Genomic DNA, 46,733 nt, shown 5'->3' on the forward strand with positions numbered 1-46,733 from the left:
CCCCCGGCGGGGTTCTCTGGTGAAGTCATGCCAACTAGCCTACTTCTCCGGTCCTGCCGCTTTCCTCCGCCGTGTGAAAGCATGGGCCCATGTTTTCTTTCATCGTGCGGGTTCTCATCAATGGCCTTGCCCTCTGGATTGCCAGCTGGATCCTGCCCGGTCTGGACATCTCCACCACCGCAACGACCGAAGCCGTTGCCCAAGGCGGCGTCACGCAGGGAACCGACCCTCTGGGCATCATTCTCGCCTACCTGTTCATCGGCCTGATCTTCGGCCTGGTCAATGCGTTGGTGCGGCCGATCGTCAGCCTGCTGTCGCTGCCGATCACCATCCTCACGCTGGGGCTGTTCACTATCGTCATCAACGCCGCCATGCTGTACCTGACCTCCTGGCTCAGCAGTTACACCCCCGTCCACTTCACCATCGACTCCTTCTTCTGGACGGCGGTTCTGGCGGCCATCATCATCACGCTGGTCTCCCTCGTGGCTGGCAGGATCACGGGCGTCCGCCGCTAAACGGGCTGGTGCAGCTAGCGTGCAACCCACCTGGCAGCACCCAATGGCGGCCGATCCGGCTGGCGGGCAGACGTAACCCGGGGCTCCCGGTTTACGGCGAAACGCGTGGCTGTCCCTGCGCCGCCGACGCCGAGGACTCCGGCCAGGACCGCAGTGTTTGCGACCAAAGAGGGGTCTTCACTGGCGGACACCGCCCTGGCCCCTGCCTCGTAGTTTTCAAGGCTATGGCCGGGCCCGAGCCCGGGGTCTTTGCCTTCCGGGGTGATCACCCGGTCCGTCAACGTGACGGTGACCCTGTCCCGGGTGTCCGGATTCGGAATTCCGTCGCTGCCGGGGACCCAGTCCTGGCGGTGTTCCACATGCAGGGACGTGATTCCGGTTTCGGGGGTAATTCCGCCCACCGGTGATCCGGCCGTGAGGACATACTTCAGGTTGAATTCGGCGAGGAACGCCTTGTCGCTGCTGAGGTTCATGGCATGCACCCCGCCTTGGCTGTAGCCGACAGCGACCACTTGGTCGCCCTTGGAGGCCCCGGCCTGGTGCAACGCCGAGGTGACGGCGGCATTGAGCTGCTCCGAGCCGTATCCCAGCGCCTCCACAATTCCTGCCTCATCCAGCGGGTTCACTCCCCCGGGCGGATCAGTGCGTTGTGTGCCGGGGACGATGACAATGAATGCCTTGTGCCCGCCGTTCCCGACCTGGACCACTTCGATTGTCCCGTGCCCGTCAGCGTCCAGCTCACGGAGCCGGGCAAGCAGCCCGGCTGGGGAGGTATCGACGTCGACGTCGCGCGTCAGTTCCTCTACCGCAGTGACCGGCCGGGGCTTCAGCCACGGAAAGTAGTTCTCCGTCAACCTGCGAACGAAGGCACCCGAGGCTGAAATGTGCCTGCCGGCGGCCAGCTCTGCGGCCAGGGCCCTGGCGAGGTCCTCTTTCGGTGCAATGGTTGCCAGCAGCATGATGGATGCCGGCAGCGCGAGGGCCTCGGCCGCGTCCCGGCTTGGGTAGTTGGTCTTTGTCAGATCCACGAACAACAAGGGCAGGAAGCTCCAGCCGTCCTCCGGCGGGCGGATCCCGGCGGCGGCCAGCGACTCCGCCCTTTCGTAGTCGCGGTGGCTTGCGCGGACCTGATCGCTGAGGTGCTGGAGTCCTTCCCTGACGGCGCGCACCGATTGACCGCCTTCACCCACCGCGATGAGTGCCGCCGTGCCGCTGGGCCGTGGATCGTACTGGTAGGGACACAGCTCTTCCCAGATCCGGCGGACGCCGATTTCGACGGCGGCGAGTTCTTCAGCCATGCCTTCCAGTTCGGACGCACCGGCCATGAGCTCCTCCAGCTGGAAGCGGATTCCGCCCACACCGCCGCGGATCCGCATGCTCCCGTCGGTGGCCGGTTCCAGCGGCCCCAGCGGTCCGCCGCTTCCGGAGGGTGTGGCCGCCGCCATCAGTACCCGCCCCCGGGAGTCCGCTGGGACGAGACAGGGACCTGCTGTGAGTGGCGAAGCACGGCTTCGTAAGCCGCCATCAGCCGCTCCCGTGCCCGGTCCAGCGCGGCTGCCTGCAGCGAGATGGCCGTGCGGTACGCCTGTCCGGCCGGGGACTGCCACTCAGCCAGCTGCACGTGGCGGAACCTGAGCATCGACGTATCGAGGCTGTGGGCGAAGTTGGCGACCCGCCATGCCAGCTGCTGCACTTCGAAGCTCCGCGATCCGCACATGTTGGCATCCGCTGCGGTGATGCTGCCGCTCATTCCAGCTCCCCTGACTTTGTTGTTCCGCATGGTCGGTGATGACGACGCTACGGAGCGGCCCAAGGGCCTGGTACCGCCGACGTCGACTATGTGGAAAACGGGGGACACCCCGGAACCCCGGGCCTGGGGAGGACAAGTCATACGGACTCCGCGCTTAAGGGGCGGCGCGACTTCGTGAAACAATCAGCACATGCCTGAAACTGCCGCCACAGCTGACACCCGTACGCCTTCCGGACGCCTGGCCCTCGCCGCGTCGCCGGACAAGATTGCCCTCGGCCCGCTGGACGGCCGGTACCAGTCCGCCGTAGCGCCCCTGGTGGATTACCTGTCCGAGGCGGCCCTGAACCGCGACCGCGTGGCCGTGGAAGTTGAATGGCTCATCCACCTGACCGGCAACAACGTGCTGCCGGGCGCCGGGCCGCTGACGGCTGAACAGCAGGACCAGCTCCGCGCGATCGTCACCGAATTCGATTCGGCTTCGGTCACCGAGCTGGCCGAAATCGAGGCCGTGACGGTGCACGACGTCAAGGCTGTGGAGTACTACATCGGCCGCAGGCTCCCGGCCATCGGCATTGAGCGTCTGACCGCCATGGTGCACTTCGGGTGCACGTCCGAAGACATCAACAACCTCTCCTACGCCTTGGGTGTCAAGGGGGCTGTGGAGGACGTGTGGCTGCCCGCCGCCAGGACCCTTGTGGCCCAGATCAGCAAGATGGCTGACGACAACCGCAGCGTGCCCATGCTCTCCCGCACGCATGGCCAGCCGGCCACGCCCACCACACTGGGCAAGGAACTCGCCGTCATTGCGCACCGCCTGACCCGCCAGCTGGACCGCATCGCCAAGACCGAATACCTGGGCAAGATCAACGGCGCCACCGGCACCTACGCCGCGCACGTGGCCTCCGTGCCGGGCGCCGACTGGCAGCAGGTCGCGAAGTCGTTCGTCGAGGGCCTGGGCCTGACCTGGAACCCGCTGACCACCCAGATCGAAAGCCACGACTGGCAGGCGGAGCTGTACGCCGACGTCGCGCGTTTCAACCGGATCCTGCACAACGTGTGCACAGACATCTGGAGCTACATCTCCATCGGCTACTTCGCTCAGATTCCGGTGGCGGGCGCCACGGGTTCCTCCACCATGCCGCACAAGGTCAACCCGATCCGTTTCGAGAACGCCGAGGCCAACCTGGAGATCTCCTCAGGCCTGCTTGATGTTCTCGGCTCCACCCTGGTGACCTCGCGCTGGCAGCGCGACCTCACCGATTCCTCAAGCCAGCGCAACATCGGCGTGGCATTCGGGCACTCCCTGCTGGCCATCTCCAACGTGGTCAAGGGCCTGGAGCGCCTGGATGTGGCCGAGGACGTCCTGGCCGCCGACCTCGACACCAACTGGGAAGTGCTGGGTGAGGCGATCCAGATGGTGATGCGCGCCGAAGCGATTGCCGGCGTCGAAGGGATGGAAAACCCCTACGAACGGCTCAAGGACCTCACCCGCGGACAGCGCGTGGACGCCGCCCGGATGCAGGAATTCGTACAGGGGCTGGGCCTGTCCCCCGACGCCGAAGCGCGGCTGCTTGCCCTGACGCCCGGAAAGTACACCGGCATCGCCACCGAACTGGTGGACCACCTCAAATGAGGCTTCTGCTGATCCGGCACGGCCAGACCCCCGGGAACGTGCTGGGCCAGTTGGATACCGCACACCCGGGGCCGGGCCTCACGGAACTGGGCGAGCGCCAGGCCGAGGCCCTGTCGCGTGCCCTGGTGAATGAGCCGATCCAGGCCCTCTATGCCTCCACGCTGATCCGTACACAGATCACGGCTGCTCCCCTGGCGCGGCTGCAGGGCCTCGAGGCCGAGGTGATCGAGGGCATCCACGAGATCGAGGCCGGAGCGCTGGAAAAGCAGACGGACCACGAATCGCACAAGCGGTACCTGGGAACCATATTTTCCTGGGCCGACGGCGACCTGGACCGCCGGATGCCCGCCGGTCCCAGCGGCCGGGACTTCTTCGACCGCTATGACGCCGCAATCGCACAAGTCGCCGACCGGGCAAATGGCCTCGGGGATTCCGCGTCTGTGGCCGTGGTCAGTCACGGTGCAGCCATCCGGGTGTGGGCCGGCCTGCGGGCCGGCAACATCGAACCGGACTTTGCTGTCAGGCACGTCCTGGATAACACCGGCATTGTGGCGCTGGAGGGGGACCCCGACAGCGGCTGGGAGCTCATCCACTGGGACGACAGTCCGGTGGGCGGCCTGGCTCTGGCCGACCCCACAGCAGAGGACCCCGCCGGCGGACCTGCCTGACCACCACACTGCCCGCAGGCACTGGACTGCTCCCCCGAACGCGTTCATGATGAAAGCAGGCGTGGGGACAGGATGGTCGGCCGCGGTGTGCGGTTGCTCCCGCGCAGTGGAGGCGCAGTGGCATGTCACGCAAGGCGGTACACCCCGAGCACGCCCCCGCCGGCGGTCTGTTCGGCGTCGACGAACAGTTCCTCGCGGCCTATTATGAGCACGTAGCGCCGGAGGATCTCCAAGGTTACAGTTCCGAAAACCTGGAACAGCGGGCCCGGCGCCATGCGAAGCTGGCGGACACCCGTCCTGCCGGGACGGCGGCCGTCGACATCCTGAACGAAAGCGACGCGAGTGTCCTGCTCGTGGTTGCCGACGCAATACCCCACCTGCTCCATTCGCTCACCGCGGAGCTGACCCGCCAGGATGAATCCATCCGCTTGCTGGTGCACCCCAATTTCCTGGTGCGGCGGGATCCGCAGACGGCCCGGTTGGTCGAAGTACGTCACGGGCCGCCGCCGACCGGAGCGACGGGCAGCGTCGCCGGCGCCGCGTCCACCGGCACCGCGGCAGCGCACACCGCACGGGACCGGCAGGGGTGGTCGGCCGAGACTTGGGTGGCGGCAGAGATAGGCCGCCTGGCCGGGCCGCGGGCAATCGCGGAGCTCATCGGCAACGTGCGGCGTGTTCTGGCTGACGTTCAATTGGTCGCCGATGACACGCCAGCGATCCACACCAGGCTGGCGCGGGCCGTCAGTTCCCTGGACCGATTGCCTGCCGGCATGGTGCCGACACCTGAGCAGCTCGGGGAACTCCTGACCTGGCTGGACCGTGGCAACTTCATGTTTTTGGGATACAGCGAGTATGAATACCCGACGGCGGGCGGCCCGGATAGCGTCAGGCTGCGGCCCGCCACGGGGCTGGGCCTGCTCAGGGACGGGCGGCCGGAAGCCCTCCAGCCGGTCACCGGCCTCCCACATTCGCAGGTTCTGACAATCGCCACCTCCGACCTGAGATCATCCGTCCCCCGCCCGGCCTACCTGGACGAAATCCTCCTTCGGACCTTCGACACTGCAGGGACTGCAACAGGCGAGGTGCGGTTTGTGGGCCTGTTCGCCCCGGGCGCCACGGGCCGCTCCGTGCGGCGCATCCCGATGATCCGGGACAAGGTCCTTGCTGTCCAGGAACGGTTCGGCTTCACCGAAGCTTCCCATCCGGGCAGGCAGCTGCTGGCGGTCCTTGAGTCGTTCCCGCTGGATGAGCTGTTCCACCTGGACGTGGACGAACTGGCCAGGCTCTCCCGCGAGATCCTGCTCCTGCAGGCGCATCACCAGACACGCGTGTTCCTGCGCCCCGACACCTACGGCCGCTTTGTGTCGGCCCTGGTGTTCCTCCCCCGGCACAGGTACAGCACCGCCGTCCGGCTCCGCATCGAACAGGAACTCAAGCACACTTTCGGGTCCTCATCGCTCGAATTCGAAGTCCGGTTGAGCGAATCCCCCATGGCGCGCGTGTTCTTCCGGATACTCCTGCCTGCCAGCGGCATGTCCGACGTCGATCCGGGCTTAGTGGAGCGGAGCGTTGTCAACGCAACGCGGACCTGGGCCGAAGGCCTGGATGAAACGCTCCGTGACAGGTTGCCGTCCGCCGAAGCCAGCCGGCTGTCGGCGCTGTGGTCTGCCGCGTTCCCGGCCAGCTACCGGGCGGATTTCGAGGTCGAGGATGCCGTGGAGGACATCCGGCGGTTTGAGCAGTTCGATCTCGACGGCGCAGGCGGACGACCGCTGGACGACCCCCAGCTGGCCGTTTACGTCCGGACCGGCGCTTCCCCGACGCTGGCCGAAGACGCACGGATCCGGCTTTACCTGACCACTGCCCACAGCCTGACGCGCATCCTGCCGTTCTTCCACAACCTCGGTTTGGAGGTGCTGAACCAGCGGCCCTTCGACGTGATGCGCGGGAACGGCCGGCCGTTGTTCCTCTATGACCTTGGCGTCCGGTACCCCGCCGGCGTGGATCCGGCCGGGACCAGCGGGCTGCTGGCTGACGCTTTTGGAGCGGCGATGCGCGGGGACTCGGAATCGGACCGGTTTGACGGCCTCGTACTCCGCGAAGGCATCGAATGGCGTCAGGCGGCCATCCTGCGCAGCTATGCCAAGTACCTCCAGCAATTGGGCACCACCAACTCATACGGCTTCATGGCCGATACCCTCCTGGCCAACGTCCGGGCAACCCACGGGCTGCTGGCTCTGTTCCAGGCAAAGTTCGATCCGGACCTGGACGTGCCTGGCCGGTTCCGTGATACCGACGCAGTCCGGAAAGACCTGCTGGCGGCGATCGAGGACATTCCCGTCCTGGACGCCGACCGGTTGCTGCGCACGTTCATGAACCTGGTGGAATCCACGCTGCGGACCAACTACTTCCAGGGGAGACCCCATCTGAGCTTCAAGCTGAACCCTGCCGCCATCGCGAACGCACCGTTTCCCCGCCCCAAGTATGAAATCTGGGTATATTCGCCCCGGGTGGAAGGCGTCCACCTGCGCTTCGGGCCACTGGCCCGCGGCGGGCTGCGGTGGTCGGACCGAAGCGAGGACTTCCGCACCGAGGTCCTGGGCCTGGTCAAGGCGCAGAACGTGAAGAACTCGGTGATCGTGCCCACCGGCGCCAAGGGCGGTTTCTACCCCAAGCAGCTGCCGGACCCGTCCGCGGACCGCGAAGCCTGGCTGACCGAGGGCCTGGAATGCTACCGGATCTTCGTCCGCGGGCTGCTGGATCTCACCGACAATCTAGTCGCGACGGCGCACGGCGAAACAGTGGTGCCGCCGGCGCGGGTGGTGCGTCACGACGTCGACGATTACTACCTTGTGGTGGCGGCTGACAAGGGAACAGCGTCATTTTCCGACGCTGCGAACGCAGTGGCCGGGGAATACGGTTTCTGGCTGGGCGATGCCTTCGCCTCCGGCGGGTCCGTGGGATACGACCACAAGCAGATGGGCATCACGGCCCGCGGGGCCTGGGAATCGGTGAAACACCACTTCCGCAAGCTGGGCGTGGACTGCCAGGAGGAGGACTTCACAGTCGTCGGCATCGGCGATATGAGCGGCGACGTCTTTGGCAACGGGATGCTCCTCTCCCGCCACATCCGCCTGGTGGCCGCCTTCGACCACCGGCACATCTTCCTCGACCCGGACCCCGATGCGGAGGCCTCGCTCGAGGAACGTCGGCGACTCTTTGCCCTTCCACGTTCTTCCTGGGCGGACTACGATCCGGCGCTCATCAGCGAAGGCGGCGGGGTACATTCCCGCCGGGTCAAGGCCATCAGCATCACGGAACAGGTCCGGAGCTCACTCGGCCTGGCCCAGGGGACCCACTCGCTGCCACCCCATGCACTCCTGCAGGCCATCCTCCGGGCACCGGTGGACCTGCTCTACAACGGCGGCATCGGAACCTATGTCAAGGCCTCCTCCGAGGGCAACACGGAGGTAGGCGACAAGGCCAACGACCCCATCAGGATCAACGGCAATGAGGTGAGGGCGAAAGTCATCGCCGAGGGCGGGAACCTGGGAATCACGCAGCTCGGGCGGATTGAGGCCGCACTTTCCGGCGTCCTGCTGAACACCGACGCGATCGACAACTCGGCCGGAGTGGACTGCTCGGACCACGAAGTGAACATCAAGATCTTCGTGGACCGGATGATCGCCGCGGGAAAGATGGCAGTACCGGAACGCGCAGCCTTCCTGCATTCCCTCACCGACGAAGTGGCCCGCCTTGTGCTCGCCAACAACACCGACCAGAACGTCCTGCTCTTCAACGACAGGCACCTGGTGCGCGAGTGGAGCCCGGGCTTCGAACGGACAATGGACTGGCTCGAGAACGCCACGGACCTGGACCGCCGCCTGGAGGGCTTGCCAAGCAACGAGCAACTCGAGGAGCGGCTGCGGTCAGGAAAGACCCTGACCTCGCCGGAACTGGCGGTGCTGGCCGCCTACGCCAAGATCGAGCTGGCGGCGGAGCTCAATGCCAGCGACCTCGCCGAGGACCCGTGGTTCCGGCGCGTCCTGAGAAGCTATTTTCCGCGCCAGCTGTCCGAGCGGTTCGAGGCGGAGCTGGAAACGCACCCGCTGCACCGCCAGATCGTGTGCACCGTTGTGGCCAACGACATGGTCAACCTCGGCGGAATCACGTTCGCGTTCCGCGCCATCGAAGAAACCACAGCCCAGGCCGCAGCCGTGGCCAGGGCCTTCGTCGTGGCACGGGAGGCCTACGACCTGCCGTGGATCGTCAACCGGCTGGCCGCGCTCCCTGCCGGGTATCCCAGTGAACACGCCGCCGAAGCGACCCTGCACATGCGCAGGATCCTGGATCGTGCGACCCGGTGGTACGTCACGCACGACCACCGGGATCAGCCCGTTGCCGAAGCGCTGGGACGGATCCTGCCTACCCTGGAAGTGCTGCGCACCCGAACCGTGGACTACCTCCGCGGCTCCGATCTGGACAGGGTGCAGGAACGGCTCGCCCACTGGGACGCTGTGGGGATGCCCCGGGAGCTTGGCCTGCGCGCCTCGGACCTGCTGGAGAGCTTCGGGCTGCTGGACATTTCCCTGGTTTCCGAACAGGTGCACGAACCGGTCGACACCATCGCCGACGTCTACTACGCGGTGTTCCAGCGGATCGGCGCCGCTAACCTGCTGCTCAGGATCACCGACCTGCCGCGGCAGAGCAAATGGGAGGCACTGGCACGCGCAGCCCTGCGCGATGACGTGTATTCGGCCGTGGCGGACATGACTGTTTCGGTGATGGAGACAACGCAGGTTCCCGACGCCGGCGGTTCTGACGCCGTCGAGCGCATCGTGGCGTGGGAACGCGGGCACCAGGAGCAGCTGGGACGGATCAAGGACACGTTCGCCGAGGTAACCAGGCCGGGCAACGTGGATATCGCTTCCATTTCCGTGGCGCTCAAGCTGCTGAGGACGCTGGTGCGCCGCTAGGACACGGCAGCCGTCCGTGAATCCACAGTTCTCCGGACGCTTACCCGCAGGAAACACCGCGGAAACCGCCCCCTCTTAGGCTTATTTTGCATAACCCTTCGGCGAATCGAGGCAGCGATGCAGACCAACCCCCGTCTCAACATCCGGCAGGTCACTTGGGCCAACCCCGTGGGCGCCGACCTGCGTGCGGCACAGCAGGCAGAACTGGACGCCCGCTTCGGCACGAAGGACCACGAACCCGGCCCTCCGCCGTCGGAAGTGGACACCGCCGTATTCCTGGTGGCCTACGAAAAAAGCTCAGGGCAGCCGGTGGGCTGCGGCGGCCTGAGGATGCTGGACTCCACTACGGCGGAGATCAAACGGCTGTACGTCCTGCCCTACACGCGCGGTTCGGGTGTCGCGAGCTCCATCCTCGCCGCACTGGAAGCGCACGCCTACGGCATGGGCGTCACATCGATCACCGCCGAGGCGGGCTCGGCCCAGCCGGACGGCAGGAACTTCTACCAGAGCTGCGGCTTCGACGAAGTGCCCAACTTCGGGCCCTACATCGGGGTTGAGCACTCCTACTGCTACGCCAAGACCATCGATTCGCACAGCGCCGCCCACACTGCCATGGCCTGACGGCGGAAGGAGCCGGCCACCGCCGTCCCCTGGCGGACCGTCACACTGCGGCTGGCGGCCCGCCGTCGGCTAATCTCGCATTATGGAATCGGCAGACATTACTTTCCGCACGCGCAAATGGGTGCGTCCTGAAGACCTCAATGCCAACGGCACGCTGTTCGGCGGGAGCCTGCTGAAGTGGATCGATGAGGAAGCGGCCATCTACGCCATCCTGCAGCTCGGCAACGGCCGGGCCGTCACCAAATACATTTCTGAAATCAACTTCGTCAGCTCAGCGGTCCAGGGGGACCTCATTGAGATGGGGCTGACTGCCACCCGGTTCGGCCGGACGTCCCTGACCATGCGCGCCGAGGTGCGGAACATGATCACCCGGCAGAGCATCCTCACCATCGAGGAAATCGTGTTCGTAAACCTCAACCAGCAAGGCAAGCCTGAACCGCACGGCTATACCGAGATCACCTACGACCGCGACCGCATCCCCACGCACCACCTGACGGAGACCCTGGAGCAGGACTGACCCCGCCCCCATCCTGAGACGCCGGAAGTTCACCGCACGTTAAAGCCACGGGCGCACGCCGTTGGGGCGCTTGGACCAGACTCGAACGCCGGGGCCGGGTAGTTTATCGAATCGATAGCTATAAACGGCCTTAATCGGCATGAGCCGCTATAGGCTTGCCGGACAATGCTCCGGTTCCAGTTCAGAAATGGGTCTCAATCGTGCACAAACTTAAAACAATGGCTGCCGCCGCCGTCGCCGTCACCCTCCTGGCCGGCTGCGGTGCCGGCGCCGCAGCGCCCGAAGCAACGGGAAGTTCATCCGCCGCCGGGGCATCAGGCGAGACCCTGGTGGTGTACACCAACTCCAACGGAGAGGGCCGCGGAGACTGGCTGACAAAAAAGGCGGCGGACGCCGGCTTCAAGATTGAGATTGTGGGCGCAGGCGGCGCCGATGCCACCAATAAGTTGATCGCCGAGAAGAACAACCCCATTGCCGACGTGGCCTTCGGCCTCAACAACATGTATTTCGCCCAGGTGAAATCAGCCGGCGCCATCGAGGCCTATGAGCCTGCCTGGGCGGGCGAAGTCGACGCCTCGCTCGCCGACAGCGACGACGACAAGGCCTACTGGCCGCTGGTGAAGCAGGCCATCCTGCTCGGTTACAACTCGGACAAGATCACCCCGGAGCAGGCACCGAAGGACTGGACTGACCTGTGGTCCAAGGACGAATTCAAGACTCGCTATGAGCGGGTCACGGGTCTGGGTACGGCCACGGCGCAACTGGTGTTCGCCGGCATTCTTTCGCGCTACAAGGACGATTCCGGCGATTTGGGCATCTCGGATGAGGGCTGGAAGCAGGTGGAGCAGTATTTCAAGAACGGCAGCCCCGCCGTCGCGAAAACCGACCTCTTCGCCCGCATCGCGTCAGGGGATGTGGACATGGGGCAGATGCCCTCCTCGATCGTGGCGGAACGGGAGAAGTCCTTCAAGGTCAACGTCGAAACCGTGGTGCCGTCCGTCGGCGTCCCCCTCGCGGTGGAGCAGGTCGCCCTGGTGAAGGGCACTGACAAGAAGGAGCAGGCACAGAAGTTCATCGACTGGTTCGGCAGCGCCGACGTACAGGGTGAGTGGGCGCAGCAGTTCAATTCAATGCCGGTGAACAAGAGTGCCGCCGCCAAGGCCAAGCCGGAGGTGGTCGAGTTCTTCGACGGGCTGAAGCAGCAGGACATCGACTGGAACTTCGTCCAGGAAAACATGGGGGCCTGGGTGGAGAAGATTGAGCTCGAATACATGACGTAGCCCCTGCCCAGCCCCGCTTCTGCAGTCCCACCAGACAGGTTCCCCATGATCCGCTTGGACAACATCGAAGTTTCCTTCGGCGATTTCATTGCCATCCCGCACCTGGACCTCCACGTCCAACCCGGTGAATTCTTCACGCTGTTGGGCCCGTCGGGCTGCGGCAAAACGACGGCGCTTCGGACGTTGGCCGGATTCATAGAACCCTCCTCGGGAACCGTCCACGTGGACGGGAAAAACGTCACGCGCCTCCCCAGCGACAAGCGCCAGGTGGGGATGGTGTTCCAGAACTACGCCTTGTTCCCCAGCATGAGCGTCCGGGACAACATCGCCTTCGGCCTGCGCGTCCGGAAAGAGAAGTCCGCCGAGAGCGACCGCCTGGTGCGCGATATTGCGCGCCGGGTGGAGCTCAGCGACGAACAGCTGGACAAGAACGTGGCAGAGCTTTCCGGCGGCCAGCAGCAGCGGGTGGCAGTTGCCCGAGCGCTGGTGCTGCGCCCCAAGATCCTGCTGCTCGACGAGCCGCTGTCCAATCTGGATGCCAAGCTCCGGCACCAGCTCCGGCAGCAGCTCAAGGACCTGCAGTCCGAGTTCGGAATCACCACTGTCTACGTGACCCACGACCAGGACGAGGCCCTGGCCATGAGCGACCGCGTCGCCGTCTTCAACAAGGGCGTCGTGGAGCAGGTGGGCACTCCCCAGGACATCTACGACAGGGCAGCCACGGAATTCGTGTGCAACTTCATTGGCGACAGTTCCCCCCTGACCGCGGAGTTCGTAGCTGAAATGAACCGGCTCGCGGGTGCAGGTCTCAGTGTGACAGCCAACTCCTACCTGCGGGTGGAAAAGGCGTCACTGACCCGCCCCGCAGACGGCGGCACAGCCGTCGGGCTCACCGGAACCGTGGTGTCCCGGACCTATCACGGCCTCCACAGCCGCTATGTAGTCCGGAGCCATGGCGCCGACATCCGGCTGCTGGTCAAGGAGGACGGCGGCGTGCATCCCGAGGCGGGTTCGGAGACGACCGTCTATGTCCAGCCGGGTCATGTGCTGCAGTACCACCCAGACACCGGTGCCGCACTGCAGGATGCCGCACCGGCCGGGCAGGATCAGCCCGGCCGGGATCAGGCGGCGGCCCTCCGATGAGCAGCACCCCCGCCAGGACCATGCTCCGTTCACCGTTCATCATCATCGTGGGAACGGTCCTGACGTGGTTCATCGCAGCCTTCCTCGTCTGGCCCAACGCGAACGTGCTGATCGAAACCTTCTTCCCCGGCGGGACCTTTTCGGGCCGGGCGGCGGAGAAACTCCTATCGTCCCAGCGGGCCATGAAATCCTTGGGCAACAGCTTCCTGCTGGCCGTGGCACTTTCCATCACCGTGAACGTTGTGGGCATCTTCATCGTCCTCGTGACCCATTACTTCAGGATCCGCGGTTCCCGGATCCTGTTCCTGGGCTACGCCACGACCTTCATCTACGGCGGCATCGTGCTGGCGGCGGGCTACAAGTTCATTTATGGCGACAAGGGAATCGTCACCGCCTTCCTGCTGAACATCTTTCCCGGCATGGAGCCCGACTGGTTTTCGGGATTCTTCGCCGTGCTGGCGGTCATGACCTTCGCCACGACCACCAACCACATGCTCTTCGTCGCCAACGCCCTCAAAGGCGTCGATTACCAGACCATCGAAGCGGCCAGGAACCTTGGCGCTTCCACCTGGACCATCCTTCGGCGCATTGTGCTGCCCATGCTGAAGCCCACGCTCTTTGCCGTCACCATCTTGTCTTTCCTCACCGGCCTGGGAGCACTCAGCGCGCCGCAGGTCCTCGGCGGACGCGACTTCCAGACGATCACGCCTATGATCCTTACTTTCACGAATAGCCCCACATCACGGGATCTGGCGGCCCTGCTAGCCGTCATCCTGGGCGTAGCGACCATGCTGATGCTCGCTGTGATGTCCCGCCTGGAGAAGGGCGGGACCTACTTTTCGGTGTCCAAGGTTTCCTCCGCTCTGCAGAAGCAGAGGATCACCAATCCTGCAGCCAACATTGCCGTGCACGCAGCCGCTTACCTGCTGTTCGCGGTCTACACCCTCCCGGTAGTGCTGATTGTGCTGTTTTCCTTCGCGGACGGCGCCGCCATCCAAACCGGCCAGCTCTCGCCGGGCAGCCTTACGATCGACAACTACGTGCGCGTACTGACACAGCCCGCGGGCTTGCGGCCTTTCATTGTCAGCGTTATCTACAGCGCCCTGGCGGCGGCCATCGCTGTGGGCGGCCTGCTCTTTGTGGCGCGGATCCTTCAGAAACACAAAAACTGGGTGACTGGCCTCTTCGAGTACCTGCTGCACATCCCCTGGATCCTGCCGTCGGCTTTGCTCGCACTGGGATTGATCATCAGCTACGACCACCCGAACCCTCTGGTCGGCGGCGCCGTACTTACCGGAACCACAGTCATCCTCCTGATCGCGTTTGTCACGGTCAAGATTCCCTTCACGCTCAGGATGCTCAAGGCCTCGTTTGCGTCAATTAATTCTTCTCTGGAAGAGGCGGCAACGATCATGGGGGCGAAGACGATCTATGTGTTCCGCCGCATCCTGCTGCCTCTGGTCCTGCCCGCTGCGGCGGCCATTGCTGCCCTCAACTTCAACAGCATGCTGGACGACTACGACACCGCCATCTTCCTGGCCCACCCGCTGGTCCAGCCCCTGGGCCTCGTGATCAAAGCCAACACGGACGGCGCAGAAGGCGTCGACGGCGTTTCCAACACCTTTGTTTACACAGTGCTGCTGATGGTCATCACCGGGCTGACCATGTACCTGGTGTACGGGCGGTCCGGCAGCCGGCCTGGCGGACGCCACGGCTCCAAGCGCGGCAAGCGCGGCACACCAGATGCTGATGCTGGCACTGCGGTGCCCGTCGGTTCACCGGCGACGGAGGCAGCGGGCGCCAAGGTGTCGACGGCGAGCGGCGGGCTTACCGGCTGAGCCGCCCGGCCACGCTGAGAATCCTGTCCCTGAGCGGCTGGGCGGATTCGGCGAGGACGAGCCGGGTCATTGCCGACGACGCCACCCGCAAGGCCTGGCTGCGCAACACGCGCCGTTTGTTGTACGTCTTGAGCGCCTCCGGAAGCGGCCGGGAGTTGAGCAGTTCCGCGAGTGTGACGGAGTCAATCAGGGCCTCGCAGGCCCCACGCCCGAGATTGGGCGTCATGCCGTGGGCGGCATCTCCCACCAACACGGAGCCGCCCCGCACGTAGCTGCGCAGGGCCGGCACGGTCCAGATCCGCTGGGCGAGGGTCCCCTCCGGTGTTGCCCCCGCCAGGACACTGACGATTCCGGCCGCTTTTCCGGAAAACCGACGGCGGGTGTGGTCCAGCGCCGCTTCGACGTCGATGCCGCCCGGCCCCAGGTCTGACCGGTAGGAGGCGTACCAATACGTCCGCTGCCGGGAGGCCGGCGCGATGCCGAACAATTCGCCGCGGCCCCAGTATTCGCCGCCACTGTCGGCGGGCACAGGTTCGTGGATGACGCCGCGCAGCGCGAGGTAGGGGCTGAGCCGCTCCCGGGACCGCGGACCCCAGCGTGCCCTGCGGACCACGCTATGCACGCCGTCGGCCCCGACCAGCACGCCGCCGTCGGGGAGCGAGGCCACCGCCCCAAACACGCGGGTTACCGAATCCGGCACGGCGGCGTCCAGGTGCCGAAGCAGGTCCGCCCGTGAAACGCCGATGACACCGGCTACCTCGGCTCGAAGCCAGGCTGTCCCGGCAGCATCCCGCAGGGCCATGCCTTCGAAGGCGGAGCCTGCCGCCCGGATTTCCGGCAGGATCCCGACGGAGTCGAGGGCGTGCTGGGCCTGGGGCCACATAGCCAGGGACGTTTCCACTGCCGGCACGGCGTTCCGCTGCTCGTGAACGGTTACGTCGAAGCGATCCGGGTCAAGCGTCGCCGCTAGTGCCAGCCCGGCAATGCCCCCGCCGACGATGGTGATGGCGTACATGCACCGAGTCTACGGCGGACCCGTCAGGCGGACCCGTCAGGCGGACCCGTCAGGCGGACCCGTCAGGCGGACCCGTCAGGCGGCCCCGTCAGGCGGACCCGTCAGGCGGCCCCGTCAGGCAGACGGCCAGCCGGTGTAGGCCTCGGCCAGGTACGCCCTGCCATGGCGGGATGAGACCACCGAGTTGAGTTCGCCGAGCTGGCGTGCGCGGGAAAAGTCATCGGCATCCACCGGCGTGTGGAGCATGGAGGTCATCCAGTAGGAGAACTGCTGGGCCTTCCAGACGCGCTCCAGGGCGCGGTCGCTGTAGGCGTCCAGCAGTGCCGTGGAACCGCCCTTGTAGTAGCTTTCCAGGCCTTCGAAGAGGACCTTGACGTCGTGGATGGCAAGGTTGAGCCCCTTGGCCCCGGTGGGGGGCACGGTGTGGGCGGCGTCGCCGGCCAGGAAGAGCTTGCCGTGGCGCATGGGGGCGTGGACGAAGCTGCGGAACTTGAGCACCATCTTGTCGATGACCGGGCCTTCCTTGAGCTCGAATCCGTTGCCGTTGACCCGGCTGCGGAAGGCGTCCCAGATGCGGTCCTCGCTCCAATTGTTGACGTCCTCGTTGGGATCGCACTGGAAGTACATCCGCTGGACGGTCTCGGTCCGCTGGCTGATCAGGGCGAAGCCGTTGTCCGAGTTGGCGTAGATGAGCTCATCGGAGCTGCGGGGAGCCTCGGCCAGGATGCCGAACCAGGCGAAGGGGTATTCGTGGAAGTACCACTTGCGGTCCGCCTCGGGGATCTGGAAGCGGCAGTGGCTGCGCGAACCGTCCGCGCCGGTAATGAAATCAGCCTGCAGCTCGTATTCCACGCCGTCAGCGTCCGTGAACCAGACCTTCGGCGATCCCTCGATGTCGTGGATGGTGGTGTCGGTGACGCTGTAGCGGACGTCCCCGCCGTCGGCCTCGCGGCGTGCGGCCAGGTCCATGAACACGTCGGTCTGCGGGTACAGCCACACCGACTCCCCCACCAGGTCCTTGAAGTCGATCCGGTGGCTTTCGCCGTTGAAGCGCAGCTCAATCCCGTCGTGCCGGTCGCCGTCCCGCAGCACCCGGTCCGAGACGCCGCTGTCCACCAGCATGTTCACGGTGCCATGCTCCAGGATGCCTGCGCGGACCGTCTCCTGGATTTCCTGCCGGCTGCGGATTTCGATGACGGTGGATTCGATGCCGGACTTGGCGAGCAGATGGGAGAGCATCAGTCCTGCCGGGCCGGCGCCCAGGATGGCCACTTGGGTGGTGATGACTTTTCGGGCTGCCATGGTGTTTCCTCGCTTCGTTGCGGGGCCCGGCGGGGGTTCCGGGACCTGTTGGATCGTCTGGCTACAGTGTGCTCCCGGCCCAGTGATCCGCGTTACAAGGATTCCGTTGAATGGAATCCTGCGGGGCCCATCTAGTCCCGCCCCTCCGGAAGGCTTTGCGATTCAGCGAGGCGCCGCCCTATTCCGCGGGCGGCGGTCTGCAGCGCCGGCACCAGCGCCTGTAGGCGCACCTCGCGCAACGGAACCACGACGCCGATCGCGGCCACCGTCCGCTTCTTGCGGTTCATGACCGGGACGGCAATTCCCCAGGTGTCCGGATCCACCACGCCGGCCAGCTGGGCGTACCCCTGGTGTGCGGCCTCCCCCAGCTGGATGCGGAGCTCTTCCACCGTCAGCCTGCCGGCCGGATCCGTGAAGCCCGCCAGGTATTCCGCCTGGACCGCGCGGGGCTGGTTGGCCATCAGCACCAGTCCGGCGGAGGACACATGCACCGGCATCCGGCCGGCCACCTGTGCCCGGTTGGCCACCGAGCCTCGCCGCGACAGACGCTCCACAAAGAGGGCCTCCCAGCCGTCCAGCACGGCGAGGTTCACGTTCTGGTTGAGCACCTGCTGGATGTCCTCCATGAACGGCATGGCAGCCCGGCGCAGTTCCAGTGTGGGCGAATTGCGGTTCACCAGTTCCCACAGCCGCAGCCCGAGCTGTACCGAGCCGCCGGACCCTACATCCAGGAGCCCGTGTCCCGCCAGCTGCCGCACCAGCCTGTGAGCCGTGGTGAGCGGAAGCCCGGCCCGGGCCGCGAGTTCGGAAAGCGGCAGGACGTTGACACCGTCCGGAAAGGCGGCGATGACGCGGACCACGCGGTCCACCACTGAGTCCCCGGAGCCCGAGTTGGCCACATTTCCCCTTCCATTGAATGGTTTGAAGTGTCCCACACAACAGGGGCCAGTGGTACAAATCTCAGGAGAGGGAACCTTCGGTCCCGGCCGGTGCCACGGAGAAACCAACCGGCAAGAAATCAACTCTGAGGTAGCAATGTCAACGACGTCGTTGGAAAACAAATCACGCTGGCCCGTCTGGCTGTGCTGGCTGGCCATGGTCCTGGACGGCTTTGACCTGGTGGTGCTCGGCACCGTCATCCCCACCCTCATCAAGACCCACGACCTCGGCTTCGACGCCGTCGGCGCCACGTTCGCCGCAACGATCTCACTGGTGGGCGTAGGGCTGGGAGCGCTGTTCATTGCGCCGCTCTCGGACCGCTTCGGCCGGCGGAACCTGCTGGTTGCCTGCGTGACGTGGTTCTCCATCTTCACGATTGCCGTGGTCTTTGCCCCCAACGTTGCCGTCTTCAGCATCTTCAGGCTGCTGGCGGGGCTGGGGCTGGGTGCCTGCCTCCCGGCCGCCCTGGCATACATGAACGACTACGCCCCCGCAGGCTCGGCCGGTAAGTCCACCACGCGGACCATGACCGGCTACCACGCCGGAGCCGTGGCCACGGCCTTCCTGGCGCTGATGGTCATCCCGGACTGGCGCATCATGTTCGTGGTTGGCGGTGTCGCCGGCTTCGCGCTGGTGCCGTTCCTGTGGTTCAAGCTGCCGGAAACGCTGCCCGCGGTTGTTTCCCTGCCGGCGCTCTCTCCGGCGTCCGGCACCCATCCCGCCAAGGCCGCTGAGCCCGCCGTCGAAGAACGCGCCAGCTTCCGGGACCTCGGCCGGAAACCGTACCCCCTCGTTGCGGCAGGCATCGCCGTCGCCTCCTTCATGGGCCTGCTGCTCGTGTACGGGCTGAACACCTGGCTGCCGCAGCTCATGTCCTCCGCCGGTTACACGCTCAGCGCAGGACTCTCCCTGCTGCTTGTCCTGAACGTGGGCGCGGTGGTTGGCCTGGTGGTGGCCGGCATCCTGGCCGACAAGCATGGAACCAAGAAGATCGTGCTTCTCTGGTTCTTCCTCTCCGCCGTCTTCCTCGCAGCGCTCAGCGTGAAGATCCAGAATGAACTGCTCCTGAACGCGGCCGTGTTCGTGACCGGCGTCTTCGTCTTCAGCTCACAGGTGCTGGTGTACGCCTGGGTCAGCCAGCTGTTCCCGGCCCGGCTGCGCGGCACCGCACTGGGCTTCGCCGCAGGGGTCGGACGCCTCGGAGCCATCCTCGGCCCGGCCGTGACGGGCACCCTGGTGGCCGCCGGAATCGCCTATCCCTGGGGCTTCTACGTCTTCGCCGGCGCGGCCGTCCTTGCCGTGGCGGCGCTCGTCCTGGTGCCGCAGGCGGTCACCGCAGCGGCAGGCAAGCGGACCGCCGTCGGGCCTTCCTAACGCCCGGGCGCTCCAAGCGGCCGGGCCTCATAACGCGGCAATGCGCCGCGCCTTGTCCCCCGCCCACATCCGCCGCCAAACGGCGGGGGCACCCACAACGGCGATGCCGACGGCGGCGCCGATGACCGTCTCGACGATCCTGTCCCGCAGCAGCACTTCGGGGGCAGTGGGCGCCGCCAGCAGCGTGGCAGTGAGAGCCAGTGGCGTCACGAATATTTGCGCCAGGACGTACTGGCGGGCGATGAACATCTCTGCGCCGAACTGGCACGCGGCGATCATCAGGACCATCTGCCAGGGCGCGGGATTCAGCAACAGCACACCGGCAAGCACGATCAGCCCCAGCACGGTGCCGATGATTCTCTGGATGCCCCTGGCCACGCGGTGTCGGGTGGTCCGGCCCACCAACGGAACGACTGCAGCCACCATGGCCCAGTAGTTGTGGCCGAAGCCAAGCCACTGCCCCACAATGGTGGCCAGTGTGCCGGCGAGCCCCGCAGCCACGACGTAGCCCATCGCTTCAAGCCAGGCGGCGCGCTTCTCCTCCTGCGTTAGCCGGGCCGGCGCGGGCATGGCCCAGGGCGTTCGGCGGCTCCGCACCAGACGGGAGGAAATGCCGATCAGCAGGCAGAACACGGTGGTAAGAATCGCGACGAGCATGCACTGCCAGAGCGGCGGCTGGTTCGGAATCGAAGCGATGGCCGCGAAGGCGAAGATATGGAACAACGAACCCGCCGGCCGGTGGCGCCACAAGGCAATCACCAGCGAACACGCCCCGGCAACCACCGTGGTGGCTGCCACCTGCGTCCAGGTGCTCGCGGCGTCCGACAGCCCCAGGGCCTGGCCAGCGCGGGCGGACAACGTGGCCATCAGGATGACGAGCAGCATGAGCGAACCGGCGCGCATCTGGATGAAAAGCCGCTTCCGGTGCAGCTCCCCGCGACCGTAGATTCCGGTGAAGGCACCGAAGGAGGCGAAGATCGCCAGGTCGCTCCGGCCGATCAGGACCACGATGATCAACGGAACAAAGACACCCACGGCGCAACGGATCGCGACCTGATGGTCCTTATTGCCGGGGGCAATCGTGAACATCTCGGCCAAAAGCTTCAAGGGGGGTCACGCCTTTCCGTACGGTGCCAGTCTGATGGCGGCAGCGTTGGCGTCCATTTCAAATCCTACGCCCGGCCACCCGGCGGCACCCTCAAAAGTGGCTCGGCTCGGGCTTCCAGCTCCCCTCGCGGGAGGGACCGGAAGGGGCGGACTGGTATTGTCTATCGGTTAAACCACCGACAGAAACGCAAACCGGAGGACCCCCATGCTCAAAGGATTCAAGGATTTCATCCTTCGCGGGAACGTGATCGAACTGTCCATTGCCGTCGTCGTCGGCACGGCGTTCACGGCGCTGGTGACCGCGTTCACCACACACATCGTCAACCCGATCATCGCAGCGGCCGGCGGGGTCCAGACCGAAGGCCTGGGCTTCGCTATCTGGCCTGGCAACAGCAAGACATTCGTCAATATCGGCGGCGTCATCACCGCCTTCGTGACCTTCCTCATCACTGCCGCGGTGGTCTATTTCATCTTCGTGGCACCCATGAACAAGATCAACTCACTGGTGAAGAGCCGCCTGGCGACGGCGGAACCTGAGGAGGAACCCATTCCGGCGGACACCGCACTGCTGGCCGAGATCCGGGACCTGCTGACCCAGCTCGCGGGCACCGACAGGGAACTCACCACCGCCGGATCGTCAGCGAAAGAGTCCGAAAGCTCCCGCTGACGATCCGGCGGTCAGGCGCTGGCCGCGTCTGTGCGCCGGAAGCCGCCGGTCCACTTGCCGCGCCGAACGGTGACGGGTATTCCGGCCGCCGCGAGCCGGACAGAGCGAAGCACCCTGGACTGCTCGCCGGGGGTCAACTGGTGATACACCGGCAGGACCACCAGCCGGTCCGCCAACCGCTCGGTGACCGACAGGTCCGCCAGACCGGTGTCCCGGTCCCAGTACGCCGGCTGCCGATGGACCGCCGTAAGCCCGACGCCGGCAGAAATACCGTCGCGCGACAGCCGCTCCAGAAGCTCATCCCGGGGCAAGGCGAATGACGGCAGCACTTCCATCCAGAAGGATTGGAAATTGCTGCTGCCGTAGTCCGGGTCCTTGATGAACCGCAGCCCTGCGATCCGTGAGAGCGCGAGCTGGTAGCTGGCGACAATTTCCCTGCGATGGGCAACGGCTTCGTGCAGCCGCCCCAGCTGGACCAGGCCGATGGCGGCCTGCAGATCGGTCATGCGGTGATCCAATCCCGCATCATTCCCGGTGTTGTTACGAAGTTGCCGGGCCGCGGCCGCCCACGCCTCTTTCCGGGTGGTGAGCATGCCGCCTTCGCCGGTGGTCAGGACCTCGCACGAATCGAAGGACCACACGGTCAGTTCGGCGCCGGCGCCCACCGGCTGTCCTTGGTAGGTGGAGCCCACGCCGCAGGAGGCATCCTCGATGACTGTGACACCGAGCGGATCACATAGGTCGCGGATGGGTTCCAAGTCAACAGGCATGCCGCCCAGGTCCGCCACGATCACCGCCCGGGTTGCCGGTGTCAGGGCCTCCTCGATGGTCCCGCGCGATACATTGCCGGTTCCGGCCTCGACATCGGCAAAGACCGTCCGGGCGCCCAGGCGGCTCACGGCGTCGGCGTTCGCAATTGGACAGAACGAGGGCAGAACGACGTCGTCCTGCTGTTGAACCCCGGCCACCCTGAGCGCCAGGTGGAGGGCCGCGGTACCGCTGGACACTGCGACGGCGTGCGACGCCTGCTGCGCCGAACCGAACGCCTCTTCAAACTGCCCTACGCGTGGCCCTTGAACCGTCCGGCCCGAAGAAAGCACTTGCACGACGGCGTCCGCTTCCTCCTGCCCGAGCCACGGCCTCATTACACCGATGTGGCTAACCGCACGGTCTTCGCTGATGGTCACCGGGACCTCCCCCTCGTCAAAAAGGAAATGGTATGCCCTTCCATTCAACGCGCCACTCGACGGTGCGGTCACGAGAGTCACGTACGCGCCTTTTTCCCGCGGAGCGCGGCCGTTGCAGCGCGTAATACCCGCTTGGGCACCGCGGTGCTGCCCGGCGAGCAGGGCAGTACTTGTATTCCTTGCCGCCGGATACCCCTGGGTTACTTGTGCGGGGCCGTACCCCAGCTGCTACGGATGCGGTCCCAGGGCCCCTGCGGCGACCCCGCGGGTACACGACTGCTGTCATCCCGTTCCCAGGCACTCGAACCGGGTCCTCCCGCCCCCTGCCTTCCGGCCACCGCGAATCCCAAATAGACCGCAGCGTGGACGGCGGATAGCGGGCCTCGGACAGAGCGCAGCACCTCCGCGAGAGTCTGCCGGGCTGTGCTGTGCTGGCCGGCGTCGCCGTTCTGTTCGGCATTGCCCCGGTAGACGCGGTGCAGGACTGCCACTTGGTCCCTGGGTGTCCTTGGCGGACGAATGACCACGGGGTCGACATCGAGGACAGCCTTTTCCGACGGCTCGAAAAGCCGATCGACGAAGAGGTCGTCCGCTGTCAGGTCCGGGAATTCCCTGAATCGCGTTCGTCCCTGCTCCGACAGGCCGTAGACCCCTCCGGCCCAGAGCCGGTTCCGTGCAGAGGGCAGCCGCAGCCGCGTGCGGTAATAGGAGTGGATCAGCGGATGAGCGTCCTGCAGGTCGAATTGCACAGCCGGGCGCGCGGCCAAGGGTCCGCCTGGGCCCAGCGCAGTCAGCACATCCCGCACTGCCTGCCGACTAATCTGCACATCGGCGTCCAGATAGAGCCTGGGGAACTTGGTGGCGGCTGTATCGCCGGCGTTGAGGGCAGCGGACTTGGAGGGTCGTCCGATTTCCAGTACCGTCACACCTTCGAAGCCGCGGGCTATAGCGGCGGTTTCGTCCGAGCAACCGTTGCACACTACGATCACCTCGAGCTGCCCTGCGGCTGCGAGTGGAGCAAGCGGGGCGAGCGTTCGGGCCATCACGCTTGCTTCGTTGTGGGCAGGAATAACCACCGAGCCAGCAGGAAAGTATGCGGGGTCGGGGTCCTTGGTGGCGCCCGGCAGGTCGGTCCAACTGCCTTCATCCAGAACAGCCCGCAGCACTCCCCTGCGGTCCGGCTTCCAGGAGCGCAGCGCTTCGGAGAGCACCACCGCACCGTGGAAGACCGCCGAATACGCGGCCGAATGGTATTTGCGGATGTACCGCACACGGTTGACGGCCAGCAGGGCATTCAGCCTTGGTGACGTGCCCGAGCCGGCACCTGCATGGGTCATGAGAGCTGCCGGTTCGTACCAGATGGTTTCACCCATGGTTCGCAGCCCACGGAAGAAGTCCACTTCCTCGGAATAGAGGAAGTATGACTCGTCCCATGCCAATGAGTCTGCCAGGCTGCGGCGGACCATCAGCGCAGCCCCTGTGGCCCAGTGCACGGTGTGGGGATGGGCGTAGCTTTCCGGGTTGTAGTCGGTGCCGGCCAGCCAGCCCGGCCGGTTCTGGAACCGCCTTCCCGCCAATGCGTCGCCCACCGCGTTGGCGATGCCCGGCTCACGGTACAGGGACAGGCTCGTTGCACCTCTTTCGTCCTGGAGACGCGGCACAACTGCCCCGGCACGGGACGAACGGAGGCGGTGCATCATGGTTTTGAGGCTTCCGCGTCCCACGGTGACGTCCGGATTGAGAACCACCACTGTGGCGCTTTCCCCGACCTTCCGCATCGCGGCATTGATGCCGCCGGAATATCCCAGATTGCCTCCGGTGGCGAAGGCAATGACGTCCGGGTGGGCGCTACGCACGAGCGCCAGGGTACCGTCGCTGGAGGAATTGTCCGCCACCAGCACGCGCAGCGTGAGATCCGTTGTCTCCTCCCGCAGGCTCTCCAGCAGCGGACCGACGCCATTGGCGCTGTTGTAAGTAACAACTACGACGGCGGCATCCACAGCGCCGTCGGCTCCGGTGAAGCGGCCGGGACTCCGCGGCGCGGGAGCGGCCGACGGTGCGGACTCCGCCCGCGGATGAGGCACGGTGCACGACGCAGTCCGCAGCTTGATGTACGCCGGAGGGCCGTCGATCAGGTAGCGGCTGGCGAGCCGTTTGGGTTCCAGCGCCAGACGGTAGCCCCATTCCAGCCCATGGTCGCTGGCCCATTGGGGCGCACGATGCACCCTCCCCGCAAGGAAATCCACCGCTGCACCGAAGGCGAGCAGGACGGCGGCGCCGGTAAGGGCGGCATAATGGTCGATCCAGAGTTCCTGCCGTGGCTTGCCAAGTCCCACGTAAAGGATCTGGGTGCCGGCTGCGGCAATGTCAGCCGCGATCCCCTCCGAGTCGCACGCGGAGGCCAGTTCTACCCGGTCGGGGGACCACATTCCCGCAACGTGGAGGCGCGGATGCTCCTCAGCGATTTTTTGCGCCAAAAGCTCCTGGTTCGCCCGTGAACCGCCGAGGAACCCCACCCGGAGCCCTAATTGCTCAGCCCGTTCCAGCAGCGGCGACGCGAGGTCGCTTCCAGCCAGCCGTGGCCAGCGATGCCCGGTGAGCCGCTGGGATTGTGCCACGAGCGGGGCGCCGTCGAGCAGATAAAGCCAGTCGACTGTACTGGCCGGATCCGCGTGCAGCGTGCCTTCCCACCGTCCGCCGGCACCGAAATGATGAAGGTGGTCGAGGTTGACGGAGGCGACACCGAGGGGCGGCAGACCTCGCTGTCCGGCCCGGGCAAGGATGAGTTCCAAGGCCGGCTCAGGATCCATCAGATCCACCGGAGTGCCGCCCAGGATGACTTTGTCGGCGTCCAGGTTGTCCACGTCGCCTCCTTAATGCTTGTCGGCGGGCACGAGCTGCCCATTGGTTTCGAAGTAGCGGCGGCCGGTGACGGGGCAGAGCCAACTGCCGCCGTCGTCCTGCTTGAGCGGATGGCCCGCCTCACCCACCCAGCCAATTTGCCGCGCCGGCACGCCGGCAACCACGGCGTAGGCCGGGACGTCGCGGGTCACGACGGCCCCGGCAGCCACGGTGGCCCACTCGCCAATGGTGAGGGGCGCTATGCAGACCGCACGCGCACCGACGGAGGCACCCTTGCCGACAGTCACACCCACGGCGACCCAGTCCTCGGATCCCTTGAGTGTTCCCTCGGGTGTGATGGCCCGCGGGTGGAGATCGTTGGTGAGAACAGCCGCGGGGCCGATGAAGACGCCGTCGGACAGTCGCGCCGGTTCGTAGACCAGTGCGTAGTTCTGGACTTTGCAGTTGTCGCCCAGCTGGACCGCCGGTCCCACGTAGGCTCCCCGGCCGATGTTGCAATTGCTGCCCAGGACAGCGTCTTCCCGGATCTGTGCCAAATGCCAGATCCGGGAGCCTTCTCCAATGCTGGCGGACTCTCCCACGTCAGCCGTGGCGGCGATGGTGATCATGTCGTTCCTCCCGGGGACAGTGGTGCCGGAGACCGGCGTTGTTAGTGGTGCCCTGTGTCGGCGGCGCACCCACAAGGCCGCGAGCGCACCGAGCAGGGCGCCCAGCGTGTTGCTGGCGATGTCGCGGAGGGTGGCCTGGCGCTGGTCGAGGGCGAGGAACTGGACAGCCTCAATGGCTCCGGATCCCAGCAGCCCCGCCACCGTAGCAATCCACCAGCGGCGTGCCGGCAGCAGGCTCGCAACCAGCAGCCCGAGCGGCACGAACAGCAGGACATTGGCGGCCACCTCCACGTGCCCTGACCTGATTCCCGCAGTCAGCGGCTGGTCCTGCAGGACCCGCAGGAAGCTGCGCAGGAGGCCGGAGACGGGGCGTTCCACAGGGGTGGGCCAAAAGCCGATGCACGCCAGGGCGGCCAGGTAGAGCACGAGCAGCAAGAGAGCGGTTCTGCGCCGGACGGTCATGGCAGGCTCCGCGCGGGTCCGGTGCCGGCCATCCAGACAATGGGGCCGCCGGTGCTCATGCGGCACCTCCGGCGGAGAATGCCTGCACGGGCCGAGCCGTTGCTACGGGGCGGGCGTTGAAATCATCAGCGGTATCGCGGCCGGTCAGGCGCGCCTGCAGCCGGCGGCGCTTGTAGCGGAGGAAGTGGCCGGCAGCCTCGAGTTCGCGGAAGTACGCCCGTCGGCTGGAGGACGCCGGATCCAGGGCTGCTGCGTAGATGTCGAGCTGGACCTCTGCAGCATGTTCCAACGAGTACCGGTGCTCCACAACGCTCCTGCCGAATGCCCCGAGCTCGGCGCGGAGCCGCTCGGCCGGCAGGATCTCGGACAGTATTTGGCGGAGGGCGGAAGCGCCGCCGGCTTGCCCGCTGCCCACGCCGTACCATCCCTGCCACAGGAAGGTCCCGAGTGAGGAAGGCGTCAGGAGTTCCCAGAAGCCTGCTTCGCCCTGGACCACCAGCGGTTTGCCGAAGGCCAGCGCCCGCAGCGCCGAACCGCCCATGCCAAGGCAGACGTCGGCCACATCGTAGGCCGCACGGGGGTCGGCAAGTTCGCCGGCCAGGACAACCGTCTGCCGGCCGGTCCGGATGTTCACCTGTTCCGCCCGCCCGGAAACTTCCGCGCGCGCCGGGCCGTCACCGGCGATGAGAAGGCAAACCCGCATTCCGGCGGGGAGGGACGCCACCGCGTCCATGGCGCTGAGGATGCCCTCCAGCTTGAGCTCCCGGGCAAGGCGGGACACGACGGCCACAACAAACCCGCTGTCCGCGATACCCCACCTCCTCCTGAGCTCCGCCTGGGCAAGGTCAAGGCCGGGACGGTTCGCGTCCACGTCGACAGGGGGCTCCAGCACGGTAACGGCCGAGCGGCCGACGCCGGCTTCGACTTCAGCGATTTGGTAGGTTCCGACCGTCAGCGGAAGATGCTTGGGGATGAAGGGCGCGACTGCCATGGACATGACGGTGGAAACCGCAGCCACTTGTGGCCGCCGCCGCGCTGCCCAGTAGCATTCCAACGAGGGCGGCCACTCATAGCCGTGCAGAATATCGATTCGCCGATGCTGAGCTAGGCTCGCCAGCGCCCGGGCGGCGGCCATCGAAGGCCGCCTGCCCGTGGTCGGTGCAGCCACAAATTCCAGCCCCAGCACCCGGACTTTTTCCACGAGCGGACCGGGCCGTCCGAAAACGATGGTCTCGTGGCCCATCCTGTGAACAGCTCCGGCAAGTTCGATGGCGTTGATCTGGCTTCCGCCGATGCCGAGGTCGTGGGGGTAGACCAGGATTTTCACGGGACCAGCTCCGCGACATCCGGGCGCGCTTCGCGGCGACCCACTTTCCTCAGCAGTTTTACGTCGTCCCGGCGCCAGTACAGCAACACAACGGCCGTGGAGGCTGCAATGCCCGCGCCCACAGGGAGTTCCAGCCAAGGCACTGGCAACCAGCCGGACAGGCCAAGCGATGTTGCACCGACAGCCATGGACGCCAGCGCAGGTACCCATACCACTGAATAGAGCGCGCGCACCGAAACGCCGGTCCGGGAGAGCTGCCACAGGCAAAGGGGCAACAGGACGCAACTCGAGACGAGTGCCTGCGCAAAGGCCAGGCCGGGGAGCCCATTCAGTGCCGCACCGGCTGCAAGTGCGGGCACCAGCACCAGGAGGCTGCCGGCCTGAACGACAAATACTGTGCCGGACTTACCCTGGACAACCATGAAGTCATAGGCCAGGTCCGAGAAGATCCTGCTGACGGCGGCCACCACCAGCCACGAAAGTGCTGCAGCCGCAGGCAGCCACTCCTTGCCGTAGACCAGATCGACGAGCGATACCGCACTTCCAGCTAGAAACATCACCAGCGGCAACGTGGCTGCCGCGAGGACAGCCACTACCGAGACGAGCGCCGAATTCATGGCTGCCTTGTCCTGCTGAAGTGTTGAAAACGCGGCAGGTGCCACCCTGCGAAGGGGCTGGGCCAGGATACTGACAGGCCAGTTGGAAAGGTTGAACGCAAGGACGTAGAAGGCGAGTGCGGCGGGCCCCAGCATGCTTCCGGCCGTCAGCTGGTCGGCGTAGCCAATCGCGAAGAAGATGATGCTGGTGCCGGCCAGCGGCAGGCCGAACCGAAGCAGCGGTCCAAGCTGGTTGCGGTCCAGTCCGAAACGATAGGGCAAGGGCGAAGCCGCGAGGAATATGCCACCGGAAATGAGGCTTCCGGCTACCCTGCCCACCGCCAGTGCCATGGCGCCCATCCCCGCGAGCGCCAGTACGACAGACAGGATAGCCCCCGTCCACACGTTGACCTGGTCGATTCCCAGCCTGGTCTTTTCCTTGAAGTCGCGCTGGAGCAGGGCTGCCGGAGAAGCCACCACCCCGTTGATGAAGACGCTGAGGATGAGGACCCGGACTACGTCGGTTGCTCCCGGGTCCCCCATGGCCGCCGTAAACGCAGGCGCCGCAAGGACGGCCCCCGCGCAGAAGATGCCGCTCCCCACCACGGAGATGGTGTTGACCGTGGGTACTATTTTCGCGGGGTCGCCTGGCCACCGGACGATCGCCAGCGAAACACCAAGTTCATTGAAGCTGAGGACTGCCATCAGTGCCACCAGTGCCACGGCAAAGGTGCCGAAGGAATCCGGACCCAACACCCTCGCCAGGACGATTCCAATGCCGAGCGTGCCCACCCTGGACACCAGGGTGTTCAGCAGGCTCCACGCGAAGGCGTTCGAGGCCCCGGCTCCGCTGCGTGAGTGTGTCATGGCCGTTCCATGGCTGCGAGCAATTGGCCGACGACATACTCCTGCTGCCGGGCGGTGATATGCGGGTAAATCGGCAGGGAGAGCATGGTTGCCGCGGCTTCTTCAGCTACGGGGAATGTCCCACGGCAGAATCCCAGATGTCGATAAGCACGGCTGAGGTGCATCGGAACCGGGTAGTGGATGCCGGCGCCGATCCCCGCCCCGTTCAGCGCGGCGAGCACGCGGTCCCGGTCCAGGATCCGGATGACGTAGAGGTGCCAGACATCGATGTTGCCGTCAGCCGTGCGCGGCAGCACAATGCCGGGCACATCCCTGAGCATCTCCGTATATCGGGCGGCGGCCTCCCGCCGTCGTTCGTTCCAGGCCGCAAGGCGCCGCAGTTTGGAGTTGAGCACCACCGCCTGGATAGTGTCCAGGCGGGAATTCATGCCTATCGCGTCATGCTCGTACTTGACGGAGCTGCCGTGGGCGCCCAGTAGGCGGACACGGTCAGCGATAGCGTCATCATTGGTCAGGACTGCCCCGGCGTCACCCGCCGCCCCGAGGTTCTTGCCCGGATAGAAACTCGTACCTGCAACGGTTCCGAGCGTGCCAGCGAAGCGACCGTGGCGTGATGCCCCTTGGGCCTGTGCGGCGTCTTCAACGATAACGGCGCCGCATCCGAAGGCAGCGGCCTTTAGCTGTTCGACGAATGCCGTTTGCCCGAACAGGTGCACGGCCACGATTGCCTGAGTCGCCTCAGTCACTGCCTCCCTGACCCCGGCCGGATCGATGAGCAGGTAGTCCGGGTCCACGTCCACAGGTACCGGGACCGCTCCTATCCGACTTACGGCCTCGGCTGTGGCAATGAACGTGTTGGCCGGCAGGATGACTTCCCCTCCGGGCCTGACTCCGGCTGCACGGAGCCCAAGCTCCAAAGCATCGGTGCCGTTGGCCACGCCGACGCAATGGCGGGCACCCAGGAATCCGGCGTAGGCCTGCTCGAACTCTGCAACCTCCGGACCTCCGATAAAAGAAGTGCGCGCGAAGACCTGCCTGATGCCACTCTCCACTTCCTCGGCTATTTCGTTCTGCTGTGCGCCGAGGTCAACGAGGGGAACAGCCAGGGGGAAAGTTGGTGAAAGAGTCATTGTCCGCCTCCTGAAGCAGCAGTCGTTTGCATGGTTCGCGCGACAGCCCGTGCCGGAACGCCGACCCAGGTTTCTCCGGCCGGAACGTCGGCCAGGACAACGGCCCCCATGCCCACGGTGGCACCGGCACCGACGATGGTCCGCTCCCGCACGCAGGAGTTCATGCCGAGATACGCGGCCCGTCCCACCCGGACCCCTCCGCCGAGCGAAACGCCGGCCGCAAAGGTGGCAAAATCCTCCACCGCATCGTCATGGGTGAGGGTAACCCCGGGCATCACAACCACGTGGTTTCCGATGGTGACGTCGGCCGTCAGGGTGACATGGCCCAGCAAGATGCTGCCGCGGCCGATGCGGCACCCCTCCGGCAGCCGCACCGAGGCGTCAACCACCGTGGCGTACCGCCAGTCGGGAAATCCAAGCTCTGCAAGCCTTTCCACTATCCCGGCCCGACCGCTGCCTGCTCCGACACAGACCACCACCTTCGCGTCCGGATACTTGAGCGCGTCGCTGACCGGTCCCAGGATGTGCGAGCCGTCCACTGTGGTGCCCGCCCTGCCTGGGTCGTCGTCGAGGATGCCCACCACATCGAACTGGCCGCTGTCGCGCACGGTGGCGAGGACTTCACGGGCGAGTCCGCTGGCTGCGATGAGAATAAGGTCAGCCACGGGTTCCCTCCCCGCTTGCCAGCCGGATGGACCGCAGCACCCGGGCCTGCTCGCCCGGCGTCAGCTGGTGGTACACCGGCAGGATCAGGGTGTTGTCCGTCAGCCGTTCTGTGACCGACAAGTCGGTCCCTCCCGTGTCCCGGCCCGCGTAGGCAGGCTGCCGGTGCGCGGCCATGATGCCGCGGCGGGCGGAGATGCCGTCGCGTGCCATGCGCTCCAGGAGTTCCTCGCGGTGGATGGGGAATGAAGGCAAAACCTCCACCCAGAAGGACTGGAAATTGCTCGTGCCGTAGGCCGGGTCGCGGACCAGCCGCAAGCCTTCAATGCCGGCCAAGGCCGCCTGGTAGCCGGCCACGATTTCGCGGCGCCGGGCCACAGCCTCGGCCAGCCGGGCCAGCTGGACCAGTCCTACTGCGGCCTGCATGTCAGTCATCCGGAAGTTGAATCCGGCTTCCAGATACTCCTCCGCAGGGGCCAGGAGGGCGGCGTGGCGGTCGTTGGCCGAGACGCTCATGGCGTGTTCCCGCAGCCTGCGGGCACGGCCGGCCCATTCCGGGTTCCGAGTGGTCAGCATGCCACCCTCGCCTGTGGTCAGGATCTTGCGCGGGTGGAAGGACCACGCCGCTAAATCCGCGCCGGCTCCGACGGGCCGGCCTTGGTACGTGGAGCCCGCACCGCAGGCTGAATCCTCCACCACCGTGATCCCCAAGGGGTCGCACAGCGCCCGGATGGGTTCCAGGTCCACCGGCATTCCACCCTGGTCCACCACGATCACAGCCTTTGTGGCCGGGGTCAGTGCGGCGGCGACGGTCTGCGCCGAGACGTTGCCGGTTTCCTGTTCAACATCACAGAACACCGTCCTCGCTCCCACGTAGCCGGCGGCGTTGGCGGTGGCGATGAAGGAGAAGGACGGCACCACGACGTCGTCGCCCGGCCCGAGGCCGGCCACCTTCAGCGCCAGGTGCAGGGCGGTGGTGCAGTTGGAAACCGCGACGGCGTACATTGCCTCCTGGGCGGCGGCAAAGGATTCCTCGAACTGCGCTACCCGGGGACCCTGGGCCACCCAGCCGGAGGCAATCACCTCCGCGACAGCCTCCGCTTCTTCGATGCCGAGCCAAGGCTTCATAACGTTGATCCGGCTCAGGGCCTGATCCTGGCTGACGGTCACCGCACGCCTCCCACCCGGGTGGCGGCAATCTCGCCGCGCAACGGACGCCACCAGTCCACGAGTTCCCGGAGCCCCTCCTCCAGCCCGGTTTCAGCCGCAAAGCCGAAGTCCAACCGGGCAGCAGAGGTATCAGCAAGGCGGCGGACAACACCGTTGATGGCGCGGTCCGGGCCATGTTCCACCTGCAGATCGGAGTCCATTGCCCGCAACAGCGCCTCTGCGAGTTCCAGAAGGCTGGTCTCTTGCCCGCTGGCCACGTTGTAGACACCCTCGCGAACTCCGCTACCGGCGGCCAGGATGTTAGCGCGGGCGACGTCCCTGGTGTAGATGAAATCCATGGTCTGGCGTCCGTCCCCGAATATCAGCGGCGGCTGCCCGTCCGCGATGCGCTCCATCCAGCGGACCAGCACCTCCGTGTAGAGGCCATGCACGTCCATCCGGGGTCCGTAGACGTTGAAGTAACGCAGCAAGACGTAGTCCAGGCCTGTCATGGCCCGGAAGCTGCGGGCCATACCCTCGTTGAAGGACTTCGCGGCGCCGTAGAACGTGTCGTTGTTGTGGTGGTGGTGGCGCTCGGTGGTGGGGAATTCCTCCGCCATCCCGTAGACCGATGCGCTGGATGCTGCCACCAGCTTGCCCACGCCGTGCTCGGCCGCCGCTTCGAACACGTTGAATGTGCCGTCCACCAGCACTTCGAGGGCGAGCCGCGGCTCCTCCGCGCACTGCGTGATCCTGATGGCCGCCTGATGGAAAACGATGTCTTTGCCGCGGGTGAGGTCGTGGACCAGGTCCCGGTCGCGCAGGTCCCCTTCGACGAGTTCGATCCTGCCCGTAGCAACCGCCTCATCGAGGTTGGCGCGACGGCCGCGGACCAGATTGTCCAGGACGGTTATCCGCTCAACTCCTGCGGTGATCAGGTGGTCGACAATAGTGGATCCGATGGTGCCGGCCCCGCCGGTGACCAGGACCCGCGCGCCCTGCAGCATGCTCATCGCCGTCCCTCCAGCTGGGTTTCGTTGCCCGTGACAGGGACCGACTGTCCGTCGCCACTGAGGCTGCGGCTTACCGCTTCCAGTACCGACAGCACCCGCAGGCCGGACGCCCCGCTGGTCCGCGCCGGCCGGTGATGCCAGATGCTGCTGGCAAATTCCGCCACCATCTGGCCGAGCGCCTCATGTTCCGGCAGCGCGGGGGACCAGGTGTCGCCCAACCGGTAGGAAATGGCGAAGGCCTTCTTCTCGGCGGGCGAACGGTACTTCCGGTCCAGGCTGACGCCGCGGTCGTACACGCTCAGCCGTTGCTGCGGATTGAGGTCATCCCAGACGAGCGTCCGCTGGGAACCGCCCACCACCATCTGGCGGATCTTGGTGGGGCTGAGCCAGTTCACGTGCACGTGCGCCATGGCATCATTCGGCAGCGCAAACGTCAGGTGCCCCACGCAGTCCCGCCCGGTGCCAAGCGGGTCCGCGCCGTGTGCCGCCACTTCAGCCGGTCGGAGGCCGCCAGGCAGGATGAAGTCGATGATGGACAGATCGTGCGGAGCAAGGTCCCAGAAAACGTCCACATCCGGCTGCACCAGCCCCAGGTTGATCCGCACCGAGTCGATGAACAGGATCTCGCCCAGGGATCCCTCGGCAATCAGTTCCCGAATCTTCAGGACCGCGGGCGTGTAGCAATAGGTATGGTCGGCCATCAGTACCAGCCCGCGGCTCTCCGCTTCTTCGACCATCTCCACGCCTTTTGCCCTGCTGTCAGCCAGTGGCTTTTCCACGAGCACGTGCTTTCCGGCACGCAACGCCGTCAGGGCGATGCCGTGGTGGGTGTGCGCCGGCGTGGCAATCGCCACCGCATCGACGTCGACCGTATCCAGCAGCTCGTCGATGGACTCGCAGACCGGAACCCCGCCGTTCGCTGCCGAGAGCTTGGTGGCGCGGTCGCGGTCCATATCCACGATCGCGGCAAGTTTCCAGTCGGGGCTTGCATTGAAGTTCCGGGCGAGATTCGGCCCCCAGTAGCCGGCACCGATAACGGCTGCCCGCAGCGGTGCGGCGGATGCCATAAGGTCAAGGTCCCGGCGGTAGGACTCCTGTGACGATTCCATATCTGTCCCCTCCACTTAATACGCGCCCGCAGGCATGCACATTGCTTTGAAGGTCCGCCACATGATGATGACGTCCCCCATGATCGACCAGTTTTCGACGTAGTAGAGATCGAGGCGCACGGCCTCATCCCAGGGCAGGTCCGAGCGGCCGTTGACCTGCCAGAGACCGGTGATTCCGGGCTTGATGAGCAGCCGCCGGTGGGTATGCCGTTCGTAGGCCTCCACTTCGCGCTGCAGCGGCGGACGGGGTCCCACCAGGCTCATTTCGCCGGTGAGGACATTCCAGAACTGCGGCAGTTCGTCCAGCGAGTAGCGGCGCATCCACCGCCCGCAGCTGGTCACCCGCGGGTCGTTCTGCATTTTGAACAACACGCCGGCCCCTTCGTTGCGTGCCATCAGGTTCGCGAGCGATGCCTCAGCGCCGGTCACCATGGAACGGAACTTGATCATCCGGAACGGCTGGCCGGCCTTGCCCACCCGCTCCTGTTTGAAGAACACCGGTCCGGGACCGCTGCGCTTGACGATGACCGCCAGGACCAGGAACAGCGGCGACAGCAGAACCAGGGCCATCGAGGCGCCCGCGATGTCCAGCAGCCGCTTAAGCACATGCTTGCCGCCGCTGTACTGCGGGACGTCCACGTGCATCAGCGGCAGCCCCTCCACCGGCCGCCAGTGAATCCGCGGCCCGGCAACGTTGGTCAGCGTGGATGCCAGTACGAGTTCGGCGGAGTGCTCCTCCAGCCGCCAGCCAAGCTCACGGATGTACTGGTTGCCTCCCGGCACCGGGCCCGCCACGATTACGGCCTCGGCTCCGCACTTTCCTACTGTCCGGACAACGTCATCGGTGGAGGACAAAACGGGAACACGGTGCCCGTCGACGTCGAGCATCATCCCCCGGCGGGCTCCCGGGAGGGACACCCCCAGGATTTCGTAGGCCGCACCGGTCTTCTTGGCGATCCGCCCGAGTACGTAGCGGACATCCTCGGGCTGGCCAATGACTATTGCCTTTACCAGGAACTGGCCGTCGGCCTGTTTCCGGTTGTACCAGCGGCGGGTGAACCACCGATTCCCCACGAGAGCCAGGACACCAACGGGAAACGACGCGACGTAGAAGGCCCAGGCCGGTTCCAGCCTGAACACCACCAGGAACACGGCCAGCACGCCAAAGACGCGGGTGGTGGCAACGGCAACGCGCTTGTATTCGCTGGAACCGACGCCAAGGACTTTCGGGTCCCGCGTGCGGTAGAAATGGAGGGCCCCGGTCCATAACACCACGAGGCCTGCGGCCAGGACGGCGCCCACCGCATTGTCCCGGCTTTCCGCAAAGGAATGACCGCCGTCGAACCGGATCACGTACCCGATAAGCACCGAAAGAACCACTACCAGGGAGTCGGTCATCCGGAGGAAGCGGGCCAGGAAGCGGGCCCATTCGCGGCCGGAGAGCTTGCGTTCCGGCGGTTGCCCTTCCGGGCTTCCGGGGGAACGCCCGACGACGGAGGAACCGGCGGGGGCAGCGTAGCCGGCGGGTCCGCGCGGCGGACTGGCGATGGTCCCGGAGCTTCCCCCTGGCCCGAGGAATTTCATGACGAACGGGGTGGTCTTGCCCAGTTGACTCATTGCGGCCCCCACACACTCATGAAGGACGAGTGCGATATGCGAGCAGACGATGCCGTCATTGCCTATCCCCCCGACCATTGGTAGGCGGCACCGGATGATGCCTTCCCCAATACAAGCCGTGGGCCTGTGCCCCCGTCACGAGGGCCACCTACCCGGCTTTCTATGCATAGCTCCGGTGCTTTATGCGGGTAGTACCCGGACGGGTCTCGGACGCTTAGGTGGGCTGGCGGAAATTACCTGCAGGCCTTAAAGCACGAAACACCCGCGTCTACTTGCAGGCCCTCCTGGGGCAGGCTCCGGCCGGACCCTCACGGCGCCCTCCGCCGGCCGAAGCAAGTACTCGAAAATCCCCGCCATTTCAAGGATGTTGGCGTTCGTGACCCGGTTGCAACGCCTCTGAAACAGGGCCCGGACATGATGTGAGTATGAAGCGCAAGGCACAGTCCCCCGAATCGGCCGACTTGAGCTGCGAAGTTTGCGGCCAGATGCCGGAACCCACAAAAACCCGGCTGACACTTGCGAATATCGCCGTCATGCTGCCCATTGAGCTCCTTGTGCATGCCGCCGTGGTGGAGACGCACCTTCCCTATGTGGCCAAAGTCCTGGTCCTCACCCTGACCGCCACGGTGCTGGTGATCTGGGTTGCTGAGCCCTCCGCGGCCAGGATGCTGAGGAGTTGGCTGCACGCTCCTGCCCTGCGGCACCGCAAGCGGCTGAACACTGCACCGGCCCTGTGGCGCGCACGCACAGTGCTGCGCGACCAGCCAGGGTCGCTTCAAAAAATCACGGAAGCCCTGGCACGGCTGGACACCAACATCCTCAGCATCCACCTCCATCCGGTGCCGGGCGGCGTCATGGACGAGTTCGTCCTGTCCGCCCCGGGGCATCTCGGCGAGCGGGAGATGCTTGAGGCACTGCGCGACGGCGGCGGGAGGCACTCCCACGTCTGGCCCACGACGGCCCTGGCCATGGCGGACGGCCAGACCAAGGCGCTGAGTCTTGCCGCGCGGATTGCGGGCAACCCGGATGAGCTTCCGCTGGCCGTCGCCGAGCTGCTTTCGGCGAGGATCGTACCCGTGGCCGCGGAGGGCCGCGAGGAAGCCCCGGCCGCTACCGGCGCCGGGACAGTGCTGAAGATCCCGACGGCCTGGCACGGCCCCATCACCTTTTACCGCCCCGGCGAGCCCTTTACGCCCGCTGAATCGGCACGGGCGCACCGGCTGGCTGAGCTGGCCGAGATCCTCGCGCACAGCGACAGCCGGTAGCTGCCGGCAGTCACAATCGGTAAATAGGCTGCCCGGCGGGCCGCGGGCGAAAAGCCCTTGACAGTGGCGGGGCTCACTTCTATCTTTAATTTTGGGATCCCAAAACGGGATCCCAAAAGTGACATCTTCCCGGAGCCTGGCGCCACGAAAGGCGTATGCAGATCCAGCCGGGACAGTACGGCCGCCGCCCGATCCGGCCCCGGCCAGCCACCGCACCAGAGTCTTTCCCCTGCCCGCAATCTTCCCCGTGAAGGAGAAGCTGTGTCTCTTCCCAGTACCGAAACCGATCCAACAGCAGTTCAGTCCCCCGAAGGCCAGACCGGCAAGGACGGAGTGCAACGGCGCACCAACGTCCGCTGGAAGCTTTTCCTGCTGCTCCTCGTCCTCGTCGCCGTCAACTACATCGACCGGGGCTCCATCTCGGTGGCGCTCCCCATCATCCAGAAGGAATTCAACCTCGCACCTGAGCTGGTGGGCCTCCTCCTCTCCGCCTTTTTCTGGACCTACGCCCTCATGCAGATCCCCGTCGGCCTGCTGATCGACAAGTTCGGCCCCCGCAAAGTCATGACCGCCTCCTGCGTCGGCTGGGGCGCCGCAACGGCCGCCTCAGGCATGGCCGGCGGCTTCCTGAGCATGTTCATCGCCCGGCTTGGCATCGGTGTAACGGAAGCCGGGGTCATGCCTGCCGGCGGCAAGCTCAATGCCATCTGGATGCACAAGTCGGAACGCGGCCGCGGTGCCACCATCCTCGACGCCGGCGCTCCCCTGGGCGCCGGGTTGGGCGGCATCCTTATCGCCGGCCTCATCGCCGCCACCGGGAGCTGGCGCAGTTCCTTCGTCATCGCCGGTGCCGCCACGGTGCTCATGGGCCTTGCCGTCTGGTGGTACGTCCGGGACAACCCGCGCCAGCACCGCGGAGTCAACGCTGCCGAGGCCGAATACATCGAAGCCTCCCACGCGGCCGAGGACGCCGAGGCCGAGCTGGACGGCAGCAAGGGCAAGCGCGCCCTGCTCCCCTACCTGAAATTCCGCTCCTTCTGGGCCATGTGCTTCGGCTGGCTGGGCTTCAACGGCGTGTTCTACGGACTGCTTACCTGGGGCCCGCTCTACCTGGCCCAGGCCAAGGGCTTTGACCTGAAAACCATCGGCTGGTCCACGTTCGTGATCTTCGGCGCCGGTTTCGTCGGCGAGATCCTGGGCGGCACCATCGCCGACAAGTGGCGGGCAGCCGGAGCCTCGGCCAACCGCGTCATGCGCACGCTGCTGGGAACCTCAAGCGTCGTGGTGGTGGGCGGCCTCATCGGGGTGACCGTCGTGGCGGACCCGACCACCGCCGTCGTACTTCTTTCCGTGGTGATGTTCTTCCTCCGCTGGGTGGGCCTCTTCTGGAGCATCCCGTCCATCCTGGGCGGCCGGACCAACGCCGGCGTCCTGGGCGGCGCGATGAACTTCAGCGGCAACATCTCGGGCTTTGTCACCCCTATCGCCGTCGGCCTGATCGTCGGCGCCACCGGCTCCTACACGTGGGCGCTGCTGTACTTCGTGGGATCCGCCATCATCATGGGCGTGTCCGTCCTCATGCTGGACTACAACAAGCGCCTGCCCGTCTAGGCGGTCGGCCCTCAGCCGGCGGCCCTAAGCTAGGCACCGCAGCACCTCCTCCCGGCGCCGGGAGCGCACCACCCGTCAAGAACCCCGAACGGAGCACCATGATTACCGCAGATGAAACCCAGGACAAGGAACGCCCCCTCCGCGAGACTGTCCGGGACACGCTCCGCACGCGGATTTTCGAAGGGCACTACGCTCCCGGCACCAGGCTGGTGGAACGCGACCTTGCAGCCGAGTTCAACGTCTCGCGGCTGCCGGTCCGGGAGGCGCTGCGGATGCTGCGCCAGGAAGGCCTCCTCAGCGACCGGGGAGCCCGCGGCGCCGAGGTCAGCTCACTCAGCCCCAAGGACGTCGAGGATCTCTTCGATGTCCGCCAATCACTGGAGGTGCTGGCCTGCCGCCTCGCCGCCGTCCGCGCAACGCCGGAGGATCTGGCCTACCTTGACGGGTTGCTGGACGAGGCCGAACGCTGCCTCACCAAAGGCGCCGTCATGGAGGCACATCGGGCCAACAGCGAATTCCACGACGCCATTACCCGGATCGCGGACAACGGCTTCCTCAGGTCCGCTCTTGAACCTCTGCAGGGCCGCATGCACTGGCTGTTCCGCCACGTCAGCGACCTGCCCGAACTGATCCAGGAACATCGGGACCTGTACGGCGCCATCGCCAGTGGCGATCCGGACCGTGCCGCCGCCCAGTCGGCGTCGCACATCGGCAAATACCGCGAACAGTTCCCCGACGACTTCCAGAAAACAGAACCCGCCCTTCACCGGAAGAAAAAATGAAGCTCCTAGTCATCAACCCCAACATCAGCGACGACGTCACGGCGCTGATCGAATCGGAAGCCCTGCGCTCCGCCTCGCCGGGCACCGAACTGGTGGTCCGCACCGCCGGGCACGGCGTCGAATACATCGAAACCCGCTTCGAGTCCCTGATCGCCGCCGGCGCCCTGGCCGAGGTCATCGCCGAATATACCCCGGAGACTTCCGGCGGCGGCGCGGCCTCCCCCGCTGCACCCGCCGACGCGGCGCCCATCGACGGCGTCGTCGTGGCGGCCTTCGGCGATCCGGGCATGCCTGCCCTGAAGGAACTCACGGACGTCCCCGTCATCGGCATCACCGAGGCCGCGCTGTGCGCTGCCGCCCTGCAGGGCCACCGCTTCTCCATCATCGCCATCTCCGACCGGATCCGGCCCTGGTACCTGGACTGCGTGGAGCGCTTCGGCCTCGGCGGCCGGCTGGCCTCCATCCGCTCCATCAATGAGACCCTCACCGGCATCGGTTCCGTGCAGCAGGACTTCAAGGAAACGCTGCTGGCGCTCAGCCTGCAGGCGGTCACCGAGGACGGGGCCGACGTCGTGATCCTCGCCGGCGCGCCCCTCGCCGGGCTGGCCCGCGAACTCCGCGGCCAGATCCCCGTTCCGGTGGTGGATGGCATCTCCGCCGGCATCCGCATGGCAGAGGCCGTCGTCGGACTTCAGTCCGGACCGCACCGCGCCGGCGCCTTCGCGCCGCCACCGGTGAAAGCCCGCAAGGGCCTCTCCGAAAACCTCGACGCCGCCCTGGCCGCCGCCCAGTCTGCACTCACCGCTTCAACAAGCGCCGCTTCAAAGAACTAGGAGGACAATGATGTCCCGCATTCCAGACCTCGTCATCGCCCACGGCACCGTAGTGAACAGCTTCGGCCGCCGGAACGCCCACGTGGTGGTCCGCGACGGCCGCATCGACCAGCTCATCGACGCTGCCGAACCGGTCCCCGCCGCTGACCGCATCGTTGACGCCACCGGCCGGCTGGTGGTTCCCGGCGGCGTGGACGGCCACTGCCACGTGGCCCAGGTGACCGGACGTTTCCGCACCCTGGACGACTACCGCACCACCTCCACGGCAGCGCTCTGGGGCGGCACCACCACCATTATCGACTTCGGCATTCCCCGCGACGCGCAGGAAACCCCGCTGGCCGCTGTGCTCCACAAGAAGGAACTGGCGCAGGAGTCCCGCTGCGACGTCGCCCTGCACGGCGCCGTTGTCAGCTGGGACGAGACCGTGCCGTGGCAGCTGGAGCAGCTGGCCGCCGAAGGTGTGCGCTCGGTGAAGATGTACACCACCAACCGCGGCACCACCATGGCGGACGGGGACACCATCCTGAAGGTCATGCGTGAGATGGTGCGGCTGGACGGCCTCACTTACATCCACGCCGAACACGACCCCATCATCAGCGACTGCACGCAGCAGCATGCCGACGACGGCAGGATCGGCATCGAGCACCTGCACCGGACCCGCCCCGAGCTTGCCGAGGAAATCTCGGTCAAGGAAACCCTTGCCATGGCCGAGTACACCAAAGCCCCCGTGTACTTCGTGCACCAGTCAACCCCGGGCGCCGTCGACCTGGTCACCGAGGCACGTGCCCGCGGCCAGGAAGCCTATTCCGAGACGTGCCCGCACTACCTCACCCTCGATGACACGGCGTACGGCTCCGCTTTTCCCGAGTGGTACGCCTGCTGCCCGCCCATGCGCAGCCCCGAAACCGTCGCCGCGCTCAAGGAACGGCTGGCCGACGGCGCCATCCACACCGTCTCCTCGGACCACTCCTGCTACGACCTGTCCCAGAAGCGTGAACGGACGGACGACGTCCGCGCCATGCCGCACGGCCTTCCGGGAGTGGAAACGCGGATGCCCGTCACCTTCACAGCCGTGGCTTCAACCGGTGGCTCGGTGGAGGCCTTCGTGGAGGTCTTCTCCGCAGGCCCCGCCCGCGTGAACGCGGTCCCCCGCAAGGGGACCATTGCCGAGGGCTTCGACGCCGACCTGGTGATCTTCGACCCCGCCGAGGAACGGACGGTCGACGGCGGTGCGCTGCACATGGGCACTGATTTCTCGCCGTTCGACGGCCGCACGTTCACCGGCTGGCCCGCCGTCGTCGTCTCCGCCGGGCGCGTGGTGGTGGACGATGCCGGCTTCCACGATCCCGGCGCGGTGGGACGTTTCGTGGCCCGCAACGGCTTCCGGCAGCACCTCTCGTCCGGCACGGGTTCGGCCGCCGCCACTCCCGCAACCCTCTTCGCAGCAAAGTAGGAGCAACCATGCCTTCCGCAGCACGCAAGACCCGCATCGGCATGATCGTGCCGTCCTCCAACACCTGCCTGGAGCCGCAGAGCTACCGGATCCTGGGCGACCGGGACGACGTCACCATCCACTTCACCCGGATCCCCGTCACCCGGATCGCCCTGGATGACTCCTCGGACAAGCAGTTTGATCCCGCTGTCATGCGCGCCGCCGCCGAGCTGCTGGCAACGGCGGATGTGGATGTCATCGCCTGGAACGGCACGTCCGGCTCGTGGCTCGGCGCGGACCACGACCGGGAGCTGGTCGCCGAAATCACGGACGCGACGGGCATCCCCGCCACCACCTCCACGCTCGCCTACCTGGCGGCTTTCGAGTCCTTCGGCACGGAACGGATAGGCCTTTTCACGCCGTACACGGAGGACGTGAACCGCGCCATCATGGCCTCCTACGAGACGGACGGTATCAAAACCATCGGCCACCGGGCCCTGGGGCTGAGCGACAACGAGTCGTTCGCCAGGGTGACGGACGAGGAAATGCGGCCGGGGACGCTGGAGCTGGCCGCAGCCCGCCCGGACGCCCTGATCTACCTCTGCACCAACCTGTACGGCGCCAACATCGCGGCGGAAGTGGAATCAGAAACCGGCGTTCCGGTGCTGGACTCCGTGGCGGTGACTTTGTGGCACTGCCTCAAACTTGCCGGGTCCCCCTTGCTCGCACCGAGGTGGGGCAGGCTGCTCGCGGACTGATCCAGCAGCCCAGGCAAGAACGACGGCGGCCCGCCCGCTGGGAGCGGGCCGCCGTCGAACCTCTCATGTCTGATGGCCAGGCTGGGCTGTGCAGCTAGGCGTCGGCCGGCGCGCTCATCCGGACGGTCAGCGCACCGGGAAGCATGGTCATGTTGACGTACTTGGTGTCGCCCTCGTGGTCGCCGTCGAGCTGGTAGTCGTCCGGGTGCTCGAAGGTGATCTCAACGGTTTTTCCCTGGAAGTACTCCACCGACGTGTCCTTGCCCCGGCCCTTGCCGATCATGCCGGCCACCACGGAGAACCAGCCGAGCTTGCCCCGCGGCGCCAGGACCACCACATCCAGCAGGCCGTCATCCACCTTCGCGTCCGGGAAGATTTCCAGACCGCCCTGGACCTTGCCGCAGTTCCCCACCATGACGCTGCGGACCCGGCGGTGTGCCACCGACTTTCCGTCGATGACGATGTTTGCCTTCACGGGTTTTCCTGGAAGGTTCCGGATGCCGGCGTCCACGTAGGCCAGCCAGCCCACTTTGTCCTTCAGGTCCTCGTTGGTGTCCGCCATGATGGTGGCGTCGTAGCCCATGCCGGCCATCACCAGGAAGAGCTGCTCCTTTTCCGGGTCGCTCCGGACGGCCTGGACGACGTCGATCTTGCGGTCCTCGCCCGTGAGGGCACCCGCCATCGCCCCTTCGATGTCGGTGACATCCATCCCGAGGTTGCGGGCCAGCAGGTTGCCGGTGCCCAACGGCAGCAGCCCCATCGGGGTGTCCGTGCCGGAAAGGACCTCAGCCACGCACCGTACGGTGCCGTCGCCGCCGGCAGCTATAACGACGTCGGCGCCCCGCTCAAGCGCTTCCTTCGCCTGCCCGACGCCCGGGTCCTCCTTGGTGGTTTCGATCCACAGGGGTTCATCCCATCCGGCGTCAGCGCAGTGTTTAGCCATCAGGCCGCGGACATCAAAGTCCACCGGCTTGGCGGGATTGATGATGATTGCGGCGCGTTTGTTTTCCTGGGTCATGGCATCCTTCACAGGCAAATGGTCGGGGGTTCTCCCAAAGTGAAGCGTAACTGAAATCCGGGACTTGCTACCCTGCCGCAACGCGGACCCGGCACCTAGGCTCAGCAGCATGAACACGTCTGGGCCGGGGCCGGAAACAAAAGATCTCACCGTTCATGAATGCTGGCAGCACCTGCGTTCCGCGTCCGTGGGAAGGCTGGCGGTCATCAGCGATGCGAAGCCGGAGATCTTTCCGGTCAACTACCTGCCGGACGAGGGCACGGTGCTTTTCCGGACAGGTCACGGAACCAAGCTGGACGCCATCCTCTCCGGGGAGCCGGTGGTTCTTGAAGCGGACGGGCTGAACATCTACGGGACCATTGCGTGGAGCGTGGTGGTCAAGGGAGTGGCCGAGGCCGTGCAGCCCGGTGAGGACGCCCCCGCCGAGACGCCGTCGCCGTGGCAGGAGGGTGCCAAGGACATCCTCGTCCGCATCACGCCCAGTGAACTGAGCGGGCGCCGGTTTGTCATCGGCCCGCCCACCAAATGGTGGCCGCCCGTGGAACCGGTCACCCTGCCCGGGCACCAGCAGTAAGCCGCCCTCCGAGAGTCGGCCGGGCACCGCGCTAGTGCTTGGCTGAAAGGTCCGCGGATATCAGCCTTGCCGTCTCCACAGTTTCCTTCCGCACCATCTCCAGGTAGGCCTTGGGGTCCGGTTTGGTGGCCACAGACTGGGCCTGCAGCGACACGTTGATGGCGGCCACCACTTTTGTGGGGCCGTGGTAGACCGGCGCCGCGATGGACATCAGGCCAAGTTCGAGTTCCTGGTCCAGCAGGCACCAGCCCTGCGCGCGGACCGTGTCCAATGCTGCCACGAGGTCTTTTTTGGTGCCGATGGCGCGGGGCGTGAGGGGCTTGATCTCAGCCTCTGCGAGGTACTTCTCCAGTGCAGCCGGCGGAAGCGCGGCGAGCAGCACCCGGCCCATGGACGTGGCGTAGGCCGGGAAGCGGGTCCCCACCGTGATGCCGATGTTCATAATCCGGCGCGTGGTGACGCGGGCGATGTAGGCGATGTCCTTCCCGTCCAGCACAGCGGCCGACGTCGACTCTCCCAGCCGCAGCGACAGCTCCTCGAGGTGCGGCTGGGCGAGCTGCGGCAGCGACAGGCCGGACAGGTATGCGTAGCCGAGCTGCAGCACTTGCGCCGTGAGGGCGAAGGTCTTCCCGTCCGTGCGGACGTAGCCCAGCTCCACGAGCGTGTGTAGGAAGCGGCGCGCGGTGGCGCGGGTCAGGTCGGTCCGGGCAGCCACCTCGGTCAGGGTCATCACCGGGTGGTCGGTATCGAAGGCGCGGATCACGGCCAGCCCGCGGGCCAGGGACTGCACGTATTGGTCACTGGCCTGGGGCGCAGACGAACGCCCGGGGGCGGTGTCTGCTGCTGCGTCGGTCATGGTTACCAATCCTATTAGCCTCAGCCGTCTCCCCTGAGCGCGAACGGACACTTCCGGCCCCGCCGGGAGCGCGAACGGACACTTCCGGCCCTCCCGCAGGGCTGGGCGGGGAGCTTAAGTGTCCGTTCGCGCTGTTGGGTTGGTGGGTTAGCGTTCGACGGCGGGGGCTGCTGTGAGGGGGACCGGCACCAGGGCCTGGAGCTCCTCGAGCGTGCAGCCGAACGTCTCCCGCACCTGGACACCGTCGGGACCCGTGAGGAACACCGCCTTATCCGTGTACACCCGGGTCACGCAGCCCACGCCGGTGAGCGGGTACGTGCAGGCTTCGACGATCTTCGACGCACCGTCGCGCGTCAGGAGCGTCATCATCACAAAGACGTCCTTGGCACCGGTGGCCAGGTCCATGGCGCCGCCCACGGCAGGGATGGCGTCAGGTGCGCCGGTGTGCCAGTTGGCGAGGTCTCCGGTGGCTGAGACCTGGAACGCGCCGAGGACGCAGATGTCCAGGTGGCCGCCGCGCATGATTGCGAACGAGTCGGCGTGGTGGAAGTAGGAAGCCCCCGGGAGTTCGGTGACGGGGATCTTGCCGGCATTGATGAGGTCCTCATCAATCTCATCGCCCTTGGCTTCCGGGCCCATGCCCAGCATGCCGTTCTCGGTGTGCAGGGTGATGTCCTGCTCCGGCTCGAGGTAGTTGGAGACCAGGGTGGGCTGGCCGATGCCAAGGTTCACGAACGAGCCGGGCCTGATGTCCTTCGCCACCAGGCGGGCCAGGTCGTCGCGGCCCAGGGGCGTCTCGGACGTCTGGATGGAGCCGGTCTCACTGCTTGTCTGTGCGCTCATGTCAGGCCGCCTTCACTGAGTTATTAACACGGACAATGCTGTTGACGTAGATCCCGGGGGTCACGACGTTCTCCGGGTCGAGTCCGCCGGTTGGCACAATCTCCGAGACCTGGACAATGGTGTGCTTCGCCGCAGCGGCCATGATCGGGCCGAAGTTCCGGGCGGTCTTGCGGTAGACGAGGTTGCCCTTGCCGTCGGCCTTGAGCGCCTTGATCAGGGCGACATCGGCGTGGATGGGGGTCTCGAAGACCTGGCCGCGGCCGTCCAGGATGCGGGTTTCCTTGCCCTCGGCCAGCATGGTTCCGTAGCCCGTGGGGGTGAAGAAGCCGCCGATTCCGGCGCCGGCTGCCCGGATGCGCTCAGCAAGGTTGCCCTGCGGGACAAGTTCCAGTTCGATCTCGCCGGCCTTGTACTTGGCGTCGAAGTGCCAGGAGTCGGACTGCCGCGGGAAGGAGCAGATCATCTTCTTCACGCGGCCTTCCTTGATGAGCAGGGCCAGGCCCTGGTCGCCCTGGCCGGCGTTGTTGTTCACCACGGTAAGCTCCCGGGCGCCGCCGTCCAGCAGCGCGTCGATCAGTTCGAACGGCTGGCCGGCGTTGCCGAAGCCGCCGATCATCACGGTGGAACCGTCCTTGATGCCGGCGACGGCCTCGCCTACGGTGTCAATGAAATTCAGCATCGCTTACGCCTTTCCAGTGTTGGTTCCGGCAACGGTCATGTTTTCGAGGACGACGGCGAGGCCCTGGCCGACGCCGATGCAGATCGCCGCGACGCCCCAGCGTTCACCGGAGGCCTGCAGGGACCGGGCCAGCGTGCCCAGGATCCG

40 protein-coding genes and 2 pseudogenes (1 of these 42 only partly in view) are annotated in these 46,733 nt (G+C 66.1%); 18 read left to right on the forward strand and 24 right to left on the reverse strand.

Annotation, left to right across the window (positions count from 1 at the left end; all coding sequences use genetic code 11):
* A protein-coding gene (locus ASF98_RS07945) for a histidinol-phosphate transaminase (RefSeq protein ID WP_200939326.1) crosses the window boundary here: on the reverse strand, window positions 1–29 show its start. 1,090 nt of this gene lie to the left of the window's left edge; 29 of the gene's 1,119 nt are visible here — the first part of the coding sequence; it begins with the start codon at window positions 27–29; its stop codon lies off the left edge, out of view.
* Between the two features lie 60 nt (window positions 30–89).
* Here ASF98_RS07945 and ASF98_RS07950 point away from each other — a divergent pair, with 60 nt between their 5' ends.
* Window positions 90–515, forward strand: a complete 426-nt coding sequence (locus tag ASF98_RS07950; protein ID WP_028271454.1) for a phage holin family protein — start codon at window positions 90–92, stop codon at window positions 513–515.
* Window positions 516–529: 14 nt separating this feature from the next.
* Here ASF98_RS07950 and ASF98_RS07955 read toward each other — a convergent pair whose 3' ends face one another.
* Both ASF98_RS07955 and ASF98_RS07960 read right to left on the reverse strand, forming a co-directional pair.
* Entirely contained in the window at window positions 530–1,960 is a 1,431-nt protein-coding gene (locus tag ASF98_RS07955) for a hypothetical protein (protein WP_055799912.1), read from the reverse strand.
* Window positions 1,960–2,265, reverse strand: a complete 306-nt coding sequence (locus ASF98_RS07960) for a hypothetical protein (protein ID WP_235505713.1) — start codon at window positions 2,263–2,265, stop codon at window positions 1,960–1,962. The genes ASF98_RS07955 and ASF98_RS07960 overlap by 1 nt, the downstream gene beginning before the upstream one ends.
* Window positions 2,266–2,455: 190 nt before the next feature.
* Between ASF98_RS07960 and purB the strand changes: the two genes are divergently transcribed.
* The 8 genes from purB to ASF98_RS08000 all read left to right on the forward strand — a co-directional run bounded on the left by purB (window position 2,456) and on the right by ASF98_RS08000 (window position 14,941).
* Complete coding sequence (purB, locus tag ASF98_RS07965; protein ID WP_055799917.1) at window positions 2,456–3,898, forward strand: adenylosuccinate lyase; 1,443 nt, start codon at window positions 2,456–2,458, stop codon at window positions 3,896–3,898.
* Window positions 3,895–4,566: a histidine phosphatase family protein gene (locus ASF98_RS07970; RefSeq protein ID WP_055799920.1), complete on the forward strand. Its 672-nt coding sequence runs from the start codon at window positions 3,895–3,897 to the stop codon at window positions 4,564–4,566. Before purB ends, ASF98_RS07970 begins: the two co-directional genes overlap by 4 nt.
* Before the next feature lie 122 nt (window positions 4,567–4,688).
* Entirely contained in the window at window positions 4,689–9,542 is a 4,854-nt protein-coding gene (locus ASF98_RS07975; RefSeq protein WP_055799923.1) for an NAD-glutamate dehydrogenase, read from the forward strand.
* A gap of 117 nt (window positions 9,543–9,659) precedes the next feature.
* Window positions 9,660–10,163, forward strand: coding sequence for a GNAT family N-acetyltransferase (locus ASF98_RS07980; protein ID WP_055799926.1), 504 nt, complete (start codon window positions 9,660–9,662; stop codon window positions 10,161–10,163).
* An 82-nt stretch (window positions 10,164–10,245) separates the two neighbouring features.
* A complete protein-coding gene (locus tag ASF98_RS07985; RefSeq protein ID WP_082506761.1) occupies window positions 10,246–10,680 on the forward strand; it encodes an acyl-CoA thioesterase in 435 nt (144 codons plus the stop codon).
* Between the two features lie 218 nt (window positions 10,681–10,898).
* Entirely contained in the window at window positions 10,899–11,960 is a 1,062-nt protein-coding gene (locus ASF98_RS07990) for an extracellular solute-binding protein (RefSeq protein ID WP_442854032.1), read from the forward strand.
* Window positions 11,961–12,005: 45 nt separating this feature from the next.
* Complete coding sequence (locus ASF98_RS07995; RefSeq protein ID WP_055799929.1) at window positions 12,006–13,103, forward strand: ABC transporter ATP-binding protein; 1,098 nt, start codon at window positions 12,006–12,008, stop codon at window positions 13,101–13,103.
* A complete protein-coding gene (locus tag ASF98_RS08000) occupies window positions 13,100–14,941 on the forward strand; it encodes an ABC transporter permease (RefSeq protein WP_055799931.1) in 1,842 nt (613 codons plus the stop codon). The genes ASF98_RS07995 and ASF98_RS08000 overlap by 4 nt, the downstream gene beginning before the upstream one ends.
* Here ASF98_RS08000 and ASF98_RS08005 read toward each other — a convergent pair.
* From ASF98_RS08005 to ASF98_RS08015, 3 genes are all read right to left on the reverse strand, one after another.
* Window positions 14,931–15,956, reverse strand: a complete 1,026-nt coding sequence (locus ASF98_RS08005; protein ID WP_055799933.1) for an FAD-dependent monooxygenase — start codon at window positions 15,954–15,956, stop codon at window positions 14,931–14,933. The genes ASF98_RS08000 and ASF98_RS08005 overlap by 11 nt on opposite strands.
* 114 nt (window positions 15,957–16,070) lie before the next feature.
* On the reverse strand, window positions 16,071–17,258 hold the full coding sequence (locus tag ASF98_RS08010; protein ID WP_055799935.1) for a 4-hydroxybenzoate 3-monooxygenase: 1,188 nt from the start codon (window positions 17,256–17,258) through the stop codon (window positions 16,071–16,073).
* Window positions 17,259–17,389: 131 nt separating this feature from the next.
* Window positions 17,390–18,157 (reverse strand): IclR family transcriptional regulator, encoded by a 768-nt coding sequence (locus ASF98_RS08015; RefSeq protein ID WP_055799938.1) that lies wholly within the window; start codon window positions 18,155–18,157, stop codon window positions 17,390–17,392.
* Window positions 18,158–18,293: 136 nt separating this feature from the next.
* Between ASF98_RS08015 and ASF98_RS08020 the strand changes: the two genes are divergently transcribed.
* Window positions 18,294–19,571, forward strand: a complete 1,278-nt coding sequence (locus tag ASF98_RS08020) for an MFS transporter (protein WP_055799941.1) — start codon at window positions 18,294–18,296, stop codon at window positions 19,569–19,571.
* A gap of 27 nt (window positions 19,572–19,598) precedes the next feature.
* Here the strand turns inward: ASF98_RS08020 and ASF98_RS08025 are convergent, their stop codons facing one another.
* The gene (locus ASF98_RS08025; RefSeq protein WP_055799943.1) at window positions 19,599–20,678 is read right to left on the reverse strand and encodes an FUSC family protein; all 1,080 of its coding nucleotides are present in this window, start codon (window positions 20,676–20,678) and stop codon (window positions 19,599–19,601) included.
* 205 nt (window positions 20,679–20,883) lie between these two features.
* Here ASF98_RS08025 and mscL point away from each other — a divergent pair, with 205 nt between their 5' ends.
* Window positions 20,884–21,345, forward strand: a complete 462-nt coding sequence (gene mscL, locus ASF98_RS08030; protein WP_055799945.1) for a large conductance mechanosensitive channel protein MscL — start codon at window positions 20,884–20,886, stop codon at window positions 21,343–21,345.
* Window positions 21,346–21,356: 11 nt separating this feature from the next.
* Here mscL and ASF98_RS08035 read toward each other — a convergent pair whose 3' ends face one another.
* From ASF98_RS08035 to ASF98_RS08085, 12 genes and pseudogenes are all read right to left on the reverse strand, one after another.
* On the reverse strand, window positions 21,357–22,532 hold the full coding sequence (locus ASF98_RS08035) for a DegT/DnrJ/EryC1/StrS family aminotransferase (protein WP_082506762.1): 1,176 nt from the start codon (window positions 22,530–22,532) through the stop codon (window positions 21,357–21,359).
* A gap of 200 nt (window positions 22,533–22,732) precedes the next feature.
* Window positions 22,733–25,396: a WecB/TagA/CpsF family glycosyltransferase gene (locus ASF98_RS23655; RefSeq protein ID WP_082506763.1), complete on the reverse strand. Its 2,664-nt coding sequence runs from the start codon at window positions 25,394–25,396 to the stop codon at window positions 22,733–22,735.
* Between the two features lie 9 nt (window positions 25,397–25,405).
* Window positions 25,406–26,002: an acyltransferase gene (locus tag ASF98_RS24720; protein ID WP_055800027.1), complete on the reverse strand. Its 597-nt coding sequence runs from the start codon at window positions 26,000–26,002 to the stop codon at window positions 25,406–25,408.
* A gap of 81 nt (window positions 26,003–26,083) precedes the next feature.
* A pseudogene (locus tag ASF98_RS24725) lies at window positions 26,084–26,464 on the reverse strand (VanZ family protein); the annotation flags it as partial.
* Between the two features lie 55 nt (window positions 26,465–26,519).
* Window positions 26,520–27,791 (reverse strand): glycosyltransferase, encoded by a 1,272-nt coding sequence (locus ASF98_RS08050; protein WP_055799948.1) that lies wholly within the window; start codon window positions 27,789–27,791, stop codon window positions 26,520–26,522.
* A complete protein-coding gene (locus tag ASF98_RS08055) occupies window positions 27,788–29,254 on the reverse strand; it encodes an oligosaccharide flippase family protein (RefSeq protein WP_235505715.1) in 1,467 nt (488 codons plus the stop codon). Before ASF98_RS08055 ends, ASF98_RS08050 begins: the two co-directional genes overlap by 4 nt.
* Complete coding sequence (locus tag ASF98_RS08060) at window positions 29,251–30,384, reverse strand: DegT/DnrJ/EryC1/StrS family aminotransferase (protein ID WP_055799949.1); 1,134 nt, start codon at window positions 30,382–30,384, stop codon at window positions 29,251–29,253. Before ASF98_RS08060 ends, ASF98_RS08055 begins: the two co-directional genes overlap by 4 nt.
* Window positions 30,381–31,049, reverse strand: coding sequence for an acetyltransferase (locus tag ASF98_RS08065; RefSeq protein WP_055799952.1), 669 nt, complete (start codon window positions 31,047–31,049; stop codon window positions 30,381–30,383). Before ASF98_RS08065 ends, ASF98_RS08060 begins: the two co-directional genes overlap by 4 nt.
* Entirely contained in the window at window positions 31,042–32,217 is a 1,176-nt protein-coding gene (locus ASF98_RS08070; protein WP_055799953.1) for a DegT/DnrJ/EryC1/StrS family aminotransferase, read from the reverse strand. The genes ASF98_RS08065 and ASF98_RS08070 overlap by 8 nt, the downstream gene beginning before the upstream one ends.
* Window positions 32,214–33,209: an NAD-dependent epimerase/dehydratase family protein gene (locus ASF98_RS08075; RefSeq protein WP_055799956.1), complete on the reverse strand. Its 996-nt coding sequence runs from the start codon at window positions 33,207–33,209 to the stop codon at window positions 32,214–32,216. The genes ASF98_RS08070 and ASF98_RS08075 overlap by 4 nt, the downstream gene beginning before the upstream one ends.
* Entirely contained in the window at window positions 33,206–34,318 is a 1,113-nt protein-coding gene (locus tag ASF98_RS08080) for a Gfo/Idh/MocA family protein (RefSeq protein ID WP_082506765.1), read from the reverse strand. Before ASF98_RS08080 ends, ASF98_RS08075 begins: the two co-directional genes overlap by 4 nt.
* A gap of 15 nt (window positions 34,319–34,333) precedes the next feature.
* Window positions 34,334–35,935 (reverse strand): sugar transferase, encoded by a 1,602-nt coding sequence (locus tag ASF98_RS08085; protein ID WP_055799959.1) that lies wholly within the window; start codon window positions 35,933–35,935, stop codon window positions 34,334–34,336.
* 425 nt (window positions 35,936–36,360) lie between these two features.
* Between ASF98_RS08085 and ASF98_RS08090 the strand changes: the two genes are divergently transcribed.
* The 6 genes from ASF98_RS08090 (at window position 36,361) to ASF98_RS08115 (ending at window position 42,616) form a co-directional block, all read left to right on the forward strand.
* Window positions 36,361–37,200, forward strand: a complete 840-nt coding sequence (locus ASF98_RS08090) for an ACT domain-containing protein (protein WP_055799962.1) — start codon at window positions 36,361–36,363, stop codon at window positions 37,198–37,200.
* A gap of 261 nt (window positions 37,201–37,461) precedes the next feature.
* Window positions 37,462–38,811: an MFS transporter gene (locus ASF98_RS08095; protein WP_055799964.1), complete on the forward strand. Its 1,350-nt coding sequence runs from the start codon at window positions 37,462–37,464 to the stop codon at window positions 38,809–38,811.
* A gap of 98 nt (window positions 38,812–38,909) precedes the next feature.
* On the forward strand, window positions 38,910–39,593 hold the full coding sequence (locus ASF98_RS08100) for a GntR family transcriptional regulator (protein WP_055799967.1): 684 nt from the start codon (window positions 38,910–38,912) through the stop codon (window positions 39,591–39,593).
* Window positions 39,590–40,426, forward strand: a complete 837-nt coding sequence (locus tag ASF98_RS08105) for an aspartate/glutamate racemase family protein (RefSeq protein ID WP_055799970.1) — start codon at window positions 39,590–39,592, stop codon at window positions 40,424–40,426. Before ASF98_RS08100 ends, ASF98_RS08105 begins: the two co-directional genes overlap by 4 nt.
* Window positions 40,427–40,436: 10 nt before the next feature.
* On the forward strand, window positions 40,437–41,879 hold the full coding sequence (locus ASF98_RS08110; RefSeq protein WP_055799973.1) for an amidohydrolase family protein: 1,443 nt from the start codon (window positions 40,437–40,439) through the stop codon (window positions 41,877–41,879).
* 8 nt (window positions 41,880–41,887) lie between these two features.
* Window positions 41,888–42,616, forward strand: coding sequence for a maleate cis-trans isomerase family protein (locus tag ASF98_RS08115; protein ID WP_055799976.1), 729 nt, complete (start codon window positions 41,888–41,890; stop codon window positions 42,614–42,616).
* A 94-nt stretch (window positions 42,617–42,710) separates the two neighbouring features.
* On the opposite strand, the gene ASF98_RS08120 is transcribed toward ASF98_RS08115, so the two are convergent.
* A complete protein-coding gene (locus ASF98_RS08120; protein ID WP_055799979.1) occupies window positions 42,711–43,634 on the reverse strand; it encodes a diacylglycerol/lipid kinase family protein in 924 nt (307 codons plus the stop codon).
* Between the two features lie 109 nt (window positions 43,635–43,743).
* Between ASF98_RS08120 and ASF98_RS08125 the strand changes: the two genes are divergently transcribed.
* Window positions 43,744–44,208 (forward strand): pyridoxamine 5'-phosphate oxidase family protein, encoded by a 465-nt coding sequence (locus ASF98_RS08125; protein ID WP_055799982.1) that lies wholly within the window; start codon window positions 43,744–43,746, stop codon window positions 44,206–44,208.
* A 31-nt stretch (window positions 44,209–44,239) separates the two neighbouring features.
* Here ASF98_RS08125 and ASF98_RS08130 read toward each other — a convergent pair whose 3' ends face one another.
* The 4 genes and pseudogenes from ASF98_RS08130 to ASF98_RS23665 all read right to left on the reverse strand — a co-directional run.
* Window positions 44,240–45,064 carry an IclR family transcriptional regulator domain-containing protein gene (locus ASF98_RS08130; protein WP_055799985.1) on the reverse strand — a complete coding sequence of 275 codons (825 nt, stop codon included), beginning with the start codon at window positions 45,062–45,064 and terminating at the stop codon, window positions 44,240–44,242.
* A gap of 147 nt (window positions 45,065–45,211) precedes the next feature.
* Complete coding sequence (locus tag ASF98_RS08135; RefSeq protein WP_055799988.1) at window positions 45,212–45,907, reverse strand: 3-oxoacid CoA-transferase subunit B; 696 nt, start codon at window positions 45,905–45,907, stop codon at window positions 45,212–45,214.
* Between the two features lies 1 nt (window position 45,908).
* Complete coding sequence (locus ASF98_RS08140; RefSeq protein WP_055799992.1) at window positions 45,909–46,586, reverse strand: 3-oxoacid CoA-transferase subunit A; 678 nt, start codon at window positions 46,584–46,586, stop codon at window positions 45,909–45,911.
* A 3-nt stretch (window positions 46,587–46,589) separates the two neighbouring features.
* A pseudogene (locus ASF98_RS23665) lies at window positions 46,590–46,733 on the reverse strand (3-oxoadipyl-CoA thiolase); the annotation flags it as partial.

The organism is Arthrobacter sp. Leaf337 (assembly GCF_001423745.1).
In the GTDB taxonomy this organism is placed as follows: domain Bacteria; phylum Actinomycetota; class Actinomycetes; order Actinomycetales; family Micrococcaceae; genus Arthrobacter.

Bases quoted from the DNA above. Each gene is read 5' to 3' on its own strand.
- ASF98_RS07960 (WP_235505713.1), bottom strand. From the start codon at position 2,265: ATGAGCGGCAGCATCACCGCAGCGGATGCCAACATGTGCGGATCGCGG.
- ASF98_RS08135 (WP_055799988.1), bottom strand. From the start codon at position 45,907: ATGAGCGCACAGACAAGCAGTGAGACCGGCTCCATCCAGACGTCCGAG.
- ASF98_RS07985 (WP_082506761.1), top strand. From the start codon at position 10,246: ATGGAATCGGCAGACATTACTTTCCGCACGCGCAAATGGGTGCGTCCT.
- ASF98_RS08110 (WP_055799973.1), top strand. From the start codon at position 40,437: ATGTCCCGCATTCCAGACCTCGTCATCGCCCACGGCACCGTAGTGAAC.
- purB (WP_055799917.1), top strand. From the start codon at position 2,456: ATGCCTGAAACTGCCGCCACAGCTGACACCCGTACGCCTTCCGGACGC.
- ASF98_RS08060 (WP_055799949.1), bottom strand. From the start codon at position 30,384: ATGACTCTTTCACCAACTTTCCCCCTGGCTGTTCCCCTCGTTGACCTC.
- ASF98_RS07980 (WP_055799926.1), top strand. From the start codon at position 9,660: ATGCAGACCAACCCCCGTCTCAACATCCGGCAGGTCACTTGGGCCAAC.
- ASF98_RS07970 (WP_055799920.1), top strand. From the start codon at position 3,895: ATGAGGCTTCTGCTGATCCGGCACGGCCAGACCCCCGGGAACGTGCTG.
- ASF98_RS08080 (WP_082506765.1), bottom strand. From the start codon at position 34,318: ATGGAATCGTCACAGGAGTCCTACCGCCGGGACCTTGACCTTATGGCA.
- ASF98_RS08020 (WP_055799941.1), top strand. From the start codon at position 18,294: ATGTCAACGACGTCGTTGGAAAACAAATCACGCTGGCCCGTCTGGCTG.
- ASF98_RS08105 (WP_055799970.1), top strand. From the start codon at position 39,590: ATGAAGCTCCTAGTCATCAACCCCAACATCAGCGACGACGTCACGGCG.
- ASF98_RS07975 (WP_055799923.1), top strand. From the start codon at position 4,689: ATGTCACGCAAGGCGGTACACCCCGAGCACGCCCCCGCCGGCGGTCTG.
- ASF98_RS08005 (WP_055799933.1), bottom strand. From the start codon at position 15,956: ATGTACGCCATCACCATCGTCGGCGGGGGCATTGCCGGGCTGGCACTA.
- ASF98_RS08130 (WP_055799985.1), bottom strand. From the start codon at position 45,064: ATGACCGACGCAGCAGCAGACACCGCCCCCGGGCGTTCGTCTGCGCCC.
- ASF98_RS08115 (WP_055799976.1), top strand. From the start codon at position 41,888: ATGCCTTCCGCAGCACGCAAGACCCGCATCGGCATGATCGTGCCGTCC.
- ASF98_RS07995 (WP_055799929.1), top strand. From the start codon at position 12,006: ATGATCCGCTTGGACAACATCGAAGTTTCCTTCGGCGATTTCATTGCC.
- ASF98_RS08055 (WP_235505715.1), bottom strand. From the start codon at position 29,254: ATGACACACTCACGCAGCGGAGCCGGGGCCTCGAACGCCTTCGCGTGG.
- ASF98_RS08010 (WP_055799935.1), bottom strand. From the start codon at position 17,258: ATGGCAGCCCGAAAAGTCATCACCACCCAAGTGGCCATCCTGGGCGCC.
- ASF98_RS08120 (WP_055799979.1), bottom strand. From the start codon at position 43,634: ATGACCCAGGAAAACAAACGCGCCGCAATCATCATCAATCCCGCCAAG.
- ASF98_RS08125 (WP_055799982.1), top strand. From the start codon at position 43,744: ATGAACACGTCTGGGCCGGGGCCGGAAACAAAAGATCTCACCGTTCAT.
- ASF98_RS08075 (WP_055799956.1), bottom strand. From the start codon at position 33,209: ATGAGCATGCTGCAGGGCGCGCGGGTCCTGGTCACCGGCGGGGCCGGC.
- ASF98_RS07955 (WP_055799912.1), bottom strand. From the start codon at position 1,960: ATGGCGGCGGCCACACCCTCCGGAAGCGGCGGACCGCTGGGGCCGCTG.
- ASF98_RS08100 (WP_055799967.1), top strand. From the start codon at position 38,910: ATGATTACCGCAGATGAAACCCAGGACAAGGAACGCCCCCTCCGCGAG.
- mscL (WP_055799945.1), top strand. From the start codon at position 20,884: ATGCTCAAAGGATTCAAGGATTTCATCCTTCGCGGGAACGTGATCGAA.
- ASF98_RS24720 (WP_055800027.1), bottom strand. From the start codon at position 26,002: ATGATCACCATCGCCGCCACGGCTGACGTGGGAGAGTCCGCCAGCATT.
- ASF98_RS08090 (WP_055799962.1), top strand. From the start codon at position 36,361: ATGAAGCGCAAGGCACAGTCCCCCGAATCGGCCGACTTGAGCTGCGAA.
- ASF98_RS08085 (WP_055799959.1), bottom strand. From the start codon at position 35,935: ATGAGTCAACTGGGCAAGACCACCCCGTTCGTCATGAAATTCCTCGGG.
- ASF98_RS08000 (WP_055799931.1), top strand. From the start codon at position 13,100: ATGAGCAGCACCCCCGCCAGGACCATGCTCCGTTCACCGTTCATCATC.
- ASF98_RS07990 (WP_442854032.1), top strand. From the start codon at position 10,899: ATGGCTGCCGCCGCCGTCGCCGTCACCCTCCTGGCCGGCTGCGGTGCC.
- ASF98_RS07950 (WP_028271454.1), top strand. From the start codon at position 90: ATGTTTTCTTTCATCGTGCGGGTTCTCATCAATGGCCTTGCCCTCTGG.
- ASF98_RS08140 (WP_055799992.1), bottom strand. From the start codon at position 46,586: ATGCTGAATTTCATTGACACCGTAGGCGAGGCCGTCGCCGGCATCAAG.